Raw genomic sequence first — 56,238 nt, forward strand, 5'->3', positions numbered from 1 at the left:
GTCCCTCGGCGACACCTCGACCCTCGCCGAGCCGGCGGTCGTCGACGACCTCATCGAGAATCGCCAGAACCGGACTCACTGAGCGACACCGGTCCGATCATCCGCGCGGGCATTCCGATGCCCGCGCACCTGCGTTCGCACACACGCTTCGTCACAACGGGATGCTGGTCCGTCAAGAGACAGCGCCCGGGGAGGATCATGTCATGTCGGATCTCGAGACTGCGCGCGTCGCGCAGAATCCGCGTTTCCAAGAGCTCGTCCACGAGCGCACGCGGTTCGGCTGGACGCTCACCGCCATCATGCTGTTGATCTACTTCGGCTTCATCGGCCTCATCGCGTTCGACAAGGCGCTGCTGGCCGTGAAGATCGGCGGCGGCACCGCCTCCCTCGGCCTCGTCCTCGGCGTCACCGTGATCGTGCTCGCCTTCATCCTCACGGGCATCTACGTCCAGCGCGCCAACGGCCGCTACGATGACCTGACCGCCGCGCTGAAGCGGGATCTCGGCCGATGATCCGCCTCCGGCACCCCATCGTCCTCGGCACCACCCTCGCGGGCCTCGCCGCCAGCGTCGCCTACGCGGCCGGCCCGGACCTCGGCAACGTCACGAAATCGGCGACGAACTGGCCGGCCATCGGCATGTTCGCGTTCTTCGTGATTTTCACCCTCGGCATCACCTACAAGGCCGCCAAGGGCACCAAGTCGGCCGCCGACTTCTACGCCGCCGGCGGCGGCATCTCGGCCGGGACCAACTCGCTCGCCATCGCGGGCGACTACATGTCGGCCGCCTCGTTCCTCGGAATCTCCGGCCTCGTCTACACCTCGGGCTTCGACGGGCTGATCTACTCCACCGGCTTCCTCGTAGGCTGGCCGATCGTGCTGTTCCTCATCGCCGAGCGCCTGCGCAATCTCGGGAAGTTCACGTTCGCGGACGTGGCGAGCTTCCGCCTCGACCAGACCTCGATCCGCATCATCTCGGCCACCGGCACGCTGGTGGTGGTGGCGTTCTATCTGATCGCCCAGATGGTCGGCGCGGGGAAACTGATCCAGCTCCTGTTCGGCCTGCCCTATCTCTACGCCGTCATCATCGTCGGCGTGCTGATGATCGTCTACGTCGCCTTCGGCGGCATGAAGGCGACCACCTGGGTGCAGGTGATCAAGGCCTGCCTGCTGCTGGGCGGGGCCACCTTCATGGCCGGCGCGGTGCTCTACCGCTACGGCTTCAACCCCGAGACCCTGTTCGCCGCCGCCGTCGCCACGCACCCGAAGGGTGACGCGATCATGGCGCCGGGCGGCCTCGTCAACAACCCGATCGAGGCGATCTCGCTCGGCGTCGGCCTGATGTTCGGCACCGCCGGCCTGCCGCATATCCTGATGCGCTTCTTCACGGTGTCGGACGCCCAGGCCGCCCGCAAGTCGGTGTTCTATGCGACCGGTCTGATCGGCTACTTCTATATCCTCACGTTCATCATCGGGTTCGGTGGCATCTCCCTGCTGATGTCCGATCCGGCCTACTTCAACCTCGATGCGGCCGGCGCCTTCGACAAGCTGAAAGGCATGATCGGCGGCACCAACATGGTGGCGGTGAACCTCGCCAACGCGGTGGGCGGTCCGTACTTCCTCGGCTTCATCTCGGCCGTGGCCTTCGCGACCATCCTGGCGGTGGTGGCGGGCCTGACCCTGGCGGGTGCCTCTGCGGTCAGCCACGACCTCTACGCCCAGGTGATCGCCCGCGGGCGCACCAACGAGGCGGCGGAAGTGCGTCTCTCGAAGATCGCCGCCGTCGTCATCGGCATCGTGGCGATCTACCTCGGGTACGTCTTCGAGAACCAGAACGTCGCCTTCATGGTGGGCCTCGCCTTCTCGGTGGCGGCGAGCTGCAACTTCCCGGTCCTGGCCATGTCCATCCTGTGGAAGGGCACGACGACCTGGGGGGCGCTCATCGGCGGTCTCGTCGGCCTCGTCGCAGCCGTCGGTATGGTGGTGCTGTCGAAGGCCGTCTGGGTGACCACATTCGGCAATCCGGTCGCCATCTTTCCCTACGACAACCCGGCCCTGTTCTCGATGCCGCTCGCCTTCCTGACGATCTTCGTCGTCTCGAAGCTCGACAACACCCGTCGGGCCCAGGCCGAACGGGCGTCGTTCGAGGCACAGTTCATCCGCTCGGAGACCGGAATCGGTGCCGACGGAGCGCACGCACACTGAGGCTGCGAGGACGGAAAAGCTCGAGATCTGAAGGGGCACGGCGCAATCCGCGCCCCTTCACGCATGGGTGGACGCTTTAATCCTCGCCCAGAACAAAAAATAATTGTCATTTTACCGAATTCGTTTCGAATTCGGTACTCTCCGTTGCTGCGGCGCTATTGGGCGAAATCGAGGCGTCGCTTAGCATTCGGCCCGACGCATTCAGGAACGTCGCTCGCGGACCTGGGGCCGGTTCATGCCACCCCGGGCCACGACAACTTGGATACGCACAAGGGTCCAACAGCTACGGGCGGACAACGTTCGGGCGATCGAAATACTGGAGAAACGTCGTTATGGTTGCGTCAAGCGCAATGCCCGTCAGCGATTCGGCCACGCGGCCGATGAGTGCTGGCGAGAAGAAGGTCATCCTGGCGTCCTCACTCGGCACCGTGTTCGAGTGGTATGATTTCTACCTCTATGGTTCGCTCGCAGCGATCATCGGGGCGCAGTTCTTCTCCGCCTACCCGGAAGCCACGCGCAACGTCTTCGCCCTGCTGGCCTTCGCCGCCGGCTTCCTCGTGCGTCCGTTCGGTGCCCTGGTGTTCGGCCGTCTCGGCGACATGGTCGGCCGCAAGTACACCTTCCTCATCACCATCCTGATCATGGGCATCTCGACCTTCGTCGTCGGCCTGCTGCCCTCCTACGCGACCATGAACGAGTACGGCGTCGGCTGGGTCGCCCCCGTCGCGCTGCTGGCTTTGCGGATGCTGCAGGGCCTGGCGCTCGGCGGCGAGTATGGCGGTGCGGCGGTCTACGTGGCCGAGCACGCCCCCCGCGGCCGGCGCGGCTTCTACACCGCCTTCATCCAGACCACGGCGACCCTGGGGCTGCTGCTGTCGCTGATGGTGATCCTGTTCACCCAGATCTACGTGAACGCCAACTACGCCCCCGTGGCCACCACCCTGGCCGACGGCACGGCCGGCACCATCACGCCGTTCGCCGCCTGGGGCTGGCGCATCCCGTTCCTGGTCTCCATCGTGCTGCTCGGCGTCTCCGTCTGGATCCGCCTGCAGATGCAGGAGAGCCCGGCCTTCAAGAAGATGAAGGAAGAAGGCACTGGCTCGAAGGCGCCGCTCTCCGAGGCGTTCGGCCAGTGGCGTAACGCCAAGTGGGCCCTCCTCGCCCTGCTCGGTCTCACCGCCGGCCAGGCCGTGGTCTGGTACACCGGTCAGTTCTACGCGCTGTTCTTCCTGCAGACGATCCTGAAGGTCGACCAGTTCACCGCCAACGTGCTCATCGCCTGGTCGCTCATCCTCGGCACCGGCGGGTTCCTGTTCTTCGGCGCGCTCTCCGACAAGATCGGCCGCAAGCCGATCATCCTCGGCGGTTGCGTGATCGCGGCACTGACCTTCTTCCCGCTGTTCAAGGCGCTGACCGCTGCGGCCAATCCGGCCCTGCACGCGGCCCAGCAGAACACCCAGGTGGTGGTGAAGGCCGATCCGGCGGATTGCTCGTTCCAGTTCAATCCCGTCGGCACCGCCAAGTTCACCAACTCCTGCGACATTGCCAAGGCGCTGCTCGCCCGGTCCGCGGTGAACTACACCACAGAGCCGGTCGCCGCCGGCACCAAGGCCACCGTCACCGTCGCCGGCAAGGAGTTCGCCGCCGCCGATCCGGCCTTCGCCAAGGATGTCGGCGCCGCCCTCACCGCCTCCGGCTACCCGACCGCCAACAACCCCAGCATCGTGAAGATCGTCATCGACCCGAAGGACGGCCTGTCGAACTTCGCCAAGATGATCGACATTTTCTCGGCCCAGAAGCTGACCATCATCGGCATCCTGACGATCCTCGTCCTCTACGTGACGATGGTCTACGGCCCGATCGCGGCTGCCCTGGTCGAGCTGTTCCCGACGCGTATCCGCTACACCTCGATGTCGCTGCCCTACCACATCGGCAACGGCTGGTTCGGCGGCCTCCTGCCGGCCACTGCCTTCGCCATGGTGGCCCAGACCGGCGATATCTACTTCGGCCTCTGGTACCCGATCGTCATCGCCCTCGCGACCGCCGTCATCGGGGCCCTGTTCATCCCCGAGACCAAGGATCGCGATATCTTCACCTACGACGAGGCACCGGCCCGCTCGGCCTGAGCCTCATGGACCCCGAAGGGGGACGATATCCGGCACATTCGTCCGGACGTCGCCTGCCTTCGGGCAGCGGATGAGAAAAGGCCCCGTCGCAGGACGGGGCCTTTTTCGTCGGATGCGAGCGGGATCGGCCGGAGCCGGCGTTCACCCCTCCGCGTCGACCATCGCGGCGTGATCGGCCTGGGTCTGCCGCGCGTAGCGGATGGCGAACTCGGCGATGGCCTCGTCGAAGGCCGACCCCCGTCCGAGGTAGCCCGCGATGGTGGTCGCGTCGCCGGAGCGCGCATGCGCTCGCGCGAGGGTGGTTCCGCACAGCTTCGCGTAGGCCTTCGCCCCGCTCTCGGCGAGGATCTCGGCCACGGCCGAGAGCTTCTTGTTCTTCAGCTGCCGCACGTAATAGGAGCGGCCGCTCGGCCCGGAATGGGACGTGCCGAGAAACGGGTCGCTCGCCGCCTGCATGATGCGCTGTCCGTCGATGACGCGCTGGCCCTCCGACGCAAGGAAGAACGGGCTCAGGGCCAGGGGAGCCAGAACCGAGGGCCGCGCTTCCTTGATCTGAAGGAACAGCGGCGCCCCATCGGCATCGGCGTAGATCCCGACGGCGCAGACCGTACCCACGGAGCCGATCCCCACGACCTTGAAGGCCACGTCGCGCTGAACGTAGCGCAGCACCAGGAGGTTGCGGTCGGCGGTCAGGCTCTGCGGGTAGGTCAGCAGCGCCGCCGCCGCCTCGTCGACCGCCTCGGTCAAGCCGTTCGCACCGGCATGGAAGATCGTCGGCGCCTTGTCGGCGATGCGCCAGTGCGCCGGGTCGGAACGCTGTGTGGCCGGATCCAGGTCGGGCGCGTCCCCGTGGCTGAGGCCGTCGGAGGTCTCGGTGGCGGCCTTGGCCAGGAGGCTGCGGCAGAGGTCGCCATCGCCGAGGCGTCCGATCTCGTGGCCGAGGTCGATCCGGCTGTGCCAGACGCTCAGCGGAGCCAGGTCGGAGAGCGCCCGCATATGCTCGCGGTAGGCCCGCACGCCGGCCCGGGCCGCGCGGCGCGCCTTGTCCTCGCCTTGCGACAGGGCCGCGACGGCGACGCTGGCGGCGAGGCGCTTCACGTCGATGGTGAAGTCGACGTTCCACAGGGTCTCGTCGAAATCGTTGATGTCGAACAGGGTCTGCCCTTCGGGGCTGCGATACACTCCGAAATTGCCGATATGGCAGTCGCCGCACGCCTGGACCGGGATGCCCGGCGCCGGCGCACCGACGAGGTCGGCGGCCATCACGGCGGCGGCCCCGCGTAGGAAGGCGAAGGGGTTCGCCCGCATGCGCTCGTGGCGCAGGGGAATGAGTTCGATGAGCCGGCCGGAATCGCCGGCGTTCAGGATCGCCAGGGGATCGCGACCCGGCGCCGGCTGCCATTCGGCGTGGGACTCGCGCGGCACCGAATCGCGCAGGCGCTTGCCGGCCGCGCGGCGCTCGCCACGGCGGGATGAGGTCTGGGTGTCGGTCATGGAGGTAGGCCTCGGTCGGGATGCGGCACGTTGCGCGGGCGGCGCGACCTGCGAGATCAGTGCCGGAAGTGGCGGTGTCCGGTGAACACCATCGCGAGGCCGGCGGCGTCGGCGGCGGCGATCACCTCGGCGTCCCGCATGGAGCCGCCCGGCTGGATCACCGCCGTCGCACCCGCTTCGGCCGCGGCGAGGAGGCCGTCGGCGAACGGGAAGAACGCATCCGAGGCGACCACCGCACCCTTGGCGAGGCTCTCGGCGGCTCCGATGCGCGCCGCACCCTCGGCGGCCTTCCAGGCGGCGATGCGGGAGGAATCCACCCGCGACATCTGCCCGGCGCCGATGCCGACGGTGGCGCCGTCGCGGGCATACACGATGGCGTTCGACTTCACGTGCTTGGCGATGCGGTAGGCAAAGCGCAGGTCGGCGTATTCCCGCTCGGTGGGCGCGCGCTTCGTCACCACATCCAGCGGCATGTCGTCGATGACGGCGGCATCCCGGTCCTGAACGAGGAAGCCGCCGGACAACGTCTTCACCGTCTCGCCGGTCGCGCGCGGGTCGGGCAGGCCGCCGGCGAGGAGCAGCCGGAGGTTCTTCTTTCCCGCCACGATGGCGATGGCCTCGGGGCTCGCATCGGGCGCGATGATCACCTCGGTGAAGATCTCGACGATCCGCGCCGCGGCCTCGGCGTCCAGGGTCCGGTTCAGGGCGACGATGCCGCCGAAGGCCGAGGTCGGGTCGCAGGCGAGGGCCCGCTCGTAGGCCTCGACGAGGCTCGCACCCTCGGCGACCCCGCACGGATTGGCGTGCTTGATGATCGCCACCGCGGCGATGCGGGCGGGATCGAACTCGGCCACGCATTCGTAGGCCGCGTCGGTGTCGTTGAAGTTGTTGTAGGACAACTCCTTGCCCTGAAGCTGGCGCGCGCTGGCGATTCCGGCGCGGACGAGCCCCGGCGCCCGGTAGAAGGCGGCCTTCTGATGCGGGTTCTCGCCGTAGCGCAGGCTTTGCGCGAGGCTCCCCCCGATGGCGCGGAAGGCCGGAGCCGAGGTCCCGGCCGTGCCCTCGCTCTGCCCTGCCATCCAGTTGGCGATGGCCGCGTCGTAGGCGGCGGTGCGCGCGAAGGCCTTGCCCGCGAGCGCCCGGCGCGTGCCGCCGCAGAGGGAGCCCCCCTGGGCATCGAGCTCGGCGAGGATCGCGCCGTAATCGGCGACATCGACCACCACGGCCACGTCGGCGTGGTTCTTGGCCGCCGCGCGGATCATCGCCGGACCGCCGACATCGATGTTCTCCACGCAGTCGTCGTAGGATGCGTCACGCGCGATGGTGGCCTCGAACGGGTAGAGGTTGACCACGAGGAGGTCGATCGCGGCGATGCCGTGAGCGGCGAGCGCGGCTTGATGCTCGGGATTGTCGCGCACCGCCAGGAGGCCGCCATGGACCGCCGGGTGCAGGGTCTTGACCCGTCCGTCCATCATCTCGGGGTAGCCGGTGAGATCGGCGACTTCCGCCACAGGCAGGCCCGCGGCCTGGAGTTCGCGGTGGGTGCCGCCGGTGGAGACGAGGGCGATGCCGCGTGCGTCGAGGGCCCGGGCGAACGCGACGAGCCCCGCCTTGTCCGAGACGGAAAGGAGCGCGCGGGTCACCCGCACCTGATCATGCGACATGGAAGGCTGTCCGGTCGAAAGCGATGGAACCGCCCGGCGCCTAACACGAAATCCCGGCAGGCGACCAGGGTGGTCCTCAGCCCGTCGTGGGTGTCGCCCTGGCGAAGCGCCAGCGCACACGGGTGTCCTCCGAAACCGTGAGGTAGAGGACGATCTGGTCCGTGCGTCGTGCGCCCGTCAGCCCGGCGAAGTAGACGCTCTCTTCCAGGGCCATCTGCGCGCCCTCGGCCTCGACATGCCAGACCTCGCCGATGGGCGAGACGAGCTCGAGACCGCCCTCCTCTCGGCCGCGGGCGGCGATGGCGGGGTGGAGGTGGAAGCGGATCGCGACCTCGTGGGCCCTCGCGCGTGCCGACCCCGACCGTACGAAGGCATCCTCGCCTTCCACAACCGACCCGTCGGCGGCCAGGCGCCAGCGCCGCTCGTGGACGAGGCCGAAATCCGGGACGTAGCCGTCGTGGCGGGCGGCGAGCACCCGCGTACCGTCGGGATCGAGGGTGCGCTCCGCCTTCACGGCCTTGGGGCCGCGCAGGACCACGGGCCCGATGCGGCTGGCGAGCCACGTCACCGCCCAGCGCTCGTACCAGGCCCCGCCCCCGGTGAGGAACCGGCACGAAGAGGAATCGGCGATGGTCGCCGTGGAATGGGCGGCGGTGCTGCGGGCGAGGCGCCGGAGTTCCGGACCGCTCGCCGGCAGGCCGCAATTGATGACGATGCGCTGGGGGCCGCTCGAGAGTTCGAACGAGAGGCAGCCCGCTCCGGCGTTGATCGAGTCGACCAGCGGCGGCGGCGCACCGACATCGGCGACCAGGAGCACGCGGCCGGCCTCCAGGCGCTCGTAGCCCGAATTCGGCGCGTGCATGAGGGGCTGGGCCATGGCACCGTCATAGACCAGCAGGGTGGCCAGATGGTCGGCGGCGGTGGCGCCCATGCCGTTGAAGTGGCTCAGCGAGGCGTCGGCGTGGCGCAGGAGCCGCAAGAGGGGCAGCATCCGGTCGACGGCGTGAAGCAGCGCCTCCGGCGGGTCGATGCCGCGCCCGAGGAAACTTTGGCGCAGGGGCAGGAGGTCGAGGAGCAGCTCCATGGCGAAGCGCGGATCGCGGCTGCGGTGGCCGCCATCCGGCATGATCTGACGTTCGAGTTCGCGCACGAGGATGCGCGTGGCTCGCCTCAGGATCGGCTGAATGCCCTCGCAGCACAGCCCGGCATAGCAGAGCGCGACGGCGGCGAGCAGCCGGGTCTGGGGGGAGATCCCACGCCGCAGGTCGCGCTCGAGATCGCGCGCAGTCCGGCCGATGGTCTTGAGGAAGGCCTGATAGAAGGCGTGGTCGGCCCCCTCCAGCACCAGGGGGGACTGGCACAGGAAGGCGATGAGCCGGCGGGCCGCCACGGGCGTCGGTTTGGCGAGCCCCGCCTCGCCGCGCCCGGCCATGAAGTCGGCCACGAACGCACGGGCGTTGGCGCGGGCCAGGGCCGTGTCGGCGGCGCGCAGGTGGCGCAGCCAGCCGAAACCGTAGAGGGCGTCGGCCCATTCGGGGGATGGCGGCGCGTAATCGAACGGCGAACGCCCGCTGACGGAAAGGGACCGCCCGGCGAAGACGAACAATCCGGCATAGATGTCGTCCGCGAAAGTGGCATCGCTGGTGCGCAAGTCATGGGGCGCGATGACGAGGCCGGTGACCCGGGCACCCGCAAGAATATCGGGTCGTCCGGTGGCGCCCACATAGATATTGCGTGCAACCTGAGCGACCTCGCGGCCGATCAGCCGATAGAACCGCCAGCGATCAGCCCCCCAACGCACGCCGTCTCCCTTCCCGAAGGGCCGGCATATGTCCGGATTCCCTCGCCCTCAACCTAGGCCGTGCGTCTTAAGGGTTGGTTAACCTCATAAGACGGGGCGGTCGAGGGGGCGTGATCGCGATCGCGGGAAAGACGCCGTCGCGGGCGTTTCAGCGAGGGCTGCGCTGGCCGGGGCGATAGGCCTGGGCTGGAAGGTCCGACGATACGGCCTCACCGCCCGTCGGCCGCCCGACCGGATTGGGCGCGGGCGTCGGAACCCCGCGGGCCGGCGCCTCGGGCTGCTGGATCACATCGGTGATGTACCGGCCGCCGGGCGCGGGACCCGGTACGGCACCCGGCACCGGACGGGTGACGGGTGCCGCGACGGCCTCGTTCGAGGGCGCCGGGGCGATGAATCGGCGACCGGCCGCTTCCGGTACGGCGCCGGCCTTGGGCGCGGGCTCGGGTCTCGTCCGTGCCTCGACCGGCCGCGGCGGCGTGGCGCGCTCCCTCCGCGCCGTCTCTGCGCCCGCGACCGGGCGGGGGCGGCGCCGGATGCGGGTGGGCTCGGTGCCGGCAGGCGCGATCCCCACATCCGCCCGGGGACGCGCCATAAGGTACAGTCTCATGCTCTCCACGGCTGCGATGAGGTCCGGCAGGCTGGCCTGCTCGGTCCGGCACAGGCGGATGCGGAGCGACAGCGCCCCGATGGGATCGGGTCGGCTCAGGGCGCCGAACAGGCGCGGTCGGCCGGAGGCCTGCATCATGGCGGGGGTCAGGTCGATCCACTGCCAGGCGTAGAGACAGTCGGCGCCCACGGCCATGCCGACGGGGCCGTAGGCGTTCCGGCGCGGAACCGGAAGCACGCGCAGGATCTGACCGGGAAACAGGGCGGCGATCTCGGCGTCGATCCCGGCGCGGTTCGGCCGCGCCAGGTTCGCCGGAAAAGCCAGGACGAGATCGGCGGTCTGAGTGCGCAGGGCGAGATTCGCCGCATTGGTGCCGGCGCCACCGCTGAACTGGATGCGCTGATCGAAGCCGTCGCGCACGAGGGTGTCGTTCGTGGCGACCACCCGCCCGGCGCCCGGCAGGCGCAGCACGGGCGCCGCCTGCGCCGCCGGGCCGATGGCGAGCAGGGCCAAGGCCGCGGTGGCGGCGAACCGGGCAGCAGGAAATCGGCGTACGTGGTGGATCAAGGCAGGCCCCGTCGAGTGTCCGCGCCGGTTGCGTCGAGCGCCGAGGCGCGGCCGGGCGCCGAGAAACGATCGTCCTCGGAAACCGAGCGACCCGGCACCGCCGTCCGCTCCGCCTCCTGCTGCCGCCACAAGGTACCGGCGGCCGGAAGCGGCATCCCGCTCGGCTTGTCGCTGCCGTTGTAGCCGGGCAGCAGGGCGAAGCCGTAGCGCTCGTAGGGCATGGCGCCCGCGCCGGGAACCCGGCGTGCCACGAGGGGTGGCGCCGGCATGACCGGTTCCGGCGCATAGGTGCCGGGCGGGTTTTCGGTCACGAGGCGCTGCGCCGACGGCGCCGGAAAGCGCAGCGGGTTGTCGAGGGCGACGGCGAGGGGGAATTCCTTGCGCTGGATCGCGGGCGGCAGGCCGGCGGCGCCCGGGGCGGACGTTCCGGGCTTCGGCACCCGGCCATAGCTCGGCTCGGCAGCCGGCGGTGCGGCGGCGGCCTGCCGCGCAGCGGGCTGAGGCGTCGCTTGGCACGGCAGTGGCGGTCCGCCCACATCCTCGCGGAACAGGAGGTCCACCACCTTCGGGAACAGGCCGTCGTAGCGGTTGATCACCTCGAGATACTCGCGCTGGCGCTTGAGCCGTTGCAGGGTCAGGGCGTAGCCGAGCACCGTGGTCTCGCCCGGGAGCCAGGCGACGCCCCGCTGGAACCACTCCAGGGCCGCCTCGAACTGGCAGGAATTGTAGGCGTACCAGCCGAGGGCCTGGGCGCCCTCGCCCGAGCCGGACGCCGCGACCACTTTCGCGTAGCGCTCGATGCGGGCCGGCTCGACGAAGGGTGGGTTGGCCTGCGTCAGGCGGCGCTCCAGCAGATCGATGTAGAGGATTTCGTTGCCGACGAAACGGTCCCGCCACGCATAAGCTACCTCCTCGGCGTCCCGCACCCGATTGAGGGCCCGCAGGGTGTGGGCGAGGCCGTGCGCCACCATGGCGTCGCCGCCATGCGCGATGGCGAGCTTGAACCAGTCGAGGGCGTCGCGATACTGGCGCCGCTTGTAGCCGTACCACCCGAGCAGGCTGGTCTGGCCTGGATCGTTCGACGCCTTGGCGTAGGCCTGGAACGCCGCGAGGTCCGGAACCTTGGGTTCCTGGGCCGGGTCGTCGTGCAGAAACGCGGCGATCTGCGCACGGGTGATGTCGAGGCGGATCGGATCGAACTCGGCTTTCCCGTCGCCCTTCCGGTCGGCCTCGCCGCGGCCGAGGGCGATGAGTTCCTCGGCCTGAGCCATCTTCAGGTAGGCCATGGCCTTCTGGATCGTGGCCCGGCGCGCGCCCGCATCGGCGTTGCCCTGAAGCACCGAGCGATAGAGCGTCTGCGCCTCCTCGGTGCTGCCCATGGCGGCGAGGCTGTCCGCGATGGTCCAGATGCTCTCGACGTCGGACGGGTCGACTGCGGCCTGGTCGGCCCGATACAGCGCGACCACATCCTCGGCGCGCTTTGCCCCCTGTGCGGTACCCAAGGCGGTGATCCGGCTTCGGAATTCGGCCCGCAGGAGCTTGCGCGTCAGTTCTTCGGAGGGTTGCCAGGCGGGGTCGGACGCCCGGCGGTTGGCGATCGCCTCCCGCAGGTCGTCGAAGCGGCCGGCGGTGAAGAGGTCCCAGAGCGGGGCTTCCTCCGGCGGGCTCGGCTTCAGGGTGTCGAGGTCCTCCGGCTCGGTCCAGCCCGGATACAGCCGCTTCAGACGGCCGATCTCGGCCTTCATCCGGGCCGTCTGCTTCTGGGCCGCGTAGTAGCGCAGGGCGCTCTCGTCCACCATGCCGGGGGTCGCGGCGGTGGTGGGAGCCGCCAGGATGGCGGGCGCACGCGCACCATCGCCATAGACGACCTGCCGACCGGGCGTCGGCGTCTGGGCGAATGCGGCCCCGGCGACACCGCCGGCGAGGAGGAGCCCGAGGCCGACGCGCACGGCTTCGCTGCCGAAGGAACGGCTCAGCGCTTCAGGCATGACGCGTACCTCATCCGAACCGCGACCATGCTGAGGAGCTGCACCGTCGTCGGATAGTAGTTCTCGGTGTCGCGCACCGTCTCGAAATCGGCCGGAACGGCCCGGCCATCGGCGGCGCAGGCCACGAGGCTGGCCAGCGCGGCGTAGCCCCTCTCCGTGAGCCATTCGACGGCGCGCCCGTCGCGGGTGTCGACGATGGGCAGGCGATCGACGTCCGTGCTGTTCCACAGGGTGGCGAACGGCGCGTAATCCTCCGGGCGTCCCACCCCCGCCCAGGCGAGATAGAGCGGCACGCGGATCGCGTTGTAGGAGAACAGCGCCGGAAAGCCGTCGGCCGGGCGGGGCTCCGCCTTCATGGAGATCCACTCCGTGGGAAGGCGTGACGGTCCGAACCGGGCTTGGCGCAGGATGTCGATTCCGCTCCGGATCAGGCCCTGCCAATCGTATTCCGGGGCAACGAGACCGAGGCGCTGGAACGCCGGAAACACCCAGTAGGACAGGTTCACGAGCGGACCGTCCGGTCGGTCGGCCGCCGAGAACCCCGCCACCGCCGGAAGCAGGAGAGTGCCGTGCGGGTCCTTGAACAGCATCGCCTTGCGGCCGACCTCGACGGCGATGCGGCGCGCGGCCGTGCGGTAGGCGCCTTCGCCCCAGGCTTCCGCCGCCTCGGTGAGGGCCCAGGCGACGAGGAGGTCGCCATCCGTGGCGTCGTTCAGGTCGGACACGGCCGGGCGCTGGTCCGGCGCCCAGCGCCAGGCCAGGAGCGCGTCGGAGCGAACCATCAGGTTGGCGCGGGTCCAGCCCCAGATCCGCTCGAAGGTGGCGCGGTCGTCGGCGGCCACCGCCAGGAGCATGCCGTAACCTTGGCCTTCGCTGTGGCTGATGGACCCGTTCGCCGTATCGACGACACGCCCCGCCGCGGTGACGAACCGGGCGCGGTAGGTGCGCCATCCGGGCGAATCCCCGAGGGCGCCCGCCAGAACCGGGACTGTGGTCGCTGGGCCGCTCCCATCGCCCGGGGCGGACGGCAGGGCGGTGGATGGCGGCACGGCGGTTCCCGTGGGAGCGGGACGGGACATCTCGCGCGTCGGCTCGTCGGCCGGCTCGGCTTTCTGGGCCTGCGCCGGTTTCGGTGTGGTCTGCGCGGGCGCGATGGACGGGGCGAGGCCGAGGGCGGCCGCCATGACGAGCCCGCTGACGCGGTGGACGAGCGGCGTCATCGGTTGCTCCGGCCGACATCGCGCACCAGGGCGGCCGTCGCCAAGCCGAGGCAGAGCGCCACCAGCAGCATCAGGACCACGTAGATCGCGGGATTGAGGGACAGCCACGCGGCGGCCAGCAGCCAAAGGTTCGACAGGCTGCGCGGCTGGGTCTCGATCACGCTCACGCTCTCCGGCTGGTCGATGGTGAAGGTGCCTTCCGCCGCGTCGAGGAAGGCGGCACGTCCGAAGAGATTCGTCCAAACCCGCGGATCGACGAGGCAGGACGCCGAAGCCTTGAGGAGCCACGCATTCGGAGCGGTCACCAGGACGACGCTGGAATCGAACGAGGCACCGGCGCCCTGGGCGACGATCAGGGAGGCCCGGGCATCGAAGGTCTCGACGGACTTGCCCGGCGCCATCCCGACCCCGTCCACCAGGGCGTGCCACACCTGCTGGACGCGATCCGAGATGGCATTGCCGGCGTCCGCCAGGGTGTCGAGGGAGGACGGGCCGGCGCGCAGGCGCTGGTCCCACTTGGCGACGAGGTCCCCTGACGAGGAGCCGCCGTCGCCGTCGGCGCCCGAGAGCTGGACGAGGGGCGAGGCGGTCTGCATCGGGGCCGGGACCGGTGTGGCGGGCGGTCCGGCGCGGCGCTCGCGGACCCGTTCGGCGGCTCCGTCCGCGAGGCGAAGCGGCATCACGGCGGATGGCAAGGCACAGCGCATGGGAACGTTGCGCCGGAGCCGGTCGAGGGTGAGGATCCCTTCGGCGCCGGCGGGTCCCGGCGCCGCGACGGTCTCGGCCCGACCCTCCCAGCCCTGCCGGATACGGTCGGGGTCGAGGCCCACGGACGCGACGGTGGCAGGATTGAGTGCACGGGCGGGGGCGACCACGAGGGCGGGGCCGCGCCCGCCCTCGTGGTCGGAGGTCACCTCGAAGTCGATGATCCGCTTGGCCGCGATGGCGAGGCGGGCGGCGATCACCGCGGCGGCGGCGGCCGAATCCCGGTCCGGCGTCGGCAGGACGAGCCGGGGCTGGCCTCCGGCGGCGATGAACGGGATCGCCCCGCCCTTCACGGCGGCGAGATCCGGATTGCGCACGGCGCGCGCGAGGCGCGGAATCACGATGCGCGTCTTCTGGAGGAGCAGGAAGCGCGCCTGGGTCGAGCCCGGCTGCAGGGTGTCGCAGGTCCGGTCGGCGTCCGTCGGCACCTGGGCGGAGATGTCGATCCGGTTCAGGCCGGGCCGCCACAGGCCGAGGGGGAGCGGAACCGCACTGTCCTCGAACAGCTCCCCATTGGCATAGGCCAGGGGGACGCTCGCGGCGTTCCGGCCGTTGACGTCGACGATGATCCGCGCCTCCGGCGACAGGCGCGCGGCGGAGGCCCCGGCCAGATGGAGCATCACCTTCCCGTAATCCGCCGGAACGAAATCGGCGGGCAGCCGGAGTTCGAACCGCGTGCGCAGCAGGCGGCCGTTGAATTCCTGCGAGGCGATGCCGACGGCATCGAGGCTCAGGGTCTCGCCACCCGTGACCTCGTAGCCACGGGTGAGGTCGGCGAGATCCTCGCCCCCGGCCCCCTCCGGTGCCCGCGCCCGCGCCAGGGTCTGGATCGCCTCGGCCACGTCGCCGTCGCCCGCACCCGTGACCACGAGGGTGGGGGCACGGTCGCTCCGGTCGGGAAGCAGCGCGAGCTTGGGTCCCGTGATCGCGCCGAGGTCGGCCACGCCGTCGACGCCGCGCAACTCTTCGGCCGTGCCGACCACGAGGTTGAGGCCGGCACGGCCCGCCATCGGACCGCCGAACTCCACGGCCGGCCGCGCGAGGCGCCCGACCAGGGCGATCGCCTGAACCGCCCCGATCATGCGTCGCAGGCGTTTCAGGCTCGGTTTCTCGGTGAGCAGGACACGCACCGGCAGGGCGCCGCTCTCGTCCGGTTCGAGCGCCGCGAGGTTGCGCAGGTCGAGGTCCTGGCCGGCGGGCTGAACCACCAGCCCCGTTCGGGACGGATCGATCTGGGTCCACAATTCGTAGGTGGCATCGACGGAGCAATCGACACGGTGGCGTTGGATCACGCTGAGCCGCACGGCATTGTAGCCCGGCTTCAAGCGACCGTCCGGTATCGCGAATTCGACCACTTTGACCGCGCCCGGCGCCTGAACCCGGGTCCAACCGATCTTCTCGTCGTTGACCGTGACGGTCAGCTCGGAGGATTCCGGGGCCACCGAGATCGCCGACAGGTAGGAGACGCGCATCCGGGCCGGGCCGCGGGCCTGACCGGGGGTGAGGAACACCGGATATTGCAGGCTGTCGGCCTCGCCCGAGAGGCGCATGCCGCGCGTCCCGGAGGGCAGTCGTCGCGCCGACGCGATGGTCGATCCGGCCTCGGTGACCCGGCCCGCCGTGGGACCGCCCGGGGGCGAATTGCCGAGCTTGGGGCCGCCCGTCGGGGCGGTGGCCGGGCGCTGCGTCTCGGGAGCCGGGGGCCCGCCGAACCGGTCGGAGGGTCTGCCGCCGAGGAACGTCTGTGCGTTCGCCGCGCCTGCGAGCAGGACCGTGCAGAGGCCCGTGGCCCGCACGATGCGGACCAGACGGCGGAGCCGTGGGACAGGCCGTCGCGAGAGCGTGCGCATCAGGATGCCACCGACTTGCGGCGATCGGCACGACCGCCCGAAAGCCGGCGCTCGTTCTCGAACTCGAGCATCAGGCGGACCCAGTCGCCGGCCCCTGCCTCGTGTGCGTTCGCCGTAGCCGCCGCGGGGGTCGGCCGGATCGGCGCCGGGCCCGGGGCGGTGGGACCCGAGCCCGCTGGACCCGGACCGGCCGACCCTGGGGCCGTGCCGAACTGGTCGAAATTCGAGTCGGGCGGACGTAGACCCAGGCGCGGGCTTTCGCTCGGACGGGTCTGGGTCGCCGCCGGGGCCTCGGCCGCGGGTGCCGGCACCGGCTTCGGCAGGAAGGCGTAGCGCAGGGCGCGCACGGGCTCGACCAAGCCCCACCACACGAACTGCAGCGTTCCGGTGAACAGGTCCTTGTGGCGCCGGCGGCGCAGCTGAAACCGGCGCATGGCGTCGGCTTCGCCGTACATCAGGCCCGACAGGGCGACGTAATCCTGTGTCGAGAGCGCACCGAAGCCGAGGCGGCAGATCGCCTCGTCACGCGTGCGCTCGACGCCGAGCAAGGTCACCGAGAGCGGGCCGGCCCTGCGGGCGCCCGGCACCGGCACCACCGACAGGCTGCCGGGCAGCGGCTTCAGCCCCATGCCGGGGGCGAGGAAGGCGGCATTCAGCCGAACCGTGCAGGCCTCGGCCGAGACGCGCTCCACCGTCACGTCGGTGACGCGGCCGCCCAGTGTCAGCGCGCCCTGGCGGTCGACGACGAGGGACGGCGTCCGCTCCGTCACCTTGCGCTCGGCGCAGACGCCCAAAGCCGCGCCGGCCGTGATCAGGTTGAAGAAGGTCCACAAGCCCACGACCAACATCAGGTTGGTAACCCCGGGCTCGAACAGGTAGCGATAAGCGGCGACGCCGCAGCCTGCGAGCAACAGCAGATAGACGGCGACGAACGGACCGGCCAGGGCGGAGAGGTGGTCGTGGTCGAGGGTGGCACCTTTGTTGGTGACGTTGAAGGTCGGTTTCCGCGGAGAGGCTATGACGGAGACGATGGCTTTGGCCAGGAACAGGCCCTGGATGTACTCGTATAGTTCGGAGACGAACGGCCAGCGGAACTTGCCGTAGACGTAGTTCTGCAGCATCAGGTTGATGACGATGTAGGTCGCCGTGTAGGCGATCGACTCATCGACGCTTGCGACGAAGATCTTCAGGTCAAAGAAGATGTGCAGCAGCGGCGCGAACATGAAGATCAGCCGCGGCACGGGGAAGAACCAGAACGTCATGCTCGACAGGTAGGCGACCTTCTGGATCGGCTCGAGACCCTTCTGGAACAGTGGATTCTTGAGCATCAGGATCTGGAACATCCCCTGGCACCAGCGCGAGCGCTGGCCGATGAAGTCCGTGAGCGTGTCGGGCTGCAAGCCGGCGATGAGGGGCTTGTCGACGTAGACGCTGGTCCAGCCGCGCGAATGCAGCTCGAACGCCGTCTCGCAATCCTCCGTGATGGTGATGCCGGAGAAGCCGCCGGCCTCGTCGAGGGCGGTACGCCGCAAGAGGGCCGCCGACCCGCAGAAGAACGAGCCGTTCCACTTGTCGAGGCCGCGCTGCGTCACCGAATAGAACATCTCGTTCTCGGACGGCATCCGGTCGAAGGTGCGCAGGTTCCGCTCGACGGGGTCGGGGTTCAGGAACGCGTGAGGGGTCTGGACCAGGAAGAGCCGTGGGTCCTGCGCGAAGTGACCGACCGTCTCGGTGAGGAACGAGCGGAACGGCACGTGGTCCGCATCGAACACCACGACGACGTCGCCACGTGCGTGCGCGAGGCCGTTGTTGAGGTTGCCCGCCTTGGCGTGCTCGTTGCGATCGCGGGTGAGGTAATGGCAACCGAGATCGCCGCACAGCCGCTGGAGGTCGATCCTGCGCTGGCGCGCCGCCGCGGCCTTGGCGGGGTCGGCATCCGCACATTTCTGGTCCGTGCCGCCGTCGTCGAGCAGCCAGACGATGAGCTTGTCCGCCGGGTAGTCCATCTGCCGCGCGGCCGCGAGGGTCATCGCCAGGATGCTCTCGTCCTCGTTGTAGGTCGGCACGAACACGTCGACCTCGGGAAGGTCCGCCGCCGCCGCCAAGGGAGGCGGGGGACGCCTGAGGGGATCGGCGTTGATGATGAGGCTGACGAACAGAATGAAGACGCAGTAGAGTTCACCGAGCAGCAGCACCAGGCCGAAGCCGAAGCCGACGGGGTCCCCCGGGGATGGCAGGGTGTTCGTCACCCGCCACAGGACGTAGCGGAGCACCACCATGGAGCCGAGGGCGAGGAACACGAAGCGCGCACGCGGGCCGTCGAAGAACACCCACAACACCAGCATCGCCAGCATCGCGGCGAGACTCATCACGAGCTGGTTCTGAGCACCGACCGGCTGGCCGAGCAGGACGAGACCGGCAACGGTCGCGACGATCCACGCTAGCCATCGGACCCCGATCCTCACACGCCGCGCTCCTTCTTCGCCCACCGGACCTCGGTATGGCTCCGGGTTCTTTCCAAAGAGGCATGAAAGCCGGTTAATCAGGGCTTGTTTGCGTCGATGGACAAGCGCCGACAGTCGTCCTCGGGGCAGCCAGAAGGATCTGGAGCGGTCGCGTACGACCCGGACGGATCGGACACCGTCAAATTCGCGAAGGTGTCGATTTGCCAGAACGATGAATGCACGACGGCGATGCGAGGAGAGGATAGGTCCAGGATACGGAATCTATGACGTCGCGAGGGAATTCCCGGGCCCGACGATTGTTTTTCCCCCTGGTTGCAGCGGAAACGTCTCGCAAGGGCGCAACGGCGATCTGACAATCGGCCTCGGATGAAGAAATGTCTTGTGCGCTGCACAGTAAGGCGGTGACGGCGCCGGCGCCGGGCGATCGATGGAGGTCGAGCCGTCCGGGCATTCGGTGCCTGTGGTAGAATGTCGCTGCACGGTGCGAGGGTACCCGGACCCGAGCGCGTGTCACGCGAGCGATGCCGCCGCGGGGACCGATTCGGGTGGCGAACGCGTCCGACAAGATCGCAGACGTTCCGTCAGATCCACGCGATACTCGAGCGGTCCGGATCCGATTCGGCGGACATGACGCCCGGCCGTGCGCCGAGATCCCCTCAGAACTGCATGCGTGCTTCGAGACTCGAATAGTAGCCGCTGCCCTGGATGCGATCCTGGACGAAGCCCGCCGCCACCGACATCGCCACGGGCCCGAACCGGACGCCGGTCAGGTGCGCGCCGATACGGTACTGCCGGAAGAAATCGTCACCGAGGAACAGGGCCTCCGGGCCGAGATAGACGCCGTCGGCGACCATGTAGCCGGCCCGGACACGGGAGTAATAGGCGTTGAACTTGGTCGAGTACGAGCCGTAGGCCGAGACCATGGTCCGGTCCGTGGGGGTGGCGTAGAAATTGGCAGCGACCTTGAGGCCGACCCCGGTTCCGACGACGGGGTTGCCCGGATCGGCGATGGAAAGCTGGTTGCTGCGGACGTTGAAGCCGAGATAGCCGGCCAGTGCCGCATCGGCCCAGATCCACTCGTAGCCGAGCAGGCCCGCGCCCTCCTGCTGGTAACCGGTGACGCGCTGGGCGACGCCCTGTCCTGGATAGGAGTAGGTCCCCGCAGTGCCGTCGATGCGCACGCGCGGCCCGCTCTGGGTCAGGGTTCCGGCAGCCGCGATGGTCCCCGTCACCGAGCCGAAGGCGGAGCTGTTCGAGGTGACGCTGGTGGACCCGTCCACGGCGACGCGCCAGCTGTCGTCGATGCCTTGCGCCTCGGCGCCGGTGTACCATTCGGTGCTGGTGGTGCGGGGATTGGGAAGATCGGCGGCGAACACGGTCGCCGGAAAAGCGACGAGGGTGCCGAGAACGGCGGACGCCTTCAGGCCATGCATGGATCGAAGCTCGCTTTGTGCCCGCGAAAACCTGGGCTCAGATTCCTGAGAACCGCACGGTCCGATTCATGATCGATGAAGGTTAATATCCGTCTGCCGCGCAAAGTCTTCCAGAGCGCGGCCTGTGTCGTCCTGAGACATCGATGAGCATTCATGGACGGATGGCCGGTCGTACCATCGACGAACCCGACAGCTGCGCACGGCGAATGCCACAAGGCAGTGCGACCGGCGCGGCGCATGCGGTACGGGCGAAACCGGACCGGCGTTCTGGCGGGTGAACGACATGACCGCCTGGACCGGCCGTCGAGGCATCCCTGTCCCCCGGGCCGGTATCCCGGGGTGGCCGATCCCGTTTCAGGCAGCGTGGGCCAGGGGGGCCGCGGCGATGGCCGAGAGGATGGCGGCGAGGTCTTCCTCGCGGAACGGCTTGTCGAGCTGGAGGAACCGGCGGGCGGTGGCCGGCAGGTGGCCATGCGGTCCGGCAATGATGACGCGCACCCCCGGATGACGCTCGACCACCGTCGCGGCGAGTTGCAGGCCGGACATCACCGGCATGGCGTAATCGGTGATCATCGCGTCGAAGGCACCGTCCCGCATGAGCGCTTCGAGGGCATGTGCACCGGAGGCCGCCTGGACGACAGCATGGCCGAGATCGGTCAGCACCTCGGCGAGGCACGCCCGGACGAGACTGTCGCTCTCGACGAGGAGCACGCGTAGCAGGCGCGTCGCGCCAGCCCGCTCTGGGGCGGCCTCCGCGCGACGGGCCTCGGCCGGAAGCCAGAGGTCGGCGAGGAAGGGCTCGGCCCCCGACCCGTCCGATTGGATCGCGAAGCGGCCGCCGATTCCCGCGACCAGTTCCGCCACCGCCTCCAGCGGCGCGACCCCGGCCGGGGGCGATGGGCGTTGTCGTGCCGGGCGGCCGCTGGCCACGACGAGGCGGACATAGCGGCCCGCCAGGAGGCCGGGGAGGATCTCGGACTCGGTCTCGTGCGTGCTGCCTGCGACGGCGAACCCGTCGAAGCCGCAATCGCGGAAGTGGAAGGCGAGGTTGAGGAGTACGACCTCGATGACGGGTTCGCTGCAGCGCACGGTGGGCAGGTCGGCGGCCAAGCGGTTCATGACCGGCATCTCACCGAGCACCTGCGCCTGTAGGAACGGCAGGAACGACGCCACCGTCGCTGCGATGTCGGCCTCCGCGAGGCTTCCCTTGTCCGAACGGACCAGCCCGGCCATCCGGCGTGTCAGGGCGGCCCCGCGCGCGGCGCCGGCCAGGGCCCCATCCACCAGCCGCGCTTCGGCCGTGCCGAGGGCATGCCGCCGCTTCAGGATGCCGAGATTGGCCGTCACCACGGTGAGGGCGTTGTTGACGTCGTGGACGATGCCGTCGGTGACCCGTCGGAGGGGCGCGTCGCGCCGCCGCTCGTTGACGGCGGCCGTCGGCTCATGGCTGTCGTCCATTTCGCGGCTGAGGGCGAGGAGCCGGACACCGCCCTCCTCCGGGGCTTCGCCGCGCCGGAAGCGCACGAGGAGGCGGCGCTCTCCGCCCTCCGGGCCCGCATGGGAGGTGCGCAGCACCACGTCGTGCGGACCGTCCTCGGCCATGGCGGCCTCCATGGTCAGCCGCATCAGGGCGCGATCGGCCGGAAGAATGCCGTCGATCAGTTCGTCCAGCGCAATCGAGCGGTCGCCGGCGAGTCCGGTCTCGTGGCTGGGGTCCGTCCAGATCACCTGCCGGGTCGAGGGATCGACCTCCCACAGGGTCCAGCCCGACATGGCCTCGAAGGTGCGCAGGCGTGCGCGGATCCGGCCGAGCCCCGTGCGGGCATCCCGCGTCCCGCGATCGTCGCGCGGTGCGAGGAAGTCGCGTGCCCGCTCGAGGTCGTCGATCTCGGTGATCCGTGCCGCCTCGTCGGGTGCCGAAACGGTGTCGAGGGGGCGGGCCAGGCGCCGCAGGCGCCGGGCGGGATGCATCGCGACGGCGTAGCCCAGTCCCGTGCCGCCGAAGATCATGGTGAGGACGAGGAGTGCGAATGTCCGGTCCGGGAGCCGGACACTCGCGGGCGCCGGCGCCATCACCGAGGTGACCGCCCAGCCGGTGCTCGCCAATCCCTGAGCGCCGCTGGTCTGCGTCGTGGCTTCGACGGCGCCGTCGGGCAGCGGACGCGGAGGGGCGACACCCGAGAGCGGGATTCCGTCCGCACCCGTCACGCTGAGGGCGAGTCGGGATGTGGACACGGCGAGGCCGTCGCGCACGCGGGCTTCCAGTTCGCCGAACCAAGCCGGTCCGACGCGCAGCACGAGATGATCGCCGCCCAGTGCGACGCTGAGATGAACGGCGCCGCGCTCCGTCGCCACGGCGATGTCGGCCCCGCGGGCTCGGCGGAACCAAGCCTGACCCACCGGCGCGCTGCCACCGCCGCCGGAGACCCGCACGGCACCGTCGGCACCCACCAGCATCGCGTCGGCGTAGGTTGGATGGAGGCCGAGCCATTCGCGAAGGGTGTCGCCGCGCCGCTCGTCGTCCGCCGCCGACTCGCCGACCTTCAGGAGCATGGCTGCCGAACGGGCATCGGTCTCGACGGATTTCAATCCGAGGTCGATCGCTCCCGCGAGGTTGCGTGCCGCGAGGCGCGCGGTCTCCCGCATCTCGAGGGATTCCCGGCCGGTGGGCAGAATCAGCCACGCGCCGACGCAGGCGAGGCCCGCCACGAGTCCGACCTGGACGCCGTTCACGACCTTCAGCGAGATCCGCAATCGCTCGAGCATGAGTATCCGGTTCCACCGCAATCGGGCGCGAAGCGTCACCGACGCGCCTATGTCTACCGGAGGCTGGAAGGGGCTAAGGACGCGTTAACAAGGCGCGTGGCGAAAGCAGAAGACACTCCGGCGCCCGATGATTCGGCCGGAATGGGGAGCATCGGTTGCCCGCTTCCCCCGGACGCCCGAAACGGCCTTCAGCCGGATCATCCAGCACGAGGCCGTCATGGGGCTGACCCGCAACCCGGACCCGTTGCGGCCATCGTTCGGGACTTCAGATAAAGAAACGCTCGCTGTTTTGCCGCTCGCTCCAATGATTGTTCGGTTTCCGGTACGTGTAGAATGCCGCCACTTCGAACCCGGAATCCGTTTCGTTTTTCATGAAATGAACGAATATCTTGTCACGATACTCGGCTTTGATCTCAGGCCGAGGAAGTGACTGATCGAAGTATGCCTGTATGATGACGTAAGTGCCGGTCATCTCGAAAAGTCCGTAGGGAACATAGGCGGCGGTCGCGTCTTCTTTCTTCTTATGTTCCAGGACGTTCGCTATCATCCGATCAAGAACCAGATCGATGTACGGGGAGTTCTTTCGTGCAGCCAGAACCCCGTTCATGAGGTCGAAATCCGTAACCTTCGTCATGCTCCAGCCTTTGCCGAACAGGATCAGGTCGTGAGAATTCAGCTTATCGAGCGTCTCCATCAATTGTGCAGGAGACGTCGGCCCGACATGCGCGTCGATATAGAAGCCACCGTATTCGCGTAGGAGGAAAAAGCGGGCGATGTCCGATTTGGCGGAAGGCAGACGAATAGCTTTGAAGATCGGCACAAATGCCTGCGGCATCAATGGTACGACATCGTCATCGGAAAATACCGTGAACTTCGGGTAGATGGCACGCCAAGCCGGCGCTGCCGGAGGCTCCTTCAGATCCTGACTCACCCAATACATGAAAACCATACTGTTTTCGGCATGAGAATTGAGCAGCGGGTTGTCTCTAACGTATTGTTGTCGTGCTACAGGTGCGGGGGAATGGGATTCCTTCTCCCATCCTTTCCGACCTTCTGCCAATCCATGACCGAGAAAGTGCACCAGCGGATTCAGACCGCTCGCTTTGACATCGGGATTCGCCGCGAGATACCCGTCGCCACTGAAGCCGCGGCTTGGATCTCGCCCCTCTTTCCATCCATGCGTCAGATAGTGCTGCAGCGGGGTGCCCGAGAATTGTCGGACATCGGCATAGGCAGCGAGGTAAAACTTCTCGTCGAATCCCGGCATTCGGCTCGCCGGAAAGTCGGAATCGAGTTTTCGTGTGAAGTTTCGTAGTCTCATCGGCGATCTCGTAGCGCAGAGCGCAGCGCGTTGGAACCACCCACCAATCCGGAAGCGGGAAGCCGCGTGCCGGTCCCGGTCGCTGACGCCTTGCCTGAGGCCCATTGGTTCTCTTAACCGTCGTGAATTTCGGGCCGATCCGCTCTCGGCCGAATAAGGTTTAAAGCCTGACGCGCCTCAACTCGGTGCCGCTGTCGTCGCAGATGACGAGGTGCCAACCGATGTAAAGTGTTCGGGTCACGCCTATGAATCTCAGTTCATCGATGGCCGACACAGCCTGAGCGATTGCGTGATCGAGATCGTCTGTTTCGACGCCGATCTCATCTCGGAATACTGTTCGATCATCTTCCAGGTCAAAGCGGTAGCGCGTCGGCACGTTGGTGTCTCTGGATTGAGGTATTCCATCACTCTTCCTCACCTTAGCGCATTATGGGGAAGAACGCATTGTTTGACCGATGCGGAAGCTTGATGTTTTTCGATCTTGTATTCTTATTGGTTCCCTCCTGCGTAAGGTCGATGACGGCGGACGAACCCGAGCTCCACGGTTGGGCGTTGCTGTTGGCATCGCCCGTTTCGAAGGTTGGAGGGCACATTTTCGTGTGCTTCTGATATATGTGAATGCCGAGGGCGCCACCTGGTCGCATCTTCCAATGACTATAGAAATCCGTCGGGGCTCGGGGTCTGTTTTATCGGGCTGGACCAATGCTCAAGTCGCCATCGTCGTAGTGTAAGTATCTTTTGACCGAGTTGTTATTTTATTAATTACATAAATAATAGTCCGGTATGATCTGTCTGGGCGTATCACTATGTTTTTTAAATATACGCTTAAAAACAATTCGTCAATAAGAGAAATTTGATCATCAATATTCGAATATTCAACTTGCGCGATGATTTGTCTCTCCGGAATATTTTTAATTTCTGAAACGGTTCCATGAGTCGGATTAGCGAGAGATCAAAATCGTGACAGGCGCCATTGTGCAAGGCGGTTGTCTTGTCGATTTCAAGGTTGAGCGCCTGTAATATTTGCACCGATATTTCCGAGAACGTCGCCGCGCAATCGTGGTGGCGCAAAAGAGCGCAACGCCTTGAGCGAGGGAGAAACGATGTCCGATCCGCAGGATGGTAAGGAACTGGACGCTGCGACCCGTGAGCGGCTCGGTCGACTCACGCTCGCTCTCGCGGAGGACATCTTCGATTCGGGGGACGCCCACCTTGCCACGCTGATGCGTGTGTTGATGAAGGAGGTCGGCCGGGTGATCACGCGGAACCTCGACGACTCTCAGAACGAGTACTGGACCCAGTAGCGCTATTCGGCGAGCCCGATCGGGCGGCTTCGGAAAAGCCCGCCGCAGCCGGAGCTGGGCGGGTGGAGGTAGCGTCTCACGAAGCGTCCCCTGTGGGGAGAAAGCGCTTTGGCAGAGAACGCCACAGCTGCGAATCACACGGGTTATTTCTCGCTGCGTTTCGGATGCGGATCCCGTCTCAACGGTCTCGTGTCTCGGTCGTCCGAGAATCCTGTGTCTTGTTCCCATCGGCTGCGGGTGATGCGCCTGCAACGCCCGTATTCCCAAAACCGCCACCCATCTCACCGGCCTTCATTTGCTCACCCTTATGCATCTCACCGGCCGTGCCCGCCGGTGAAGTCCTCGACGGGACCGTCGTCTCGGGTTCCTGTGCATTCGATATCCCCCCGCTTACAATCAGAAAAGCCGAGGCAAAAAATAGGTTATAATCTTCGGCATTTTGTTCTCCATGTGCGGTAGTATTAAAATTCGTTCGAAAAATTATTGTTCCAATAGATATTAGTGGATCAATCAAATATAAAATCTTATTATTAGGGAATACGGATCTGGTCTGGCGTCGATCCATTTCAGCGAGTGGCAACCCATGGTGGCCGGGTCTCTCCCATGTCCGCCTTACTGTTTGAGCAATTCGTGTCTCCCCCTCCCTCGGCTTTCCGCTCGAACCGAGTCACAAAAAGCCCGCCGCGGATCGCTCCGGGCGGGTGAGGAGAAGAGAACGCGTGGCGCGTGCTACTCGGCTGCCTTCTGCGGGTCGATCGTTCCGGATTCCGTTCCGGTATCGTCGGTCGCGGCCTCGTCGAAGGCCTGCATCCACGCAACGTAATCCGCAGTGCCTTCGGTGTAGGGGCAGGCCTCTCGGCTCCTGCCGTTGAGGCGGGCGTTCCGACCCTTGATGAAGGGACTGTCACTCGCGGTGGCGCCGTAGCTCATGTCATCATCTCCCTGGCGATCTGGAGTTCGCCGGGGGAAACGCGAAATCCGCCGAAGAGGATCATTGGAACTCAGCGCGTGCGACGAAAAACCCGCCGGGCTTCGCGCCGGGCGGGTGAAGTCGGGTCGACGAAAGAACCCCTTGGGAGGGGTATTCGTTCGTCGCAGCGGTTGTGTCGGATGCCAATGCCCTTCCCATTCACGAGTTCGCCAGCGTTCGCGTTCGAAGAGCACAAGACATCGTCGCGAACTCGATCCTGGTCGTCGGCCGCGATGCGGCTGCCGGCCGTCCGTTCGTGCCGTGAATCGTTCCACGTGTAGGACTTAGCAAGAACGACGCTCCCGATTACGACAATCGGCTCCGCTAGGCACGGCCGAGGTGCTGCGGTGAAGGCGCACCGAAACGTGAAGGTAGCCGCTCGGGGCGGCCCTATTTATACCAGTACTAAAGTACTAGATGACGTGGTGGGCTCCAAGGCCTCACGTGGGACGCAGCCATGATCGACGACCACGCTCCGACCGGCATCCGCCGCCAACTTCTCGTGTGGCTCGCCTATATCCGTATCGGGTTCTGGGTGCTGAAGGGGGCAGCACACGGGAGCCTCTCTTTCGCGAAGCGGCGTTCCTGAACTCCCCGCGGCTGGGATCTCGCCACGCGAGCGGGCGTAGGCCCACCGTCCCGTGGGCGCTCGTTCAGGAGCCGCACTGCTTCGCGCCGTAACCGACGCCAAGCCACCCCAAACGCTGCGTTCGGCGACCGGACTCTCGCCCTCTCGGCGGCAGAGGATGAATCTGGGCCGATCTCGCACTCGGTCCATCGGTGGGAACGATCCACCGGTGCGGCGTCTGCGATGTGGGTTGCGGCGCAGGGTCGCCTGGGGTCGAAAGCCAGGAACGAGGCTCCTGCCGTCGGGTTGAAAACATACACCGGCAGCCCTCCCGGCAGGGCCGACCCAGCCAAGCAACAGGAGTCACCATGTCGAACAAGCATTTGAAGACCGAGACCCCGACGGACGCAGATCTCAAAGGAAATCCGGGTATCGGGCAATCCAAAGGGATGACCGGCCACGAGTTCGAAGACATCGCGGCGGATTCGACCGTCGAGGGCGACATAGAGAACGAGACCAGGCCGGATGGCGGTATCGATCCGAGCCATCGCGGGCGTGGCAACGCCTGAGCGACGAGTTGCGACGGTCGCCGACCGAGGCGCCGCCGTGAGCGAATCCCGAATTCCGTGGTCAGGCTGCGAGCGAGTCGTTCTAGACCCAGCCACCATCGGCCGATGACCGCGCATCGTCTGTTCGATCTCGCTGGAGTGACAGTCATGAACGCGCAGAGCCGGTCCACCGCGACACCGCTCAAGACAACGCTGGACGTCGTCAACGCCGATTCTAAACCTGTCGGTCGCCAGAGTTCTACGATTGAACCGCAGCACCGCGCCGGAGACACCGTCGATAAGGTCGATCAGGTCAGCAGCATCACCCTGCTGGGTCTGGCCATCGTCGGCGCGGGGGTGACGCTTGTGTTTCATTGGCTTCTGGGCTGATCTCTCGCGGACGCACGATCGACTCCGCAGAAGCGGCGAGGCGATCGAGCCGCACCCGTTCGTCTGATCGTGTGGGTCCTCGGGACGTTACTCAGGACCTTCCGTCAGCTGCCAAAGGGATCGATGACCCTCCACCCCGACACCCATGCAACCCGACTCGCGAACCAACCGCGCGGCACCGATGACGGGTGCGGCCCTCCGCTTCGGCCATCCTACGAGTCGGAGAACCATCCCGGCGACAGGGGCGTTCGAATCGTCAGTCTCGCTCTTCTCGGGATGACCGTCGTCGGAGCGATCGCGATGATCGGCTTCAATTGGACGACTGGCTGACGGCCATCCGGTCCACGACGGTAAAGACGTCCATCGACAGCCGCAGCACCGATGATCGGCCAATCAGATGGAATGTCGTCGCGTTCCCAGCTGGGGCCGATCGAAAAAGCCCCGTGAAGCGTCGTTCGAGCGCCCCATAAGGAACGTCGTGCCGCGCCACGCATTCACTGAACAATCCATGCAACCCTGGCATACCAACGAGATCATCCGAATGCTGAACTACATCACGACCGACCATTTCGACTTCTCCGATGTGTCGATCGACGTCCGCCATACGCCGAGCGTCACGAATGGCAAGCGTCCCCTGGAGCTCGTCCGCGACGATCGCCGCGGCGAGGTCCGGGGATGGGACGACCTGCCGGCCAAGATCGTTCCTCCAACGTCCGACTTCGAGGGCTTCGGTTCGTTCTCGGGCTAGACCGTCAGAATCTTCGCGGTCGGGAGGCTCAGTCTGGGCCGCGTTCGACGCGTGTTCGCGAAAGGACAGCGGAGAGATTTGGTTCGGTCTCGTGCCGCAATGCCGCTGGCGTGGATACAGGCCATGGCTTAAGCGATCGCGTTGAGGTGCACAGGGGAAAACCAGTGATGCGTGGGACGAAGCAAGTGTTGGGTGGCCTCATGCTGGCAGTCACCCTGGCAAGTACGCTATCAACTGCTGCGTCGGCCGACTGCTTGCGGTCCGTCCACAATCGCTCGCCCTACACCCTGGTCGTGACACTGAATGACGGGCTTTCGATGACCGTGCGTCCAAGGTCGACCGTCGCGGTTCGGCTGTCCGGTCCAGGGAGCGTCGAGGTCGCGGCCTATTGTTCCGGCGCCGATGCAAGTGCCCCGATTCTCCGGCGGTCGTTCGATTATCAGGCCGTCCAGGACCGCTGCTTCTACGCCGTCGGACACCCGTTCTTCGAACGTGAGTTGGGTAACGGTTTCCTTCCGCGTGCGTCCGACACACCGTTTGCGCTGAACAATCCACGGCAGGGCGATCTCGTGTTGTTCGCGCGCGGATCAGAATGCTTGCCCACACGGTAGCCGCTAGTGCTTCGACCGTCCCAAACCGGAATGGAAGGCGGTCCGTTTCCCCTTCATGGTCAAGGAGATCACCATGTGGACCCTTCTCTGGGGCGACACCACCAATCAGGTGAGTGGGCAATGGAATCACGAGGAGCACGAGGGTTCGGAGAAGGCCCTCGCGGCTGCGAAGACGAAGATCGGCATGGGTTTGATCGCTCATTCCATTCACTCGCCCTCGGGGATCGCCTGGATGAGCGCCGATGAATTGAAGGGCGTGGCCGATAAGGCGGATGCGAAGGCGACGGGCTGAGCCGGTCCGTCTTCGCAGTCGTGCCGCGAAAGACGTCCTCGCTGACAATGATGCGTCCGGCATCGAACAGCCACGCACAGCGCGCCGCCATGATCTCGAGCGGGCCGGCCCTGAACGCGAGGATCGTATCCCCCTGCTGGATCCCGGCCATTTCCGTGGAACGATAGCCCGTCGGAACGATGTCGGCGAGCAGGATTGCTGCAGGTGCCGGTGACCCGGACCACGGCATCCTGCACGTATTCGCAGACTGGAACGGGCTTGTGATCGGCTTGAACTCGGCCGGGGCTGGGATCGTTCACCGCCGACATGCCGTCGCTCCTCATGCCGGATGGTGCGAAACTGGCCCAGACGGGGCGGGTTCTCCGATACATCGCCGAGCCGGAGCACAGCGAGCTCGCCCCGGCGCACCTTGGTCTTTTGTCGTAAATCCACACGCTGCCGTTCACGACACCCAGCCGGCTCCGTCGTTGCGGTGCGGACTCTGGCTCGGTGCCCCGTGTCACGACGGCCCGGTGTTCAACTGGACAGCCGAGGTCGTGTCCTTCCACCATCGGCGAGGTGAGAGAGGCCGAGGGAGCCGGTGATGGACGAGGCGAGGTTTCGGGCCCTGGAGGCGCGCATCGCGGCGTTGGAAAGCGCGCTGGAAAGCACACGGAACGACATCCAATGGGCGACGGCCTTGATCTTCGTCGTCCCGATCGGCCTCATGATCGTGCTTCGTGTGTGGTCCTGACGCCACCCTCCGACCGGCCGGGGCAATTGGAGCCCCGGGGGCGACGGCAATCGCGTTGCTACAGCAGAGCAAGCCGTCGAAACAGCAGCGCTTCGGCCGCACGCAGATTGCGGCCCGGTACGTTGTGGTGGCTGGGGAATTTGGTGAGCGCGTTGGGGTTCGAACCCAAGACCTACAGATTAAAAGTCCGTTGCTCTACCAGCTGAGCTACGCGCTCGCGTCCGTGGCGGGGGCATTAAGGCCCGGGTCCGTCGGGAGGCGACGCCCGCAATAGGGGCTCGACGGGTGGGGGTCAACCGCGCCAAACCGCCTTCCTGTGGGCGTGGCGGCTGGGATGTGATGAGCGCAGTGGCGGAACGGGAGTGGCGGGCCGGAGCCTGGCAGGGGTTCGCCCGGGTGTTCGGCCTGTCGGTCGCCGGCTTCGGGCTGGCGGCGTTCGGGTTCGTCGCCGTGCTCGACCCCTATGGCCTGCGGGTCGGGCCCGGGCGGACGCCGGCGCCCTTGATGGATGGCAACCAGCGCTTCATGTACCCCCAGGTCGCCCGCAGCGGCCTCTACGACGCGGCGGTCTTCGGTTCCTCCACGTCACGGCTCCTCGATCCGGATCGGCTCGGACCCGTGCTCGGCGGCCGCTTCGCCAACTTCGCCATGAACGCCGCGACGCCGTTCGAGCAAATGTCCATCGCCCGGGTCTTCCTGCGGTACGCCGCGCCGAAAGTCGTGGTGTTCGGCCTCGACGCCAATTGGTGCGCGGCCGATGCCGACACGAAGCGCCTCACGTTCCGGCCGTTCCCCGCCTGGCTCTACGCGGAGGGGACACCCTGGGGCGGCCTGCGGCAGTTCAACGGGCAGGGCCTCGCCGCGGCCTGGCGCGTGGCGCTGGCCCGCTGGGCCGGTGTGCCGGCGCGGCTGCGGGCGGACGGCTATGCCGTCTTCACGCCGCCCGAGGCGGACTACGACGCCCGCCGCGCCGCGGCCCATATCCATGGCGGCGGCGCGGCGATGCCCGAGGCGGCCCCGGTCGATCCGCCGGTCGATGCCGTGGCGGCGCCGATGCCGGCGCTGGGCTGGCTCGACGATCTCCTCGGCGCGATGCCACCGGACACGCGCAAGGTGCTCGCCTTCATGCCGGTGCACGTGGCGGCGCAGGGTCTGCCCGGCACGGCCAATGGTGCGCGCGAGGCGGCCTGCAAGGCGCGGGTCGCCGCGATCGGCGCCCGGCGCGGCGCCCGCGTGGTAGACTTCCGAATCCCCTCCCCGGTAACGACCGAGGACACGAATTACTGGGACGCCCTTCATTACAGGCTGCCCATCGCCGAACGCATCGTCACCGCCCTGGGGGCTGCCGTCGCGACGGGCACCGACGATCCGGACGGCTTCTACAGGGTTTTGCCCCGCCCCTGAGGGGCGTTCAGGCGGCGCGCTCGGCCTCCGCCTTCGCCCAGGCCTCCCGGGTCCCGTCGCAGAAATCGGCGAGGCGGCCTTGCGCGATGGCGCCGCGCATCCCGGCCATGAGGTCCTGATAGTACGACAGGTTGTTCCAGGTGAGCAGCATCATCCCCAGGATCTCGTCCGTGCGCACGAGGTGATGGAGATAGGCGCGGCTGTAGTCCCGCGCCGCCGGGCAGGACGACGTTTCGTCGAGGGGCCGGGTGTCCTCGCCGTGGCGGGCGTTGCGCAGGTTGATCCGGCCGTGGCGGGTATAGGCGAGGCCGTGCCGCCCGGCTCGGGTCGGCATCACGCAGTCGAACATGTCGATGCCGCGGGAGACCGAACGCATGAGGTCGTCGGGCGTGCCGACCCCCATGAGGTAGCGCGGCTTGCCGGCGGGAAGATGCGGCTCCACCGTCTCGATCATCGCCAGCATCACCGCCTGGGGCTCGCCCACCGCGAGGCCGCCGATGGCGTAGCCCTTGAGGTCGAGATCCACGAGGGCGCGCGCGCTCTCCACCCGCAGATCGGGACTGTCGCCACCCTGCACGATGCCGAACATCGCTTTGCCGGGCTGCTCGCCGAACTGCACGCGGCAGCGCTCCGCCCACCGCAGGGACAGGTGCATCGCCTTTTCGATGGTGGCCCGGTCGGCGGGCAGCCGAACGCATTCGTCGAGCTGCATCTGGATGTCGGAGCCCAGCAGCCCCTGGATCTCGATGGACCGTTCCGGGCTCATGTGGTGGGTCGAACCGTCGACATGCGAGCGGAAGGTGACGCCCTGCTCGTCGAGCTTGCGCAGGGCCGAGAGCGACATCACCTGGAAGCCGCCGGAATCCGTGAGGATCGGCTGTGGCCAGTTCATGAACCGGTGCAGGCCGCCGAGCCGCGCCATGCGCTCGGGGCCGGGCCGCAGCATCAGGTGGTAGGTGTTGCCGAGCACCACGTCGGCGCCCAACTCCCGCACCTGACCCGGATACATCGCCTTGACGGTGGCGGCCGTGCCGACGGGCATGAAGGCGGGCGTCCGAATGGTGCCGCGCGGCATGCTGATCGCGCCGGTGCGCGCGGGTCCGTCGGTGGCATCCACCCGGAAGGTGAACGCGCTCGGAAGGGGGGACGTGCTCGGAAGGGGGGACGTGGCTGGTTCGGACATCGGCGCTCCTTAGCACCGGATCGACCGGGTGGGCAGGCGGGACGGTGCGCCGGCCTCCCCTACCGCCCCGCCGGAAACAGCAGGCTCGAATCCCCGTAGGAGTAGAACCGGTATCCGTGCTCGATCGCGTGCGCGTAGGCGGCCCGCATGGTCTCCAGGCCCGAAAAGGCCGAGACCAGCATGAACAGGGTCGAGCGCGGCAGGTGGAAGTTGGTCATGAGGGCGTCGACGGCGTGGATCGGCGTCTCGGGCGTGATGAAGATCTCCGTCGGACCCGAGAACGGGTGCAGCCGCCCCTGCGCGTCGGCGGCACTCTCGAGGAGGCGAAGGGCGGTGGTGCCCACCGCCACGATGCGCCCGCCCGCCGCGCGGGTCCGGTTGAGGGCATCGGCCGTCTCCGCCGTGAGGATGCCGATCTCCGCATGCATGCGGTGATCCTGCGTGTCGTCGGCCTTCACCGGGAGGAAGGTGCCGGCTCCCACGTGCAGGGTCACGCGGTGGCGGTGGAGACCGGCGGCATCGAGATCGGCGAGGAGTGATTCCGAGAAATGCAGGCCGGCGGTGGGAGCCGCCACGGCCCCGGGCCGAGCGGCATAGACGGTCTGGTAATCCGTGGCGTCCTGGGCATCCGTCGGGCGCTTTCCGGCGATGTAGGGCGGCAGCGGCAGGCTGCCGGTGGCGGCGATGGCGGCGTCGAGGGCCGGACCCGAGAGGTCGAACCGCAGGGTGATCTCGCCGGCCTCGCCCTTCTCCTGAATGGTTGCGTCGAGGCCGCCGAGGTCGCAGGGCTCGCTCGTCCCGTGGCGGCCGAACGCCACGCGATCCCCCGGCGCGAGGCGCTTCGCCGGTCGGGCGAAGGCGCGCCAGGTGTCCAGGCCGGCGCGCAGGTGCAGCATCGCCTCCATGCGCAGGCCGGGGGAGCCGGGACGATGACGGATGCCGGTGAGCCGGGCCGGGATGACCCGTGTGTCGTTGAACACCAGGGCGTCACCCGGCCGCAGGAGGCCGGGCAGGTCGCGCACGGCCCGGTCTTCGAAGGGCTCGCCCGGCCGCACCACGAGGAGACGGCCGGCATCGCGGGGGGTCGGGGGCCGCAGGGCGATGTTCCCCTCGGGCAACTCGAAATCGAAGAGATCGACGCGCATGCCGCGCCAACAGCACGGTTTGACGGGTCGGATCAATGGGCGCGACTCTCGGATCGATGAGCGGGGACTTGGGAGTGCGGGAACTCGGGCGCACCGCTCCGGTTCATGCTTCACCCGTACGGATGCCGTGCGAGAAGGCAGAGCGAGCTTCCGAATGACTTGGTATGCGTTGAGACCCCGCGATCCCGCCGATCCGCGCTGGCCCCTGGCCGACAGCCCGAGCATCACCCTCAAGGCGGACGATCCGCAGGCGGCACGGGACAAGTTCACGGCGGCCTATCCGAGTCGTCCGTTCGGCACGCCGGGTTCGCCCGTGGCCGATGCGGGCGATGCGGGATTCCGCGACGACCCCGATGCGCTGCTCGTCGAGGAAGCGCCGGAGCCGCAGAGCCCGCCGCCCGCCTGAGCACGGGTCCGCTCCCAACCCCTTCTCCATTCCGGGAAGCCGCGCCATGCCCCCGTCCGCTTCGAACACCAAGCCTCCCAGGGCGAAGCCGTCCGCCGTGTCGTCGCCCCGGCGCGTGACCCTGAATTCGCAGCTGCTCACCTATTGGGAGCGCGAAGCGGTCCGCCTCGACGCCCTCGCGGCCTCCACCCGGTGGCGTTGGATCGCGCGGGGCTACGCCAGAAAGGCCGAGCGGGCGCGCGCCCAGGCGGCCCGGAGCGCCGATCGGGAGGCCGCCCGCGGCCGGATTCCTGAGGCCATGCGCGACGGCGACGAACCGGCCACCTGACGGCAGGGGGTAAAGCAGCGGTTATAGCCGAGCCTCAATCGTTCAGTGGCGGGTTCAACCTTTGCCGTGGCCTTGGGGGCGTACGGGCGCGTAAGGGCGGGTTCGATCGGACCCCGACCCCGACCCTGGAATGCCGTGATGGACCGCACTCAGAAGGCCGCCCTGGCGAGCGCCGCCATCGGCACCCTCGTCACCGGCGTCAAGTTCGCGGCCTTCGCCCTCACGGGCAGCCTCGCGCTCTACTCCGATGCCCTCGAAAGCATCATCAACGTGGTGGCGGCGGCCTTCGCCTTCGTCGCCCTGCGGGTGGCCGCACGCCCGGCCGACGACGATCACCCCTACGGCCACCACAAGGCCGAGTACTTCTCCGCCGTCATCGAGGGCGCGCTCATCATCGCGGCGGCGATGCTGATCCTGCGCGAGGCGTTCCACGGCATCCTCGATCCGAAGCCCCTCGACGCGCCGGTCCTCGGTCTAGCCGTGAACGGCGTCGCGACGGCGATCAACGGGGTGTGGGCGGTCTATCTCCTGGGCCGCGCCAAGGCCTGGCGCTCGCCGGCCCTGGTGGCCGATGCCCGCCACGTCATGGCCGACGTGGTGACCTCCCTGGGGGTACTCGTGGGTCTCGGCCTCGTACTCCTCACGGGAGCGGCGGTTCTCGATCCCATCATCGCCGGTCTGGTCGCCCTCAACATCCTGTGGTCCGGCTGGACCATGGTGCGCGACTCGGTGAGTGGCCTCCTCGATCGTGCCGCCCCGCCCGAGATGGTGACGAAGATCCGCGAACTCATCTCGCTCCACGGAGAGGGCGCCCTGGAAGCGCACGACGTCCGGACCCGCCACGCCGGGCAGGCCACCTTCATCGACTTCCACCTCGTGGTGCCGGGCGAGATGACGGTGCGGGATTCCCACGAGATCTGCGACCGCCTGGAAGCGGCCATCGAGGGCGCCGTCGAGGGCGCCGTCGTGGTGATCCATGTGGAGCCGGGCGAGCAGGCCAAGGGACGCGGGGTGCCGGTGGTGTGACAGTCGCATCCGGTCCTCGGTTCCCAACACTATCGGATTGCGCCGGGCGGGGCTGCCGCTTTCGACTCCGATATCTGGATGCGGGCGGCGAACCACGTGAATCCGGCCGAGAGGATCAGAAGACCTGTGACGACTGTGTTAGCGAAGTGTAGCGGACCACTATCGGTTTCCTCGACGCCGATGGCGAAGGTCCACCAGGCGAGTTCCGCACTGCCGTAGAGGATCACGGCCGCGTAGAGCCAAGCAAACGCGTATCGCCAAAGGGCGACGGCCGCTCTCCGACCGAACAGGCTACCGCAAATCGTAAGTGCGACCGCTGGACCGAACAGGAGGACGAGAAGGACCAAGTGCGTCTCCATGGAAATCCTGGTAACCGCTGCTTTGACGCAACGATGGTCTTCGCGTGATAGAATGCGCCGTCCATACTGATCCAGCAGTGTGGAGTATGCGCCGAAGCCCGGTGGTGGCGCTATGGTGCTCCATCGACCTTGAGTTGCAGCGTTTCCCCGAAGATCGCCTCGAACGCTGCGCGCAGCTGCATGTCCACCTCCGGCAGGGTCACGAGATGGCCGAGATCGACGAGGCTGGTGACGCCGTGGCCGGTGATGCCGCAGGGCACGATGCCGGTGAAGTGCGCGAGATCCGGCTCCACGTTGATGCTGATGCCGTGGAAGCTCACCCAACGCCGAACCCGGATGCCGATGGCGGCGATCTTGTCCTCGACTCCCTCGCCGTCGACCTGCCCCTTCTCAGGGCGGCGCACCCAGACGCCGACGCGGTCCTCGCGCCGCTCGCCCCGGACGTTGAAGGCCTCGAGGGTTGCGATCACCCACGCTTCCAGGGCGGCCACGTAGGCGCGCAGGTCCGTGCGCCGGCGGTTGAGGTCGAGCATCACGTAGGCCACCCGCTGGCCGGGACCGTGATAGGTGTATTGCCCGCCCCGGCCGGTCCGATGAACGGGAAAACGCTCTGGATCGACGAGGTCGGCCGCCCGCGCCGAGGTGCCGGCCGTGTAGAGCGGCGGATGCTCCAGCAGCCATACGCATTCCCGGGCCTGCCCCGCCGCGATCTCGGCGGCCCTCGCTTCCATGTAGACGACGGCCTCCTCGTAGGGGACCGGCACGTCGCTGATCCGCCATTCTACGGGCGGCGAACCGGCGCGGGCGAAGAAATCCCCGGTTCGGACGCCGAGCCGTGGGGCGATTAGCGATTCGTTTACCAAGGCTTCACCATCGCGCATGGACAGTCGGTTCCGGGGCCGGTGCGGGTGCGCGCTCCCCAGGGTGAAGGAACGGGTCGCGTGGCGGTTCTCGAAGATCTCAAGGTCGACCTCAAGGTGGTTCTCGGGCGCCGGCACATGCCCCTGCACATCCTGCTGCGCATGGGGCGCGGCGCCGTCATCGAACTCGAAGCCACGGAGAGCGATATGGTGGAGATTCTGGCCAACGACCATCCGATCGCGCGGGGCCAGATCGTGGTGACGGGAAACCGCATCTCCGTCGAGGTCACCGAGCTGATCCGCAAGGCGGAGGTGGTGCGCCTGCCCGGGGTCACCATCGGCGAAGGCGCTGTTCCGGTCCTCGACGGCGTCGATTTCCTCTGAAGCCGCGATTTCCTGCAAACCCGCGATTTCCTGCAAACCCGCTTGTCGGCTCCAGATCCATCTGCTATTTGCTGCGCCGCGCCAGACGAAACGGACGCCTCGCCCGACCGGGCCGGCTTCGAGACGATGGTGACGACGATGCGGCCATGGCGGAATTGGTAGACGCGCTAGCTTGAGGTGCTAGTCCTGCAAGGGGTGGAGGTTCGAGTCCTCTTGGCCGCACCAACATAACGATGTTGGTGCTTGAGACTTCCGAGGTGCGGCGAGGATTTATCCGCCGACCTCGGCTCTGGGAACAGGTCTGCCGCAACGGTCGGCAACGTTCCCTCGCTCGGTGACGAGCGCGAAGATCATACATTCTCCCGCGTGGCTTTGCGAAATCGGTGGGTTGTCCGAGGTCCGATTCATTCGGAGCCGGATGTGCTGGCGTCTGCCGGAGCGGAGTGGGATCGCCACCGCTCCGGGTTCGGCGCGGCTGGCGGTAACCCTGGACCTTCACGACTGCACGGCCCGGTCGGCCTCCGAGCCCCCCGAGAAACTTTCGCATGCGGGCCTGCGAGCGGCGCGCCTTTGGTTTGGAGGAACGGACATGGCCGGGTTGAAGGACAAGCGAGGCTTCATCGACAAGGACCGGCTCGATCTGTCGGAGCGCAAGGCCGTCGAGTTCTGGATGAAACGATGGGGCGTCACGCAGGATCAGCTCACCACCGCGCATCGGAAGGCCGGCCGCATGGTCAAGGACATCGCCGCGGAGCTGGGCAAGAAGCGATAGGCGATCCGGTCGGCGTACGCCGAACGCGGCGGCTGGGGCGTCCCCCTACCCGCCGCCGCGTCGCCGGAACGCGACGGCTCTTCGGGAGCCCGCGCGCGAATTCGACGTTACCGCACATGACCCAGATGCCAGACGACAACCTCGACCATTATACCCTCGGCTTCCATGCGCCGCGCAAAGGTTTGCGTCGCCAGGATTGCCCCTATGCGGAGGGCACCGAGGCGCACGCGCAATGGACGGCCGGATACGATGCGGCGGTGAAGGACGGCAAGGAAGCGTGAGCGGCATTCCGGACGCCACCGAACCGCGGCCCACCGGGTCGCGTTGATCCGGTGCTTGTCTCGAGCCCCCCGACCGTGGACGCCCCATGAACGAGAACCTGAAGCCCGATCCGCATGCCCCGAGATCGGTGAACGTCACCGAGCCTTGGACGCGGGCCTATTGGGCGCGCTACTTCGAGGTCCCGGTGGAAGCCGTCGAGGACGCCGTCGCCACGGTGGGCGAGGATCCGGGCGCCGTCGCGGCCCATCTCGGCAAGTCCTGGCCGGCGCAGGATGGCGGCGGCATCGTCTGACGGCATTCCTAGACGTCCACCCCGTAGAGATCGACGGTGACGAAGCCGCGCGCTTCCATGCGCTCGGCCAAGACCCGGCGGTGGCAGCGGGCGGGGTCGCGCTCGAAGCACATCAGGCAGGTCGGACTTCGGGCGGCAAGGTCGCACAGGGCGTCTAGGGCGAGGCTGCCATCCGCGGTGTCGAGGACCTCCTCACAGTAGATCTGGCGCATGAGCGCGGGGTCGTCCGCTCGCGCGGCCTGCCGACCGGCTTTCGGGGTCCCAAGGGTCCGGGCGTGATTGTAGGATAGACCGGCCGCTTCGAGGCCGGCTTTCAGGGCGCCCTTGGAAAACCCGCGTTTGCGCGAGTTCGCCACGGCGCGGACATCGGCGAGTGTCCCGACCCCGGCATCCGTGAGGGCCAGGGTGAAGCGCTCGGGATCGAGGCCTTCGTAGCCGATGGTGAACACAGTCTTACGCATCCGGCCTCCTCTGCAAATGCTGCGTTTCGAGCGGGACTTAGGTGTCTTCCGGCCTGTGGCCAACCGTGGAACCTGCGGCGTATGTGGCTGACCGGTCACGACTTCCCGAAAACCGCCGCATTGCCGTCAAAGCTCTGTTAACCGCGCACGGGCATCCCTTACCCGTTGTTGCGTTCGTGGAAAGTGATGGGCCGGGCATTGATGTCGCTGACGAACAGGACTGCCCCGACCGTCCGCCGTACCCGCCGTGGTGAAACGCGCCTCGGTGGCTGGGCGAGCCGGATCGCCGGAATCGCCCTTCTCGCGGGCCTCGCCGCCTGCTCCGGCACGGCGACGGACTTCTATCCGACCAAGGGCGACGTGAAGCCCCATCCCGGCGTCGCGCGCGCCAAGCAGCATCCGATCCAGGGCATCGACATTTCGAAGTGGCAGGGCCCCATCGACTGGACGTCGGTGCGGGCGGCCGGCACACAGTTCGCCTTCATCAAGGCGACGGAGGGCGGCGACCACGTCGACGAGCGGTTCCGCGCGAATTGGGACGGTGCGGCCCGGGCCGGCGTTCCGCGTGGGGCCTATCATTTCGTGTTCTGGTGCCGCTCGGCCCAGGACCAGATCGAGTGGTTCAAGAAGAACGTCCCGCAGGATCCGACCGCCCTCCCCCCGGTTCTCGACGTGGAGTGGAACGGCCATTCGCAGCTTTGCCCGAAGAAGCTGCCGAAGGCCCAGGCGCTGGGAATGATCCGCTACATGCTCGACGAGATGGAGCGCTACACCGGCAAGCGCCCGATCATCTACACGGACATCACGTTCCACAAGGACGTACTCGAGGACGAGCTGCCGGATTACCCCCACTGGGTCCGCTCCACCGCGGCCGAGCCCGAGCAGCGCTTCGCCAAGCGCAAGTGGATGCTGTGGCAGTTCACTTCCACCGGCCGGGTGCCGGGCGTGCGCGGCGACGTCGACCGCAATGCCTTCTACGGATCGACGGCCGAATGGGCCTCGTTCCTGGCCACCGATTGCGACCCGCGCGACCACCATTCCCTATCCGGACGGGGCCTCTGCGCCGGCAAGTAACGGAGGCGAAACGGACACAACGTCCAAAGGGTTCAGGCCCCGGCCTGGACCACGGTGGTGATCACCGTGCCGTAGTGACAGGCCGTGGCGGCCAGCACGAAGGCGTGCCAGATGGCATTCTGGTACGGCAGGCTGCGCCAGACGTGGAACACCACGCCGAAGGAGTAGAGCAGTCCGCCAATGGCGAGCAGCCACAGGGCGGTGGGCTCGAGCCGCGCGATCACCGAATCGTAGGCCGCCAGTCCGCTCCAGCCGAGAAGCAGGTAGAGCCCGATGGCGGCCCGGTCGAAGCGTCCCGGCAGCGTCAGCTTGAGGGTGATGCCGATGCCGGCCACCAGCCACACGGTGGCGAGGAGGCCCCAGGCGATGGCGCCGGTGCCGACCAGGGCGACCAGCGGCGTATAGGTACCGGCGATCATGAGATAGATCAGCGCGTGATCGGCACGGCGCAGGAGCCACTTCCGGCGGCCCACCGGCCACATGTTGTAGGTCGCCGAAACGCCGAGCATCGAGACGAGGGCGGCGCCGTAGACAGCGACCGCCGCCTGATCGATGGCAGGGAGCGGCGTCAGGGCCGCGAGGATCACGATCGCGATGGCCCCGGCGAGGCCGAGGGCCACGCCGAGGAAGTGGACGATCCCGTCGGCGAGAAGCTCGCGCGGGGTGTAGTTCCAGTTCAGCCCCGCGGGGCGTCCATCCTCTGCCAGGAACATCGCTGACTCCGATCGGTCATACGAAAGCTACGCTTGGCCGTGCCGGAGCGTTCCCGGCGAAAACTACCGAGTTCGTGCTGTCCACAGGAATAGCTTCGTGCCGACACGCTTCCGGCAGCGTGTGACACGGATTCGCGCCTGCCTGGGTGTGGCTTGGCCTACCCCGGAAGCAATCCGGAGTAGCGGCTCGCGATCACAACGGCCCAAGCGATTCCCAGCACACCCGTGAGGCCGAAGACGATGCGGCGCGTCTGGCGATCGCGCGTGTGACGGCGGACAGGTCTTGCCGAAGACCGGGGCTCGATCTTCACGGTTTCGGTGCTCGAAATGGGCTCTACCAAAGGCTTACCAAGCGTCATGCAGTCGTGGTCCTCGTTCGTTGGGCGCGGAGAGAACGCGAAATGCCGAGCGTCGCCGGAGGCGTAACGCGCGTGCGTCGATCAGGTTCGCTGCATCGCAATAATGCGCGGCTTCCGAACGATGGTGTACCCTGGCGGCCGAGGGAAGCGCCCTCTTCCGAGCCGCGTGCGCGTCGACACGGAGCGCGAGAAGGCGGTGGATTGGAATCCGTCGCGCGCGCGAATTCCGTTCGGCGGGATCAGGTCGCGCGGTTGGTCAAGGCCTCGAAGCCGAAGGCCGGTGCCGCTTCGGGGCGCATCGGCCGAGCCGTCACACCGGGGCTCAGGCGGGCGTGGACCGTCGCCATCGTCAGCACCGCCATGGCGAAGACTTGATGGCTCAGCCCGGCCCAGAGCGGAACCGCGAGAAGCAGGGTCGTGATCCCGAGGGCGGCTTGCGCCAGGACGAGGACGGCCACGCCGGTGGCGCGCCGTGCCGTGCCGCTGCCCGGCAGGGTCCGCCGCGCGTCGACGGCATGGAGAATTGCCACGGCAAGGAGGACATAGGCGATCAGGCGGTGGTCGAGTTGCACCAGGGCATGGTTGTCGACGAAATTCTCGATCCAGGGCCGGACGGCGAACAACTCGGCCAGGGGCGGCGCGAAGGCACCGTCCATCCCCGGCCAGGTGTTGTAGACGAGGCCTGCCTTCGATCCGGCGACGAGGCCGCCGAGGAAGATCTGCGCCAACACCAGGGCCATCACGGCCACGGCCGTGCGGTTGAGCCTGGCCGGCACCGGCGCGGAGGGGGCGGCGCGCAGGCCGGCGGCGAGCCAGACGAGACCGGCGAGGATGAGGCTCGCGGTGGTGAGATGCAGGGCGAGTTTCAGCGGGGCGACCGCCGTCATGCCAGGCTCGAGGCCGGACGCGACCATGATCCAGCCGATGGCGCCCTGGAGACCGCCGAGGAGGCCGAGGCCAAGGAGTCCGAGCCCGAGGCGCCGGCTCAGGAGCCCACGCCACCAGAACCACAGCAGGGGCAGGAAGAATACGAGGCCGACGAAGCGTCCGAGGAACCGGTGGCCCCATTCCCAGGCGTAGATCGTCTTGAAGTCGGATAGGCCCATCCCCTGGTTGAGGATGCGGTATTGCGGAGTGCCCTTGTACTTGTCGAACTCCGCCGTCCAGGCCTCGGCCGAAAGCGGCGGGACGGCGCCCGTGACCGGACGCCATTCGGTGATGGATAGCCCGGAGCCGGTGAGGCGCGTGGCCCCACCCACTGCCACCATGCCGACCACGAGAGCCGCGAGCACGTAGAGCCAGACACGTACGGCACGGTATTCGCCCGCGCGGCGCGTGTGCTCCTGGCCGGCTGCATGTCTGGACATCATCGCGCCATCCCGTCCGCCACCCGACGATCCCTATCGGAGACCGGGGAGGTAGACGCAGGCTCGCGCGAGGGCAACGCCCGTTGGGGACGCAGCGGCCTCGTACGGAAGGCCGCTATTCGGCGGCGGCCAACTCCCGGCTGCGGTTCAGCGCCATGAGATCGAGGAAGGCCACCACGAGCCAGGGGCAGGCGATTCCGATGAAGAAGGCCATCCGTATTGCCTCGTTCCGCGTGACGATGCCCGATGATAGGCCACTGGCGCCGCACCGCAAGCGGTCAAACACGGCGTGACGGTCGAGGCGCTCTCACGCCACGGGCGGCCTCACGCCATGGCAGCCATGGTCCACCGGAGCGCGAGGCCGACCAGCACGCCGCCCCCGAGGCAGCGCCGCCAGGGATTGACGCCGCGGGCGACCTCGTCGACGGCCCAGACGACCAGCGCCCCCAGGCCGACACCCCGCAAAACCGTCCCCGCCGGGCCGGCCGGGGCGAAAGCCCAATCCGCTCCCGTGCAGAGGCCGAACATCACGAGCGGCGCATTCGGCCATTGGGCGACGGTGATCGCGCCGGTGCGTCGGTCGCGGAACCACCAGTCGCGCGCGCGTGCGAGGGCGCTCAGATGCGTCGCGCCCCGTCGGCCTCGCGCATGGGCTCGCAGATCTTCGGGCTCAGCTTATCGAGATGCTCGCAGGCATTGCGCAGGTACCAGGCTCGCATGTCGGGTTGCGAGGGCGCCACGTACATCCCGACGAGGATGAACGCGATGGCGCCGACGATGACGAGGGTGAGTAGGCTACGCATGGAGTCGCTCCGGGGGATCGGGCCGTGGGCCTGCCGATAAAGGGGCTCGCCGATGCCCCGGCCCGCGCCCTTCGCTGCTCGTGGACACAGGAACCTCTCAACGCGCGAGGGCGCAAAAAGAAGCAGCCCGCCGCCGCTTGGGCGAACAGGCTGTTTGAAAGGCTTGGGAGGAAGCGAGGCTGTTGAGACCCTGACTTACAACCCGCGCTAGGGTTGGCCAGTTCCTCGCGAGCCGGCAAAAATAACACCGGGTTCAGGAGGCCTCGAACAGGGGCACGATGCGCATCCCCGGGACGAGGACGAGGCCCTTGTCGGTGATGCGGATCTCGGGAATCACCGAGAGCGGGATCAGGTTGAACCCCATATAGGGAATGGTGCACCCGGCGCGCGTCCAGGCGTCCTTCAGGACACGGACTTCCCCGGCCACCGCCGTGACCCGCTTGTCGGAGAGGAGACCGGCGACCGGCAGGGGCACCAGGGCGACGACGGCTCCGTCCTCCACGACGCAGACCCCGCCCTGGATGGTGCCGATGGCGTCGAGGGCCACGCGCATGTCGGCCTCGTTCAGGCCGGCGACGATCACGTTGTGCGAATCGTGGCCGACGCTGCTCGCCACCGCGCCGCGTTTCAGCCCGAACGCCCGCAGAAGCCCGTGCGCGACGGTGCCGGAGCGGCCGTGACGTTCGATCACCGTGACGAAGGTGAGGTCGTTGGCGGCCAGCGTCGTCGGCCAGTCGGCGCTGGGGGTGAGGTCGAACACCTCGTGGGTGAGTTCGATGCCCGGAAGCGTGGTGCGGATGGCGTTGACCCGCACCGGACCCGCCGGCAACGCCGGAACCAGGCCCGGCAGCGGATCGGGCAGGTGCACCGTCGCGTAGGCCGGGGCCGGGTAGCGGTAGGGCTGCGACAGGGCGGCGTCGAGGAGCGGGGTGATCGACCGGTCCTTCACCACGCATTCCCCGCCATACCAGGTCGATTGCGGCACGAGATCGTCGCCGAGGAGGACGAGATCGGCGCGTCGTCCGCCGCCGAACCCGCCGATCTCGCCGTCGAGGCCGTAGCGCGTTGCCGGGTGGAGCGAGCCCATGGCCCAGGCCTGGGCCTTCGGGATGCCGAGGCGCACGGCCTCGCGCACCACCCAGTCGAGACCGAAGGCGAGGAGGTCCTGCGCGTCGCGGTCGTCGGTGCAGACGCAGACGCGCTTGGCCGAAGCGCCGTAATCCAGCACCGTGCCGATGGCCTTCGGAAGGCTGTGCCACGGCGTCGTCGGTGGCCCGCCGCGCAGGTAGATCCAGATTCCGGCTTCCAGGAGGTCGTCGGCGATATCCCGGTCGATGGCCTCGTGGGTGTCGGTGACGCCGCTGGCCGCGTAGGCGGACACGAAGCCGCGCCCGTAGATGTGTCCGGAGACCGGACGACCACGCTCCAGCGATGCCGCGATGATGGCGTGCGCGCGCGGATCGCCCTCGCAGACGGCGACGAAATCCATCTTTTCTCCGAGGCCGATGGCTTCCGGCCACTGGTCGAACAGGGCCGCGATCTTGGCCGCCGTCAGGTCGCCGCCGGCGGTTTCCAGATCGGGTGAGGTCGCCGGCACGGTGCTGGGCACCGTGAGATAGATGTTGAGCGGGGCCTGACGGGCATCCTCCAGCATCCATTCGACGCCGTTCACATCGAGCACGTTGCCGATTTCGTGGCTGTCGCACACGATGGTGGTGGTGCCGTTGAGGAGCGCGGCCTCTGCATAGGCGCAGGCCGTCACCATGCTGCTCTCGATGTGCAGGTGCGGATCGACGAGGCCCGGCGCCAGAAGGCCCCCGCCGAGGTCGATGCGCTCGGCCGAGCCCCGATAGGTTCCCGCCGGCATGACGGCGGCGATGCGGCCGCCGCCGATCCAGACCTCACGGTCGGGCAGGATGCGGTCCGAATAGGTGGAGAGCAGGCGGGCCCCGGTGAGGACGCGATCCGGCTCGGCCCGCCCCGAGGCCACGGCCGCGAGTTGCCGCGTCATGCTGGCGAGGGGCGCGACGGAAAAGCGCGTCAGGTTTGATTTCTCGGTCATGCCGGCTCCCTGGGCATCCGCGGCTGTCGCTCACGCGATCCTGCCGAGGGGCACGGCGCGTGCCAAGATCCCGCAGGGAGTCGGCACGGCCGGCCCCGAAACGGGTTGCCAACCGCCCGTCGCGATCCCATCTAAGGCTCATGCCGGTCGCGACCCACGTCGCTCGACCGGAGACGGCCACGATGACGGTTTGGGGTGACGCCGGATGTACGCGCACCTCGGGCCTCTCCGTGGCCGTTGGCTTTTGCCCTATCCCTTTGTTCCAGCGTCCGAGCATCGTCCCGTCATGGCCAAACGCACGAAGTCGAAACCGCAGGAGCGTGGCTCCGTCCTGTTCGATGTCCTCTACGAGGACGAGTCCCGCGCCTCGAACCGGCGCGTCCCCATGGAAATCCTCGGCGGCCTCGACGGCGATGCCCCGGCGCGGGAGATCATCGAGGAGCAGGACCGGGTCATCGCCGAGAAGTCGGGCCGGCCGCTGAAGCCGATCCGGAGCCTGACCCGTTCGCCGATCCGCGTGCCGAGCGCCGTGACGGGCGACTGAAGCGACCAAGGCTCCCGGGGCGGCCGGTCCGAAGCAACGGCCGCCCGCGCCTGGGTTCGCCTCAGGACCGGGTTCGCCTCAGGACGAGGCCTTCTTCAGGAACTGTGTCTTCAGAACCAAGCCTTTGACCTTCTCGGCGTTGCACTCGATCTCCTCGGGATCGCCGGTCAGGCGGATGTTCTTGATGAGGGTCCCGCGCTTCAGGGTCGTCGAGGTTCCCTTCACCTTGAGGTCCTTGATCAGGGTCACCGCATCGCCGTCCGTGAGCTTGGTGCCGTTCGAATCCTTGGTCTCGTCCATGACCGTGTCGCGCCGTCAGGCCATCGGCGGGGTGTAGGGCTGTCCCGCATCGGTCAGGGCCCGGTCGACCGCCTCGATGGCGAGGAGAATGCGCATCAGGTCTTCGGCGGCCGAAGCGGCGGCGAGTTCGCTGGCGCCGATGCGCTTCGACAGGGCGCTGCGCTGCCGGGCCAGACTGGCACGTGCCCGGTTCAGGTCGGCGATGTCCTCGGGCGTCATGGTCTCGTCTCCCCGTTCTGTGGTCGGGCGGGGCCGAACCGGCCGATGGACCGTTTCGGCCCCGCATGCAGTGTTGCGAGCGATGCCGCCTTTGGCCCCCCGACGCAACGTCGGAAATCACGGCGCCCTTCGGAACGGCCGGTCTCAGAACAGCGAGCCCTGCGCGTCCTCGTCGCTGGAGCGTGGCCGATCTTCCGCCGGCATGCCGGGGGCCTCGGGCGCACCCTTCGGCTTCTCCAATGGCACGACGAGGTCCGGCCCATCGTTGCGGGCGTCGTTCACGCGCGGGCTCACGGGATCGAGCGTCAGCCAGTCGTCCGGGCATGGCCGGCACAGGGCGGCGGCCGAAGCGGGCTCGACGCCGCGCGTGTCGAGCCAGGGCTCGACCTGATCGCGCGACAAGATCGCCGGCATGCGGTCGTGGACCGCCGCCATGAGCCCGTTGGCGCCCGTGGTGACGATGGCTGCCGTATCGATCTCCGAGCCGTCGGCCCCGAGCCAGTTCTCCCACAGACCGGCGAGCGCCATCGGCGCCCCGTCGGCCCGGCGGATCATGAACGGCGTCCTCGTCGCCGTCTTGCCCGTGCCTTCGCGGCGCCACTCGTAGAACCCGTCGGCGAGGAAGACGCAGCGGCGGTGGCGCAGGGCCCCGCGAAACGTCGGCTTCTCGGTCATCGTCTCCACACGTGCGTTGATGACGAGGGGAAAGTCCTTCGGATCCTTGAGCCAGCTCGGCCACAGGCCCCAGCGCACGAGCCGGAAATGCCGGCTCCCGTTCTCGACGTGCACGATCGGCACCGGCTGGGTCGGGGCGATGTTGTAGCGCGCCGGAAAGTTCGGCTGCTCGGCATAGCCGTAGAACCGCCGGTAGAGTTCTGGCGACTGGAGAGCGAAGTAGCGTCCACACATGACGGGACGATCGGAAATCCAGTCCGGTTCGGCAAGGGGCGGCGAAGGTCGAGATCGACGGGCACGGTCACCGGAGGTGCGGGGTGCGCCTCCGGTGATTCACGGTCAGGCCGCGCGCACGCTGGAAAGGAAGCGTTCGACTTCCGAGCCGAGATGCTCCGACTGGCGCGAGAGGTCGGACGCGGAGGCCAGCACCTGGCTTGCCGCCGCACCCGTCTCCTCGGCGGCGGCCGCTACGCCCGCGATGTTCGCCGTGACCTCGCCGGTGCCGGTCGCGGCTTGCGCCACGTTGCGCACGATCTCCTGGGTCGCCGCGCCCTGCTCCTCGACAGCCGCCGCGATTGAGGTCGCGACCGTGCTGATCTCGCCGATGCGTCCGCGGATCGCCTCGATGGCCCGCACGCTCTCGCCCGTGGCGCCCTGGATCCGGGCGATCTGCGTGCCGATCTCGCCGGTGGCACGGGCGGTCTGGCCCGCGAGTTCCTTCACTTCCGTGGCCACCACGGCGAAACCCCGGCCGGCCTCGCCGGCCCGCGCCGCCTCGATGGTGGCGTTGAGCGCCAGAAGGTTCGTCTGCGAGGCGATGTCGGCGATGAGCTTGACCACGTCGCCGATGCGCGCCGTCGCGCCGCTGAGTTCCTGAACCAGGGCGGCGGTGGCACCCGCCTCGCGCACGGCCACTCCGGCGAGTTCGGCCGAACCCTGCACCTGGCGGCCGATCTCCTGAACGGACGAACCGAGTTCCTCGGCGGCCGCCGCGACCGTTTCGACGTTGGACGCGGCCTCCTCGGCGGCGGCGGCGACGGAGACCGACTGGCTCGCGGTTTCGGTGGCGGTGCCGCTCATGGCCTGCGCGGTCGCCTGCAGGTCGGCGGCGGACCGACCGACGGAGGCCACAACGCCGACGACGGCGCGCTCGAACGCCTCGGCCATTTCCTGCATGGCTCGGCGGCGCTGGGCCTCGGCGCCCGCGCGGGCCTGGGCGGTTTCGTCTTCCAGGCGTTTCATTCGAATGAGCCCGTCCTTGAAGATCTGAACGGAGTCGGCGATGCGGCCGATCTCGGTGCCGGTGCCCTGGTGAGGGATCGTCACCGCGAGGTCGCCCTTCGTCAGGCCGGTCATCGGCCGAACCACGGCGTCGATGCCATGGGTGACGCTGCGGACGATCAGGATCGCGAGAACGAGGGCGAGGGCAACCGCGAGGGTGAGGGCCGTCAACGCGATGGTCTTTGTCCGTGCCGTGAGGGCGTTGCCTTCCTCATGCGCCTTGAGGGCACCGGCATCGTTGATCTCGATGAGCTTCTCCAGGGCCGTCGAGGCCCGCCGACGCGGCTCGACCGCTTCGGACAGGTAGAGGTTGTAGCCGTCGCTGCCGTTCCGCGCCGCCGCGGCGATCCGGTCGGCGACGGCGAGAAAGCCGTTCACCTCCTTGCGAAAGGTTTCGAACTGCGCGCGCTCGGTCTCGGAACTGATCAGCCGCTCGTAGGCCTTCGTGAGGGCGGCGATCTGCTCGCGCCGTTTGCCCATGTCGGCGTCGATCTTCGCCCGGTCGGCCGCATCGGTCGTCTGCGTGGTGCGCAGCAGGCTGGTGGTGTAGCGCGCGAGCGCCGTGTCGATGCGTCCACTCGTCTGGATGCTCGGGAGCCAGTTGGTCTGAACATCGGTGAGTAGAGCATCGACCCGAGACAACCCCGTCACTCCGAGCCAGCCGATCCCGAGGATGAATGCCGTGATGATCGAGAAACTGGCAATCAGCTTCGCCCGGATAGTTACTTTCTGCAGTGACATCGACCCGCTCCGAAAACGTGCGACCGGCTACCGGAGCACGCTGAATGCCGGCATGATGCCGCGACATCCTTAACGGGTTGGTTCGAATACGCAGCTACAACCAGCGCTTCCAGCGGAAGAACACGTAAGGTAGCACGGCGGCGACCACCATCATCACCACCGCCATCGGGTAGCCGAGACCCCAGTCGAGTTCCGGCATTGCCTTGAAGTTCATGCCGTAGATCGAGGCGATGAGGGTCGGGGGCATGAACACCACCGCCATCACCGAGAACAGCTTGATGATGTTGTTCTGCTCGAGGTTCACGAGGCCGAGGGTCGCGTCGAGGAGGAACTGGATCTTCGAGGACAGGAAGGTGGCGTGCTCCTCGAGGGACTGGAGATCGCGCAGGGTCGAGCGCACGTCCTCGCGCAGCTCGCGCGGAGCCTTGGCGGTGCGGTAGGTCGCCGAGAGCGAGAGCAGGATGCGCTCCATGGAAACGAGGCTCTCGCGCTGTTTCGAGATCAGGTCGCCGTGGCGCCCGAGCGCCCGCAGCGTGTCCTGCAGGGCGGTGTTGCGGGCGGACGGGTCGGCCTTCTCCTCGAAGATCTTGCCCGACAGGCGGTCGATGCGCTCGCCCTGGAGCTGGAGCACGTCCGCCGCCCGGTCGATCACCGTCTCGATGAGGCCGGCGAGGATGGTCTCGCCGGACGGGATGGCGGAGGGGCCGTTGCCCGTCGAGCGCCCGGCGCGCTGGGTGTACATCCGGAACGCCTGCGGCTCCTCGTAGCGCACGGTGACGAGGCGGTTGCCGCGCAGGATGAAGGTGATGCCGGCCAGCCCCGGCTCGTCGCCGTCGCTGACCTTGCTCAGCACCCGGCCGGTCATGTAGCGCGCCCCGTCCTCGACGTAGAGGAGCTCGGAGGGCTCGATGTCCTTCATCTCCTCGCGGGTCGGCACCGAGATGCCCATGAAGGCCTCGACCTTCAGATCCTCCTCCCGGGTCGGGCGGATCATGTCGAGCCACACGGTGTCGTCGGGGATCGGGTCCTGCAATTCGAGGGAGGTGCGCTCGAGCAGGGTCTGCCCGGCGCCGGCGACCGGCTGGTGGATGAAGATCACGGGTTACGTCTCAGGCGAGGGCCCCGGGAGGCGGTGAACTCGCATCCGGTACGAAGAAGTCCGGAGCAAGGGGGACGTCGGGTGTGACGCGGTATTTTGTAAAGTCCGTGACACCCTGCTCCGCCAGGAACGTGTCGTCGATAAGAAAGCGCCCGGTGGTCTCCCGGGCCGGCAGGCCGAACAGGGCGTGGGCCGCGTCCGCGATGATCTCGGGCGTGCGGCTCGCCTGCATCAGGGCTTCGCCGCCGAGAAGGTTCCTCACCGCCGCCGTCGCGATGGTGGTGCGCGGCCACAGGGCGTTCACCGCGATGCCCTGACGGCGCAGTTCGCCCGCCAACCCAAGGACGCAGAGCGACATGCCGAACTTCGCCATGGTGTAGGCGAGGTGCGGCGCGAACCATTTCTCCGCCATGTCGAGGGGCGGCGACAGCATCAGGATATGAGGGTTCTCGGACTTTTCGAGATGCGGGATCGCATACTTGGACACCATGTAGGTCCCGCGCGTGTTGATCCCGTGCATGAGGTCGAAGCGCTTCATCTCCGTCTCGGGCGTACGGGTCAGCGAAATGGCGCTGGCGTTGTTCACGACGATGTCGATCCCCCCGAAGGTGTTCGCCGTGGTGGCGATGGCGGCGGCGACGCCGTCCTCGTCGCGCACGTCCACGATCAGCGGCAGCGCCCGCCCCCCCGCCGCCTCGATGGCGGCGGCGGCCGTGTGGATGGTGCCGTCGAGCTTCGGATGGGCCACGTCGGTTTTCGCCGCGATGGCGACGTTGGCGCCGTCCCGCGCCGCCCGCAGGCCGATGGCGAGCCCGATGCCGCGCGAGGCGCCGGTGATGAACAGGGTCTTGCCCTTCAGTGATCCGCTGCTGGGTCCCGTCATGGCGTCCTCTCAGGGTCCGATGTGGAAGCGCGCCGGGCGCGTGCCGTCGGCATCGGTGAAGCCGTACCGGGCGGCGAGGTCGCCCGCATGCAGGATGCGCCCGGCCTGCGCGGCGACGTCCGGGTCGGCGGCGAGCGCCGCCAGCGCGCGGCCGGCATAGAGCGGGCTCTCCGTGGCCATGTCGGCGTGCCCGACATCGATCACCCGTTCGGTGCGGACGAAGCCCGGCGACAGGCCGAGGGCCGTGACACCGTGCGGCGCCAGTTCCTGCGCGCAGGCGAAGGCGAGGCGGTTGGTGGTCGCCTTGGCCAGATCGTAGAACACGTCGCCGAGGTAGCCGGGCCCAGTGTCGAACGACACGATGGCGACGAGGCCGGCTTTCGCCGCGACCATGGCGGGCGCCACCGCGCGGGCGAGCAGCAGTGCCGGATAGGGTCCGCTGCCGAAGAACTCCGAGAATGGCTCGGCCGAGCGGCGCCAGAACGGGGTGCCCCAGGCGGCCCCGTCGGGATAGCGCTCGCCGTCATAGCCCTCGGCCCCGCCCCAGACGCTGGAGACGGCCACATCGATCCGGCCGAAGCGGCGCAAGGCCCAGTGGACCAGGGTGTCGACGGCCCGCTCACTAGTGTGGTCGCAGAGGTAGTGGTGGCCGGTGCCGCCGGCGGCGTCGACCATTCGGGCTGTGTCCTCCACGGTCTCGGGCCGTCCGTCCGTGCGCGGGCCGGTCTCGCTGGAGCGGCCGGTGACGATCACCGTGGCGCCGGCCTCGCCGAGTGCCTGGGCGATGCCGCGCCCGACGCCCCGCGATGCCCCGGCGACGAGGCAGACCTTGGCGCGAAGATCGGGCGCCGGGCTCACGCCTTGCGCGACCGGTTGAGGAAGGCCGCGAAGGCGCCTTGAGCCTCCGGCGAGCGCAGGCGCGCCTCGAAGGCCACGGCCTCCGTCTCCACCGCCGCCTCCAGGGCGGCCTGATCCCCCCGGATCAGGGCGCGCGTTGCCTGCAGCGGTCCCTTGGGAAGGGCCGCGAGCCGGGCGGCCTGGGTCATGGCGTGGTCGAGGAGCCGGCCGGCCGGAACGACGGCGTTGGCGAGCCCGAGACGCACGGCCTCGTCGGCATCGTAGGCTTCCGAGAACAGCAGGATTTCGGTGGTGCGCTGCAGGCCGATCCGGCGTGGGAGCAGGTAGCTCGATCCCGCCTCCGGTACGAGGCCGAGTTCCACGAACGGCATGCGGAAGCGCGCCGCCGGGCTGGCGTAGACGAGGTCGCAATGCAGGGTGAGCGTCGCGCCGATGCCGACCGCCACCCCATCGACGGCCGCCACCATGGGCGTCCGGGTCCGGGCGAGCTGCCGGATGAAGTGCAGGGCCGGCGAATCCTCGAACGGGTGCCGCGAGGCCTCGACGAAGTCGGACAGGTCGTTGCCGGCGCTGAACGCTCCGGGCGAGCCGGAAAACACCACGGCGCCAATGGCCTCCGACGCGTCGGCCTCCGCCAGGGCCTCGCGCAGGGTGTCGTACATGGCGCTCGTCAGGGCGTTGAGCTTATCGGGCCGGTCCAGGCGGATGAGGCGGACGCCGCCGGTGTCTTCGATGACGACGTGCTCGGTCATGGTGCTGTCTCGCCTGTCTTGCCGTTCCCTGCGCGCGGTCCCGTTCCCCTCCGCGGGAGGGGCGTCCCGCGCTCACCCCGCCAGGGCGAGGGCTGCCGTCTCGGTGAAGCCACCGCCGTCGATGACGCTGTCGGCGAGGCCGCTCGCCGCCGTCAGCTCGTTCTCGGCGAAGAACCGCGCCAGGGCGATCCGCCCGGCATGGGCTGGATCGGTCTCGCCGGCCTGGAGGGCGGCCCGTGCGGCGCGGGCTTCCCGTGCGAGGCAGGCCGCGCCCTGGACGAGGCCGAACAGGCGCAGATACGGCGTCGCCCCGGCGAGCGCCGTCTCCGGCCGGTTCGAGGCGAGCGCCGCCAGCTGAAAGCTGGTGGCCCGGTCGAGGCCCTCGATGCCGGCGCGCAAGCGGGCCGCCATATGGCCGTAGGCCGAATCGGCATCCTTCAGGAGCCCCTCCGCCACGCGGCGCAGGCCGGCGATCTGGGCCCGAACCGTGGCCCCGCCCTGGAGCGGCAGCTTGCGGCTGACGAGGTCGATGGCCTGAATGCCGTTGGTGCCCTCGTAGATCCCGAGGATGCGGGCGTCGCGCATGTGCTGGGCTGCCCCCGTCTCCTCGACGAAGCCCATGCCGCCATGGACCTGCACGCCCAGCGACGTGACTTCGTTGGCGATGTCCGTGGAGAACGCCTTGGCGACGGGGGTGAGGAGCGAAGCGCGATCGCGGGCGCCCTGCCCTTCCGGTCCCTTTGCCGCGTCGAGGGCGGCGGCGGTGAGGTAGCAGATGCCGCGGGCGGCCGCCGTGTAGGCCTTCATGGTCAGCAGCATGCGCTGGACGTCGGCATGCGCGACGATGGCGCTCGGGCCTTGCGCGCCCGGCGCTTTTCCCTGGCGGCGCTCGCGGGCGTAGGTCAGGGCGGCCTGCGTCGCCCGCTCGGCGATGCCGACGCCCTGCAGGCCGACATTGAGCCGGGCCGAGTTCATCATCGTGAACATGCAGGCGAGGCCGCGGTTCTCCTCGCCGATGAGCCAGCCGATGGCGCCGCCCGCATCGCCGAAGGCCATGGAGCAGGTCGGCGAGCCATGGATGCCGAGCTTGTGCTCGAGCCCCGAGCACCGCAGGTCGTTGCGGCTGCCGTCGGGCAGGATCTTGGGCACGAGGAACAGCGAGATGCCGCGGGTGCCCGCCGGTGCGTCCTTGAGCCGGGCGAGCACGAGGTGGACGATGTTGTCGGTGAGATCGTGCTCGCCGTAGGTGATGTAGATCTTCGCGCCGACGATGCGGTAGCGGCCATCGCCGACGGGCTCGGCGCGGCTGCGCAGCAGGGCGAGATCGGAGCCCGCCTGCGGCTCCGTCAGGTTCATGGTCGCGGTCCACTCCCCCGAGACGAGCTTGCCGAGATAGCGCGCCTTCAGATCCTCGGACCCGTGCTGCGCCAGGGCCTCGATGCCGCCGGCGGTGAGCAGCGGGCACAGGCCGAACGCGATGCTGGCCGCGTTCCACATCTCCGTGCAGGCGGCGTTGAGGAGGAGCGGCAGGCCCTGGCCGCCGTGGTCCGGATCGGCGGACAGGCCGTTCCAGCCGCCCTCCGTCCAGGTCCGGTAGGCCTCGCGCCAGCCCGGCGCGGTGGTGATGGCGCCGTCGGTAAGGGGCGTGCCGTGGCGGTCGCCGACGCGGTTCAGGGGTGCGATGACGCCGTCGGCGACGCGGGCCGCCTCGTCCAGGATGGTCCGGACATCGTCAAGCGTCAGGGCCTCGCCCAGGGTCGCGTCCAGTCCGGCGACGTGGCGCAGGGCGAACAGCATCTCGGAGACCGGGGCGCGGTAGGTCATGGAAGCTCCCTATGAGCGTCTTCTTGTGTCGCGCTTGATGCGCTTGGCGTATCGTTCGCCGCCCGTGTTTGACGCAAGCCTCGGCCGGACGCTAGAGCACCGGCCGGCTCCGAGATCGCCCTACGCGGGGAAGCTTCCATGGGGCAACGGCTTAACCCGGCCCAGCCGCTCCGCTCTCCAGGGATAGTTTAGATATGAACGATCTCCGGTCAAGCCTGCGCCTCGCCGCCGACGAGGCCGGCATCCTGGAGGCAGCACGGCTGCTGGGGCTCGGGCGCACCGTCGCCTTCCCGACGGAGACCGTCTACGGCCTCGGCGCCGATGCCACCGACCCGACGGCCGTGGCCCTGATCTACGCCGCCAAGGAACGCCCGCGGTTCAATCCCCTGATCGCGCATCTGGCGGATCTCGCCGCGGCCCAGGTGCAGGGGGTGTTCGATGACGCCGCCCTGGCCCTCGCGAACGCGTTCTGGCCCGGTCCCCTCACCCTCGTGGTCCCGGCCGGCCCGGGCTGCACCGTCTGCGATCTCGCCCGTGCCGGCCTGGCGAGCGTGGCGTTGCGGGTGCCGGGCAACACCATCGCCCGCGATCTCCTCGCCCGGGTCGGACGACCCGTGGCGGCGCCGTCGGCCAACCGCTCGGGCCGGGTCAGCCCCACCCGTGCCGCGCATGTGCGTGCCGACCTCGATGGGCGGATCGACGCGATCCTCGACGGGGGTACGGCGCCGGTGGGTGTGGAATCGACGGTGGTCGCCTGCCTCGACGGGTCCCCACGCCTGCTCCGGCCGGGCGGGGTGACGCGGGGCGACCTCGAACGCATTTTGGGCTATGCCGTCGCCGGCCCGGCTTCGGACGATAGCGCGCGTCCCATCGGGCCCGGCCTCCTCGCCTCGCACTATGCGCCCCGTGCCCGTGTGCGCCTCGACGCGACGACGGTGGCGGCCGGCGAGGCCGTGCTGCGGTTCGGCGGGATGCCCGCGGTCACGGAGGCGCGCGCCTCCCTCGACCTCAGCCCGGGCGGCGATCTCGCCGAGGCGGCCGCCAACCTGTTCTCCGCCCTGCGGAGTCTCGATGCCTCGGGCACGGAATCCATCGCGGTCGCGCCGATCCCGCAGACGGGACTCGGCGAGGCGATCAACGATCGCCTGCGCCGTGCCGCGGCTCCGCGCTGAAATCTTTTCAACGGGGGTGGAACCTTGCGGACCGTCGGTCCGTTTGACCAGCACGAAGGCCAGTTCAGCCCCCAAATGGCCTTTTGCCTCTCAAGGCTCGGAGCGATCCGAGCCTTTTTTCTTGGGTGGGAATCCCCGGCGTCGCGTCAGCCGGCGAGTTTCGCGGCGATGCCGGC

At 68.2% G+C, this 56,238-nt stretch carries 56 protein-coding genes and 2 tRNA genes (2 of these 58 cut by a window edge); 24 read left to right on the top strand and 34 right to left on the bottom strand.

Translation table 11 applies throughout. The features are described 5' to 3' along the window. The 4 genes from acs to ASF25_RS16315 form a co-directional block, all read left to right on the top strand. Positions 1–82: the 3' end of an acetate--CoA ligase gene (gene acs / locus ASF25_RS16300; protein WP_056173597.1), read on the top strand. 1,868 nt of this gene lie to the left of the window's left edge; 82 of the gene's 1,950 nt are visible here — the last part of the coding sequence; its start codon lies beyond the left edge, outside the window; the stop codon is at positions 80–82. A gap of 121 nt (positions 83–203) precedes the next feature. Further along, positions 204–512, top strand: coding sequence for a DUF485 domain-containing protein (locus tag ASF25_RS16305; protein WP_056173595.1), 309 nt, complete (start codon positions 204–206; stop codon positions 510–512). Continuing rightward, complete coding sequence (locus ASF25_RS16310; RefSeq protein ID WP_056173592.1) at positions 509–2,203, top strand: cation acetate symporter; 1,695 nt, start codon at positions 509–511, stop codon at positions 2,201–2,203. Before ASF25_RS16305 ends, ASF25_RS16310 begins: the two co-directional genes overlap by 4 nt. Before the next feature lie 380 nt (positions 2,204–2,583). Then, on the top strand, positions 2,584–4,329 hold the full coding sequence (locus ASF25_RS16315; RefSeq protein ID WP_082479296.1) for an MFS transporter: 1,746 nt from the start codon (positions 2,584–2,586) through the stop codon (positions 4,327–4,329). 141 nt (positions 4,330–4,470) lie between these two features. On the opposite strand, the gene ASF25_RS16320 is transcribed toward ASF25_RS16315, so the two are convergent. The 12 genes from ASF25_RS16320 to ASF25_RS16375 all read right to left on the bottom strand — a co-directional run bounded on the left by ASF25_RS16320 (position 4,471) and on the right by ASF25_RS16375 (position 24,646). Further along, positions 4,471–5,823, bottom strand: coding sequence for a DUF2252 domain-containing protein (locus tag ASF25_RS16320; protein WP_056305914.1), 1,353 nt, complete (start codon positions 5,821–5,823; stop codon positions 4,471–4,473). Positions 5,824–5,879: 56 nt separating this feature from the next. Next, positions 5,880–7,487, bottom strand: a complete 1,608-nt coding sequence (gene purH / locus ASF25_RS16325) for a bifunctional phosphoribosylaminoimidazolecarboxamide formyltransferase/IMP cyclohydrolase (protein ID WP_056305917.1) — start codon at positions 7,485–7,487, stop codon at positions 5,880–5,882. A gap of 76 nt (positions 7,488–7,563) precedes the next feature. Continuing rightward, a complete protein-coding gene (locus tag ASF25_RS16330; protein WP_056305919.1) occupies positions 7,564–9,288 on the bottom strand; it encodes a heparinase II/III family protein in 1,725 nt (574 codons plus the stop codon). A gap of 148 nt (positions 9,289–9,436) precedes the next feature. Then, on the bottom strand, positions 9,437–10,462 hold the full coding sequence (bcsN, locus tag ASF25_RS16335; RefSeq protein ID WP_244473065.1) for a cellulose biosynthesis protein BcsN: 1,026 nt from the start codon (positions 10,460–10,462) through the stop codon (positions 9,437–9,439). Further along, positions 10,459–12,450 (bottom strand): tetratricopeptide repeat protein, encoded by a 1,992-nt coding sequence (locus ASF25_RS16340; RefSeq protein WP_056305920.1) that lies wholly within the window; start codon positions 12,448–12,450, stop codon positions 10,459–10,461. The genes bcsN and ASF25_RS16340 overlap by 4 nt, the downstream gene beginning before the upstream one ends. After that, positions 12,435–13,670 carry a glycosyl hydrolase family 8 gene (locus tag ASF25_RS16345; protein ID WP_056305922.1) on the bottom strand — a complete coding sequence of 412 codons (1,236 nt, stop codon included), beginning with the start codon at positions 13,668–13,670 and terminating at the stop codon, positions 12,435–12,437. Before ASF25_RS16345 ends, ASF25_RS16340 begins: the two co-directional genes overlap by 16 nt. After that, positions 13,667–16,285 (bottom strand): cellulose biosynthesis cyclic di-GMP-binding regulatory protein BcsB, encoded by a 2,619-nt coding sequence (locus ASF25_RS16350; RefSeq protein ID WP_056305924.1) that lies wholly within the window; start codon positions 16,283–16,285, stop codon positions 13,667–13,669. Before ASF25_RS16350 ends, ASF25_RS16345 begins: the two co-directional genes overlap by 4 nt. Continuing rightward, a complete protein-coding gene (gene bcsA, locus ASF25_RS16355; RefSeq protein ID WP_056305926.1) occupies positions 16,285–18,750 on the bottom strand; it encodes a UDP-forming cellulose synthase catalytic subunit in 2,466 nt (821 codons plus the stop codon). Before bcsA ends, ASF25_RS16350 begins: the two co-directional genes overlap by 1 nt. 656 nt (positions 18,751–19,406) lie before the next feature. Next, positions 19,407–20,183: a cellulose biosynthesis protein BcsS gene (bcsS, locus tag ASF25_RS16360; protein ID WP_056173566.1), complete on the bottom strand. Its 777-nt coding sequence runs from the start codon at positions 20,181–20,183 to the stop codon at positions 19,407–19,409. A gap of 354 nt (positions 20,184–20,537) precedes the next feature. Then, the gene (locus ASF25_RS16365) at positions 20,538–22,949 is read right to left on the bottom strand and encodes a response regulator (RefSeq protein WP_056305928.1); all 2,412 of its coding nucleotides are present in this window, start codon (positions 22,947–22,949) and stop codon (positions 20,538–20,540) included. A gap of 265 nt (positions 22,950–23,214) precedes the next feature. Continuing rightward, entirely contained in the window at positions 23,215–24,216 is a 1,002-nt protein-coding gene (locus ASF25_RS24000) for a glycosyltransferase (RefSeq protein WP_082502841.1), read from the bottom strand. A gap of 214 nt (positions 24,217–24,430) precedes the next feature. After that, complete coding sequence (locus tag ASF25_RS16375) at positions 24,431–24,646, bottom strand: hypothetical protein (protein WP_056173552.1); 216 nt, start codon at positions 24,644–24,646, stop codon at positions 24,431–24,433. Between the two features lie 727 nt (positions 24,647–25,373). On the opposite strand from ASF25_RS16375, the gene ASF25_RS16380 reads away from it, so the two are divergent. After that, positions 25,374–25,574 carry a hypothetical protein gene (locus ASF25_RS16380; protein WP_056173547.1) on the top strand — a complete coding sequence of 67 codons (201 nt, stop codon included), beginning with the start codon at positions 25,374–25,376 and terminating at the stop codon, positions 25,572–25,574. Positions 25,575–26,303: 729 nt separating this feature from the next. Here the strand turns inward: ASF25_RS16380 and ASF25_RS16385 are convergent. Beyond that, on the bottom strand, positions 26,304–26,504 hold the full coding sequence (locus tag ASF25_RS16385) for an Rmf/CrpP family protein (RefSeq protein ID WP_056173544.1): 201 nt from the start codon (positions 26,502–26,504) through the stop codon (positions 26,304–26,306). A 497-nt stretch (positions 26,505–27,001) separates the two neighbouring features. Here ASF25_RS16385 and ASF25_RS23915 point away from each other — a divergent pair, with 497 nt between their 5' ends. The 7 genes from ASF25_RS23915 (at position 27,002) to ASF25_RS22955 (ending at position 30,434) form a co-directional block, all read left to right on the top strand. After that, positions 27,002–27,133 (top strand): hypothetical protein, encoded by a 132-nt coding sequence (locus ASF25_RS23915; protein WP_274533798.1) that lies wholly within the window; start codon positions 27,002–27,004, stop codon positions 27,131–27,133. Positions 27,134–27,480: 347 nt separating this feature from the next. Next, positions 27,481–27,681: a hypothetical protein gene (locus ASF25_RS16390; RefSeq protein WP_056305931.1), complete on the top strand. Its 201-nt coding sequence runs from the start codon at positions 27,481–27,483 to the stop codon at positions 27,679–27,681. A 147-nt stretch (positions 27,682–27,828) separates the two neighbouring features. Further along, the gene (locus tag ASF25_RS16395) at positions 27,829–28,050 is read left to right on the top strand and encodes a hypothetical protein (protein WP_056305933.1); all 222 of its coding nucleotides are present in this window, start codon (positions 27,829–27,831) and stop codon (positions 28,048–28,050) included. A gap of 478 nt (positions 28,051–28,528) precedes the next feature. Then, positions 28,529–28,798: a hypothetical protein gene (locus ASF25_RS16400; RefSeq protein WP_156369040.1), complete on the top strand. Its 270-nt coding sequence runs from the start codon at positions 28,529–28,531 to the stop codon at positions 28,796–28,798. Between the two features lie 200 nt (positions 28,799–28,998). After that, entirely contained in the window at positions 28,999–29,409 is a 411-nt protein-coding gene (locus ASF25_RS22950; RefSeq protein WP_156369041.1) for a hypothetical protein, read from the top strand. Between the two features lie 55 nt (positions 29,410–29,464). Further along, entirely contained in the window at positions 29,465–29,701 is a 237-nt protein-coding gene (locus tag ASF25_RS16405; protein ID WP_056305937.1) for a hypothetical protein, read from the top strand. 580 nt (positions 29,702–30,281) lie between these two features. After that, on the top strand, positions 30,282–30,434 hold the full coding sequence (locus tag ASF25_RS22955; protein WP_156369042.1) for a hypothetical protein: 153 nt from the start codon (positions 30,282–30,284) through the stop codon (positions 30,432–30,434). Between the two features lie 141 nt (positions 30,435–30,575). On the opposite strand, the gene ASF25_RS16410 is transcribed toward ASF25_RS22955, so the two are convergent. Beyond that, positions 30,576–30,651: transfer RNA gene (locus tag ASF25_RS16410), tRNA-Lys, on the bottom strand. Between the two features lie 122 nt (positions 30,652–30,773). Here ASF25_RS16410 and ASF25_RS16415 point away from each other — a divergent pair. After that, positions 30,774–31,838, top strand: a complete 1,065-nt coding sequence (locus tag ASF25_RS16415) for a hypothetical protein (RefSeq protein ID WP_056305939.1) — start codon at positions 30,774–30,776, stop codon at positions 31,836–31,838. Between the two features lie 7 nt (positions 31,839–31,845). Here ASF25_RS16415 and tgt read toward each other — a convergent pair whose 3' ends face one another. Together tgt and queA are read right to left on the bottom strand one after the other, a co-directional pair. Further along, positions 31,846–33,021, bottom strand: coding sequence for a tRNA guanosine(34) transglycosylase Tgt (gene tgt / locus ASF25_RS16420; protein WP_056173520.1), 1,176 nt, complete (start codon positions 33,019–33,021; stop codon positions 31,846–31,848). Between the two features lie 59 nt (positions 33,022–33,080). Then, the gene (gene queA, locus ASF25_RS16425; RefSeq protein WP_056305942.1) at positions 33,081–34,166 is read right to left on the bottom strand and encodes a tRNA preQ1(34) S-adenosylmethionine ribosyltransferase-isomerase QueA; all 1,086 of its coding nucleotides are present in this window, start codon (positions 34,164–34,166) and stop codon (positions 33,081–33,083) included. A gap of 154 nt (positions 34,167–34,320) precedes the next feature. On the opposite strand from queA, the gene ASF25_RS16430 reads away from it, so the two are divergent. The 3 genes from ASF25_RS16430 to ASF25_RS16440 all read left to right on the top strand — a co-directional run bounded on the left by ASF25_RS16430 (position 34,321) and on the right by ASF25_RS16440 (position 35,926). Continuing rightward, on the top strand, positions 34,321–34,572 hold the full coding sequence (locus tag ASF25_RS16430) for a hypothetical protein (RefSeq protein ID WP_056305944.1): 252 nt from the start codon (positions 34,321–34,323) through the stop codon (positions 34,570–34,572). Positions 34,573–34,618: 46 nt separating this feature from the next. Then, positions 34,619–34,900, top strand: coding sequence for a hypothetical protein (locus tag ASF25_RS16435; protein ID WP_244473066.1), 282 nt, complete (start codon positions 34,619–34,621; stop codon positions 34,898–34,900). Between the two features lie 138 nt (positions 34,901–35,038). Continuing rightward, entirely contained in the window at positions 35,039–35,926 is an 888-nt protein-coding gene (locus ASF25_RS16440; protein ID WP_056173505.1) for a cation diffusion facilitator family transporter, read from the top strand. Between the two features lie 29 nt (positions 35,927–35,955). Here the strand turns inward: ASF25_RS16440 and ASF25_RS23105 are convergent, their stop codons facing one another. Then, positions 35,956–36,285 carry a hypothetical protein gene (locus ASF25_RS23105; RefSeq protein ID WP_056305948.1) on the bottom strand — a complete coding sequence of 110 codons (330 nt, stop codon included), beginning with the start codon at positions 36,283–36,285 and terminating at the stop codon, positions 35,956–35,958. Between the two features lie 110 nt (positions 36,286–36,395). Beyond that, complete coding sequence (gene lipB / locus ASF25_RS16450) at positions 36,396–37,148, bottom strand: lipoyl(octanoyl) transferase LipB (RefSeq protein ID WP_244473067.1); 753 nt, start codon at positions 37,146–37,148, stop codon at positions 36,396–36,398. A 78-nt stretch (positions 37,149–37,226) separates the two neighbouring features. Between lipB and ASF25_RS16455 the strand changes: the two genes are divergently transcribed. The 5 genes from ASF25_RS16455 (at position 37,227) to ASF25_RS16475 (ending at position 38,875) form a co-directional block, all read left to right on the top strand. Next, positions 37,227–37,529 carry a FliM/FliN family flagellar motor switch protein gene (locus ASF25_RS16455; protein ID WP_056173501.1) on the top strand — a complete coding sequence of 101 codons (303 nt, stop codon included), beginning with the start codon at positions 37,227–37,229 and terminating at the stop codon, positions 37,527–37,529. A 140-nt stretch (positions 37,530–37,669) separates the two neighbouring features. Further along, positions 37,670–37,754, top strand: a tRNA-Leu gene (locus ASF25_RS16460). A 364-nt stretch (positions 37,755–38,118) separates the two neighbouring features. Beyond that, positions 38,119–38,301, top strand: a complete 183-nt coding sequence (locus ASF25_RS16465; protein WP_056095126.1) for a DUF3606 domain-containing protein — start codon at positions 38,119–38,121, stop codon at positions 38,299–38,301. Between the two features lie 116 nt (positions 38,302–38,417). After that, positions 38,418–38,582 (top strand): hypothetical protein, encoded by a 165-nt coding sequence (locus ASF25_RS16470; protein WP_056262172.1) that lies wholly within the window; start codon positions 38,418–38,420, stop codon positions 38,580–38,582. Positions 38,583–38,668: 86 nt separating this feature from the next. Beyond that, the gene (locus tag ASF25_RS16475; protein WP_056173496.1) at positions 38,669–38,875 is read left to right on the top strand and encodes a DUF3606 domain-containing protein; all 207 of its coding nucleotides are present in this window, start codon (positions 38,669–38,671) and stop codon (positions 38,873–38,875) included. Between the two features lie 8 nt (positions 38,876–38,883). Here ASF25_RS16475 and ASF25_RS16480 read toward each other — a convergent pair whose 3' ends face one another. Then, a complete protein-coding gene (locus ASF25_RS16480) occupies positions 38,884–39,336 on the bottom strand; it encodes a DUF488 domain-containing protein (protein ID WP_056305950.1) in 453 nt (150 codons plus the stop codon). A gap of 201 nt (positions 39,337–39,537) precedes the next feature. Here ASF25_RS16480 and ASF25_RS16485 point away from each other — a divergent pair, with 201 nt between their 5' ends. Continuing rightward, complete coding sequence (locus ASF25_RS16485) at positions 39,538–40,410, top strand: GH25 family lysozyme (RefSeq protein ID WP_082479241.1); 873 nt, start codon at positions 39,538–39,540, stop codon at positions 40,408–40,410. Positions 40,411–40,442: 32 nt separating this feature from the next. Here ASF25_RS16485 and ASF25_RS16490 read toward each other — a convergent pair whose 3' ends face one another. From ASF25_RS16490 to ASF25_RS16510, 5 genes are all read right to left on the bottom strand, one after another. Next, entirely contained in the window at positions 40,443–41,123 is a 681-nt protein-coding gene (locus ASF25_RS16490; RefSeq protein ID WP_056305952.1) for a hemolysin III family protein, read from the bottom strand. A 598-nt stretch (positions 41,124–41,721) separates the two neighbouring features. Further along, a complete protein-coding gene (locus ASF25_RS16495; protein WP_156369043.1) occupies positions 41,722–42,852 on the bottom strand; it encodes a COX15/CtaA family protein in 1,131 nt (376 codons plus the stop codon). A gap of 321 nt (positions 42,853–43,173) precedes the next feature. Beyond that, positions 43,174–43,380: a hypothetical protein gene (locus ASF25_RS16500; protein WP_348271336.1), complete on the bottom strand. Its 207-nt coding sequence runs from the start codon at positions 43,378–43,380 to the stop codon at positions 43,174–43,176. A gap of 86 nt (positions 43,381–43,466) precedes the next feature. Continuing rightward, on the bottom strand, positions 43,467–43,652 hold the full coding sequence (locus ASF25_RS16505; RefSeq protein ID WP_056173484.1) for a hypothetical protein: 186 nt from the start codon (positions 43,650–43,652) through the stop codon (positions 43,467–43,469). Positions 43,653–43,905: 253 nt separating this feature from the next. Further along, positions 43,906–45,714 (bottom strand): adenine deaminase C-terminal domain-containing protein, encoded by a 1,809-nt coding sequence (locus ASF25_RS16510; protein WP_056305956.1) that lies wholly within the window; start codon positions 45,712–45,714, stop codon positions 43,906–43,908. Between the two features lie 286 nt (positions 45,715–46,000). Between ASF25_RS16510 and ASF25_RS16515 the strand changes: the two genes are divergently transcribed. After that, the gene (locus ASF25_RS16515) at positions 46,001–46,258 is read left to right on the top strand and encodes a hypothetical protein (protein WP_056173479.1); all 258 of its coding nucleotides are present in this window, start codon (positions 46,001–46,003) and stop codon (positions 46,256–46,258) included. Between the two features lie 78 nt (positions 46,259–46,336). Here ASF25_RS16515 and ASF25_RS16520 read toward each other — a convergent pair whose 3' ends face one another. The 9 genes from ASF25_RS16520 to ASF25_RS16560 form a co-directional block, all read right to left on the bottom strand. Beyond that, positions 46,337–46,558: an alkylphosphonate utilization protein gene (locus ASF25_RS16520; protein ID WP_056305958.1), complete on the bottom strand. Its 222-nt coding sequence runs from the start codon at positions 46,556–46,558 to the stop codon at positions 46,337–46,339. A gap of 15 nt (positions 46,559–46,573) precedes the next feature. Then, positions 46,574–46,777, bottom strand: coding sequence for a hypothetical protein (locus ASF25_RS16525; protein ID WP_056173473.1), 204 nt, complete (start codon positions 46,775–46,777; stop codon positions 46,574–46,576). Positions 46,778–46,921: 144 nt separating this feature from the next. Next, positions 46,922–47,686: an SOS response-associated peptidase gene (locus tag ASF25_RS16530; RefSeq protein ID WP_056305961.1), complete on the bottom strand. Its 765-nt coding sequence runs from the start codon at positions 47,684–47,686 to the stop codon at positions 46,922–46,924. 105 nt (positions 47,687–47,791) lie between these two features. Beyond that, positions 47,792–49,474, bottom strand: coding sequence for a methyl-accepting chemotaxis protein (locus ASF25_RS16535; RefSeq protein ID WP_056305963.1), 1,683 nt, complete (start codon positions 49,472–49,474; stop codon positions 47,792–47,794). Positions 49,475–49,568: 94 nt separating this feature from the next. Continuing rightward, positions 49,569–50,573 carry a magnesium transporter CorA family protein gene (locus ASF25_RS16540; RefSeq protein ID WP_056173463.1) on the bottom strand — a complete coding sequence of 335 codons (1,005 nt, stop codon included), beginning with the start codon at positions 50,571–50,573 and terminating at the stop codon, positions 49,569–49,571. Between the two features lie 10 nt (positions 50,574–50,583). Then, positions 50,584–51,456 (bottom strand): NAD(P)-dependent oxidoreductase, encoded by an 873-nt coding sequence (locus ASF25_RS16545; protein WP_056305965.1) that lies wholly within the window; start codon positions 51,454–51,456, stop codon positions 50,584–50,586. A gap of 9 nt (positions 51,457–51,465) precedes the next feature. Further along, entirely contained in the window at positions 51,466–52,314 is an 849-nt protein-coding gene (locus ASF25_RS16550) for an SDR family NAD(P)-dependent oxidoreductase (protein WP_056262199.1), read from the bottom strand. After that, on the bottom strand, positions 52,311–53,066 hold the full coding sequence (locus ASF25_RS16555; RefSeq protein WP_056305966.1) for an enoyl-CoA hydratase-related protein: 756 nt from the start codon (positions 53,064–53,066) through the stop codon (positions 52,311–52,313). The genes ASF25_RS16550 and ASF25_RS16555 overlap by 4 nt, the downstream gene beginning before the upstream one ends. A 72-nt stretch (positions 53,067–53,138) precedes the next feature. After that, positions 53,139–54,890, bottom strand: coding sequence for an acyl-CoA dehydrogenase (locus ASF25_RS16560; RefSeq protein WP_056305968.1), 1,752 nt, complete (start codon positions 54,888–54,890; stop codon positions 53,139–53,141). Between the two features lie 194 nt (positions 54,891–55,084). Between ASF25_RS16560 and ASF25_RS16565 the strand changes: the two genes are divergently transcribed. Further along, positions 55,085–56,062, top strand: coding sequence for an L-threonylcarbamoyladenylate synthase (locus ASF25_RS16565; protein ID WP_056305970.1), 978 nt, complete (start codon positions 55,085–55,087; stop codon positions 56,060–56,062). A 146-nt stretch (positions 56,063–56,208) separates the two neighbouring features. Here the strand turns inward: ASF25_RS16565 and wrbA are convergent, their stop codons facing one another. Beyond that, positions 56,209–56,238, bottom strand: partial view of an NAD(P)H:quinone oxidoreductase gene (wrbA, locus tag ASF25_RS16570; RefSeq protein WP_056305972.1) — the end only. Its footprint extends 570 nt past the window's final position; the window shows 30 of its 600 coding nt (coding positions 571–600); the start codon falls outside the window, past its right edge; its stop codon occupies positions 56,209–56,211.

The organism is Methylobacterium sp. Leaf100 (assembly GCF_001422845.1).
In the GTDB taxonomy this organism is placed as follows: Bacteria; Pseudomonadota; Alphaproteobacteria; order Rhizobiales; family Beijerinckiaceae; genus Methylobacterium.

Coding starts and splice junctions, on each gene's coding strand:
- purH (WP_056305917.1), bottom strand. CDS start 7,487: ATGTCGCATGATCAGGTGCGGGTGACCCGCGCGCTCCTTTCCGTCTCG.
- ASF25_RS16465 (WP_056095126.1), top strand. CDS start 38,119: ATGGCCGGGTTGAAGGACAAGCGAGGCTTCATCGACAAGGACCGGCTC.
- ASF25_RS22950 (WP_156369041.1), top strand. CDS start 28,999: ATGCTGGCAGTCACCCTGGCAAGTACGCTATCAACTGCTGCGTCGGCC.
- ASF25_RS16535 (WP_056305963.1), bottom strand. CDS start 49,474: ATGTCACTGCAGAAAGTAACTATCCGGGCGAAGCTGATTGCCAGTTTC.
- ASF25_RS16515 (WP_056173479.1), top strand. CDS start 46,001: ATGGCCAAACGCACGAAGTCGAAACCGCAGGAGCGTGGCTCCGTCCTG.
- ASF25_RS16390 (WP_056305931.1), top strand. CDS start 27,481: ATGTCGAACAAGCATTTGAAGACCGAGACCCCGACGGACGCAGATCTC.
- ASF25_RS16435 (WP_244473066.1), top strand. CDS start 34,619: ATGCCCCCGTCCGCTTCGAACACCAAGCCTCCCAGGGCGAAGCCGTCC.
- ASF25_RS16505 (WP_056173484.1), bottom strand. CDS start 43,652: ATGCGTAGCCTACTCACCCTCGTCATCGTCGGCGCCATCGCGTTCATC.
- ASF25_RS16545 (WP_056305965.1), bottom strand. CDS start 51,456: ATGACGGGACCCAGCAGCGGATCACTGAAGGGCAAGACCCTGTTCATC.
- ASF25_RS16315 (WP_082479296.1), top strand. CDS start 2,584: ATGAGTGCTGGCGAGAAGAAGGTCATCCTGGCGTCCTCACTCGGCACC.
- ASF25_RS16475 (WP_056173496.1), top strand. CDS start 38,669: ATGAACGAGAACCTGAAGCCCGATCCGCATGCCCCGAGATCGGTGAAC.
- ASF25_RS16430 (WP_056305944.1), top strand. CDS start 34,321: ATGACTTGGTATGCGTTGAGACCCCGCGATCCCGCCGATCCGCGCTGG.
- ASF25_RS16470 (WP_056262172.1), top strand. CDS start 38,418: ATGACCCAGATGCCAGACGACAACCTCGACCATTATACCCTCGGCTTC.
- ASF25_RS16530 (WP_056305961.1), bottom strand. CDS start 47,686: ATGTGTGGACGCTACTTCGCTCTCCAGTCGCCAGAACTCTACCGGCGG.
- queA (WP_056305942.1), bottom strand. CDS start 34,166: ATGCGCGTCGATCTCTTCGATTTCGAGTTGCCCGAGGGGAACATCGCC.
- ASF25_RS16510 (WP_056305956.1), bottom strand. CDS start 45,714: ATGACCGAGAAATCAAACCTGACGCGCTTTTCCGTCGCGCCCCTCGCC.
- ASF25_RS16385 (WP_056173544.1), bottom strand. CDS start 26,504: ATGAGCTACGGCGCCACCGCGAGTGACAGTCCCTTCATCAAGGGTCGG.
- ASF25_RS16320 (WP_056305914.1), bottom strand. CDS start 5,823: ATGACCGACACCCAGACCTCATCCCGCCGTGGCGAGCGCCGCGCGGCC.
- ASF25_RS16560 (WP_056305968.1), bottom strand. CDS start 54,890: ATGACCTACCGCGCCCCGGTCTCCGAGATGCTGTTCGCCCTGCGCCAC.
- ASF25_RS16305 (WP_056173595.1), top strand. CDS start 204: ATGTCGGATCTCGAGACTGCGCGCGTCGCGCAGAATCCGCGTTTCCAA.
- ASF25_RS16490 (WP_056305952.1), bottom strand. CDS start 41,123: ATGTTCCTGGCAGAGGATGGACGCCCCGCGGGGCTGAACTGGAACTAC.
- ASF25_RS16525 (WP_056173473.1), bottom strand. CDS start 46,777: ATGACGCCCGAGGACATCGCCGACCTGAACCGGGCACGTGCCAGTCTG.
- ASF25_RS16365 (WP_056305928.1), bottom strand. CDS start 22,949: ATGCTCGAGCGATTGCGGATCTCGCTGAAGGTCGTGAACGGCGTCCAG.
- ASF25_RS16405 (WP_056305937.1), top strand. CDS start 29,465: ATGGTCAAGGAGATCACCATGTGGACCCTTCTCTGGGGCGACACCACC.
- ASF25_RS16310 (WP_056173592.1), top strand. CDS start 509: ATGATCCGCCTCCGGCACCCCATCGTCCTCGGCACCACCCTCGCGGGC.
- ASF25_RS16555 (WP_056305966.1), bottom strand. CDS start 53,066: ATGACCGAGCACGTCGTCATCGAAGACACCGGCGGCGTCCGCCTCATC.
- ASF25_RS16480 (WP_056305950.1), bottom strand. CDS start 39,336: ATGCGTAAGACTGTGTTCACCATCGGCTACGAAGGCCTCGATCCCGAG.
- ASF25_RS16395 (WP_056305933.1), top strand. CDS start 27,829: ATGAACGCGCAGAGCCGGTCCACCGCGACACCGCTCAAGACAACGCTG.
- ASF25_RS16565 (WP_056305970.1), top strand. CDS start 55,085: ATGAACGATCTCCGGTCAAGCCTGCGCCTCGCCGCCGACGAGGCCGGC.
- ASF25_RS16520 (WP_056305958.1), bottom strand. CDS start 46,558: ATGGACGAGACCAAGGATTCGAACGGCACCAAGCTCACGGACGGCGAT.
- ASF25_RS16495 (WP_156369043.1), bottom strand. CDS start 42,852: ATGATGTCCAGACATGCAGCCGGCCAGGAGCACACGCGCCGCGCGGGC.
- ASF25_RS16380 (WP_056173547.1), top strand. CDS start 25,374: ATGTCCGATCCGCAGGATGGTAAGGAACTGGACGCTGCGACCCGTGAG.
- tgt (WP_056173520.1), bottom strand. CDS start 33,021: ATGTCCGAACCAGCCACGTCCCCCCTTCCGAGCACGTCCCCCCTTCCG.
- ASF25_RS24000 (WP_082502841.1), bottom strand. CDS start 24,216: ATGCCGGGATTCGACGAGAAGTTTTACCTCGCTGCCTATGCCGATGTC.
- ASF25_RS16340 (WP_056305920.1), bottom strand. CDS start 12,450: ATGCCTGAAGCGCTGAGCCGTTCCTTCGGCAGCGAAGCCGTGCGCGTC.
- ASF25_RS16485 (WP_082479241.1), top strand. CDS start 39,538: ATGTCGCTGACGAACAGGACTGCCCCGACCGTCCGCCGTACCCGCCGT.
- bcsS (WP_056173566.1), bottom strand. CDS start 20,183: ATGCATGGCCTGAAGGCGTCCGCCGTTCTCGGCACCCTCGTCGCTTTT.
- ASF25_RS23105 (WP_056305948.1), bottom strand. CDS start 36,285: ATGGAGACGCACTTGGTCCTTCTCGTCCTCCTGTTCGGTCCAGCGGTC.
- ASF25_RS23915 (WP_274533798.1), top strand. CDS start 27,002: ATGATCGACGACCACGCTCCGACCGGCATCCGCCGCCAACTTCTCGTG.
- ASF25_RS16345 (WP_056305922.1), bottom strand. CDS start 13,670: ATGACGCCGCTCGTCCACCGCGTCAGCGGGCTCGTCATGGCGGCCGCC.
- ASF25_RS16415 (WP_056305939.1), top strand. CDS start 30,774: ATGAGCGCAGTGGCGGAACGGGAGTGGCGGGCCGGAGCCTGGCAGGGG.
- ASF25_RS16350 (WP_056305924.1), bottom strand. CDS start 16,285: ATGCGCACGCTCTCGCGACGGCCTGTCCCACGGCTCCGCCGTCTGGTC.
- ASF25_RS16440 (WP_056173505.1), top strand. CDS start 35,039: ATGGACCGCACTCAGAAGGCCGCCCTGGCGAGCGCCGCCATCGGCACC.